At 58.0% G+C, this 57,671-nt stretch carries 51 protein-coding genes (1 of these 51 running past the window's edge); 14 read left to right on the plus strand and 37 right to left on the minus strand.

Annotated features, from left to right (window positions below; all coding sequences use genetic code 11):
• Positions 1–216 precede the first annotated feature (216 nt).
• Positions 217–846, minus strand: coding sequence for a DUF2238 domain-containing protein (locus tag MPRO_RS13450; protein WP_067293379.1), 630 nt, complete (start codon positions 844–846; stop codon positions 217–219).
• A gap of 43 nt (positions 847–889) precedes the next feature.
• On the opposite strand from MPRO_RS13450, the gene MPRO_RS13455 reads away from it, so the two are divergent.
• Positions 890–1,576: a cupin domain-containing protein gene (locus tag MPRO_RS13455; RefSeq protein WP_067293382.1), complete on the plus strand. Its 687-nt coding sequence runs from the start codon at positions 890–892 to the stop codon at positions 1,574–1,576.
• 10 nt (positions 1,577–1,586) lie between these two features.
• Here the strand turns inward: MPRO_RS13455 and dtd are convergent, their stop codons facing one another.
• The 13 genes from dtd to MPRO_RS13520 form a co-directional block, all read right to left on the minus strand.
• Complete coding sequence (dtd, locus tag MPRO_RS13460; RefSeq protein WP_067293385.1) at positions 1,587–2,024, minus strand: D-aminoacyl-tRNA deacylase; 438 nt, start codon at positions 2,022–2,024, stop codon at positions 1,587–1,589.
• 113 nt (positions 2,025–2,137) lie between these two features.
• Positions 2,138–3,088 carry a prolyl aminopeptidase gene (gene pip / locus MPRO_RS13465; protein WP_067293387.1) on the minus strand — a complete coding sequence of 317 codons (951 nt, stop codon included), beginning with the start codon at positions 3,086–3,088 and terminating at the stop codon, positions 2,138–2,140.
• A 105-nt stretch (positions 3,089–3,193) separates the two neighbouring features.
• A complete protein-coding gene (locus MPRO_RS13470) occupies positions 3,194–3,964 on the minus strand; it encodes an SDR family NAD(P)-dependent oxidoreductase (protein WP_067293390.1) in 771 nt (256 codons plus the stop codon).
• A 71-nt stretch (positions 3,965–4,035) separates the two neighbouring features.
• Entirely contained in the window at positions 4,036–4,821 is a 786-nt protein-coding gene (locus tag MPRO_RS13475; RefSeq protein WP_067293392.1) for an HpcH/HpaI aldolase family protein, read from the minus strand.
• A gap of 181 nt (positions 4,822–5,002) precedes the next feature.
• The gene (locus MPRO_RS13480; RefSeq protein WP_067293395.1) at positions 5,003–5,887 is read right to left on the minus strand and encodes an SMP-30/gluconolactonase/LRE family protein; all 885 of its coding nucleotides are present in this window, start codon (positions 5,885–5,887) and stop codon (positions 5,003–5,005) included.
• Positions 5,888–5,897: 10 nt separating this feature from the next.
• Positions 5,898–7,634 (minus strand): L-arabinonate dehydratase, encoded by a 1,737-nt coding sequence (gene araD, locus MPRO_RS13485; RefSeq protein ID WP_067293398.1) that lies wholly within the window; start codon positions 7,632–7,634, stop codon positions 5,898–5,900.
• Between the two features lie 13 nt (positions 7,635–7,647).
• Complete coding sequence (locus tag MPRO_RS13490) at positions 7,648–8,853, minus strand: Gfo/Idh/MocA family protein (RefSeq protein ID WP_067293401.1); 1,206 nt, start codon at positions 8,851–8,853, stop codon at positions 7,648–7,650.
• 119 nt (positions 8,854–8,972) lie between these two features.
• Positions 8,973–9,965, minus strand: a complete 993-nt coding sequence (gene iolG / locus MPRO_RS13495) for an inositol 2-dehydrogenase (RefSeq protein WP_067293404.1) — start codon at positions 9,963–9,965, stop codon at positions 8,973–8,975.
• A gap of 401 nt (positions 9,966–10,366) precedes the next feature.
• The gene (locus MPRO_RS13500; protein WP_067293670.1) at positions 10,367–11,422 is read right to left on the minus strand and encodes a LacI family DNA-binding transcriptional regulator; all 1,056 of its coding nucleotides are present in this window, start codon (positions 11,420–11,422) and stop codon (positions 10,367–10,369) included.
• A 209-nt stretch (positions 11,423–11,631) separates the two neighbouring features.
• A complete protein-coding gene (locus tag MPRO_RS13505) occupies positions 11,632–12,669 on the minus strand; it encodes an ABC transporter permease (protein WP_067293407.1) in 1,038 nt (345 codons plus the stop codon).
• Between the two features lie 24 nt (positions 12,670–12,693).
• Positions 12,694–14,241, minus strand: coding sequence for a sugar ABC transporter ATP-binding protein (locus tag MPRO_RS13510; RefSeq protein WP_067293409.1), 1,548 nt, complete (start codon positions 14,239–14,241; stop codon positions 12,694–12,696).
• 99 nt (positions 14,242–14,340) lie between these two features.
• The gene (locus tag MPRO_RS13515) at positions 14,341–15,285 is read right to left on the minus strand and encodes a sugar ABC transporter substrate-binding protein (RefSeq protein ID WP_082708755.1); all 945 of its coding nucleotides are present in this window, start codon (positions 15,283–15,285) and stop codon (positions 14,341–14,343) included.
• A 164-nt stretch (positions 15,286–15,449) separates the two neighbouring features.
• The gene (locus MPRO_RS13520; protein ID WP_067293412.1) at positions 15,450–16,349 is read right to left on the minus strand and encodes a sugar phosphate isomerase/epimerase family protein; all 900 of its coding nucleotides are present in this window, start codon (positions 16,347–16,349) and stop codon (positions 15,450–15,452) included.
• 267 nt (positions 16,350–16,616) lie between these two features.
• On the opposite strand from MPRO_RS13520, the gene iolD reads away from it, so the two are divergent.
• Together iolD and MPRO_RS13530 are read left to right on the plus strand one after the other, a co-directional pair.
• Complete coding sequence (gene iolD, locus MPRO_RS13525) at positions 16,617–18,467, plus strand: 3D-(3,5/4)-trihydroxycyclohexane-1,2-dione acylhydrolase (decyclizing) (RefSeq protein WP_067293414.1); 1,851 nt, start codon at positions 16,617–16,619, stop codon at positions 18,465–18,467.
• A gap of 16 nt (positions 18,468–18,483) precedes the next feature.
• The gene (locus tag MPRO_RS13530) at positions 18,484–19,650 is read left to right on the plus strand and encodes a Gfo/Idh/MocA family protein (RefSeq protein WP_067293417.1); all 1,167 of its coding nucleotides are present in this window, start codon (positions 18,484–18,486) and stop codon (positions 19,648–19,650) included.
• Positions 19,651–20,003: 353 nt separating this feature from the next.
• Here MPRO_RS13530 and MPRO_RS13535 read toward each other — a convergent pair whose 3' ends face one another.
• The 8 genes from MPRO_RS13535 to MPRO_RS13570 form a co-directional block, all read right to left on the minus strand.
• Positions 20,004–21,620, minus strand: a complete 1,617-nt coding sequence (locus MPRO_RS13535; RefSeq protein ID WP_067293420.1) for an MFS transporter — start codon at positions 21,618–21,620, stop codon at positions 20,004–20,006.
• A 117-nt stretch (positions 21,621–21,737) separates the two neighbouring features.
• Complete coding sequence (locus MPRO_RS13540; protein WP_067293423.1) at positions 21,738–22,967, minus strand: AGE family epimerase/isomerase; 1,230 nt, start codon at positions 22,965–22,967, stop codon at positions 21,738–21,740.
• A 94-nt stretch (positions 22,968–23,061) separates the two neighbouring features.
• The gene (locus MPRO_RS13545; RefSeq protein WP_067293427.1) at positions 23,062–24,333 is read right to left on the minus strand and encodes an MGH1-like glycoside hydrolase domain-containing protein; all 1,272 of its coding nucleotides are present in this window, start codon (positions 24,331–24,333) and stop codon (positions 23,062–23,064) included.
• A gap of 101 nt (positions 24,334–24,434) precedes the next feature.
• On the minus strand, positions 24,435–25,445 hold the full coding sequence (locus MPRO_RS13550; protein ID WP_067293430.1) for an ABC transporter ATP-binding protein: 1,011 nt from the start codon (positions 25,443–25,445) through the stop codon (positions 24,435–24,437).
• Between the two features lie 18 nt (positions 25,446–25,463).
• Positions 25,464–26,351, minus strand: coding sequence for a carbohydrate ABC transporter permease (locus tag MPRO_RS13555; protein WP_082708757.1), 888 nt, complete (start codon positions 26,349–26,351; stop codon positions 25,464–25,466).
• Positions 26,348–27,199 (minus strand): carbohydrate ABC transporter permease, encoded by an 852-nt coding sequence (locus MPRO_RS13560; protein ID WP_067293433.1) that lies wholly within the window; start codon positions 27,197–27,199, stop codon positions 26,348–26,350. The genes MPRO_RS13555 and MPRO_RS13560 overlap by 4 nt, the downstream gene beginning before the upstream one ends.
• Positions 27,200–27,297: 98 nt before the next feature.
• Entirely contained in the window at positions 27,298–28,563 is a 1,266-nt protein-coding gene (locus MPRO_RS13565; RefSeq protein WP_067293436.1) for an ABC transporter substrate-binding protein, read from the minus strand.
• Positions 28,564–28,601: 38 nt separating this feature from the next.
• Entirely contained in the window at positions 28,602–29,636 is a 1,035-nt protein-coding gene (locus MPRO_RS13570) for a LacI family DNA-binding transcriptional regulator (RefSeq protein ID WP_067293439.1), read from the minus strand.
• Positions 29,637–29,836: 200 nt separating this feature from the next.
• On the opposite strand from MPRO_RS13570, the gene MPRO_RS25830 reads away from it, so the two are divergent.
• A complete protein-coding gene (locus MPRO_RS25830) occupies positions 29,837–30,010 on the plus strand; it encodes a hypothetical protein (RefSeq protein ID WP_158651817.1) in 174 nt (57 codons plus the stop codon).
• A gap of 31 nt (positions 30,011–30,041) precedes the next feature.
• On the opposite strand, the gene typA is transcribed toward MPRO_RS25830, so the two are convergent.
• The gene (gene typA / locus MPRO_RS13575) at positions 30,042–31,850 is read right to left on the minus strand and encodes a translational GTPase TypA (protein WP_067293443.1); all 1,809 of its coding nucleotides are present in this window, start codon (positions 31,848–31,850) and stop codon (positions 30,042–30,044) included.
• 438 nt (positions 31,851–32,288) lie between these two features.
• Here typA and glnA point away from each other — a divergent pair, with 438 nt between their 5' ends.
• The 3 genes from glnA to glnG all read left to right on the plus strand — a co-directional run bounded on the left by glnA (position 32,289) and on the right by glnG (position 36,626).
• On the plus strand, positions 32,289–33,698 hold the full coding sequence (gene glnA / locus MPRO_RS13580; protein ID WP_067293447.1) for a glutamate--ammonia ligase: 1,410 nt from the start codon (positions 32,289–32,291) through the stop codon (positions 33,696–33,698).
• A gap of 422 nt (positions 33,699–34,120) precedes the next feature.
• Entirely contained in the window at positions 34,121–35,206 is a 1,086-nt protein-coding gene (gene glnL / locus MPRO_RS13585) for a nitrogen regulation protein NR(II) (RefSeq protein ID WP_067293450.1), read from the plus strand.
• Positions 35,190–36,626, plus strand: coding sequence for a nitrogen regulation protein NR(I) (gene glnG, locus MPRO_RS13590; RefSeq protein ID WP_067293454.1), 1,437 nt, complete (start codon positions 35,190–35,192; stop codon positions 36,624–36,626). Before glnL ends, glnG begins: the two co-directional genes overlap by 17 nt.
• Positions 36,627–36,933: 307 nt before the next feature.
• Here glnG and MPRO_RS26345 read toward each other — a convergent pair whose 3' ends face one another.
• The gene (locus MPRO_RS26345; RefSeq protein ID WP_245635100.1) at positions 36,934–37,308 is read right to left on the minus strand and encodes a hypothetical protein; all 375 of its coding nucleotides are present in this window, start codon (positions 37,306–37,308) and stop codon (positions 36,934–36,936) included.
• Here MPRO_RS26345 and MPRO_RS13600 point away from each other — a divergent pair.
• The gene (locus MPRO_RS13600; RefSeq protein WP_245635098.1) at positions 37,243–38,220 is read left to right on the plus strand and encodes an IS630 family transposase; all 978 of its coding nucleotides are present in this window, start codon (positions 37,243–37,245) and stop codon (positions 38,218–38,220) included. The genes MPRO_RS26345 and MPRO_RS13600 overlap by 66 nt on opposite strands.
• A 284-nt stretch (positions 38,221–38,504) precedes the next feature.
• On the opposite strand, the gene MPRO_RS13605 is transcribed toward MPRO_RS13600, so the two are convergent.
• The 7 genes from MPRO_RS13605 to MPRO_RS13635 form a co-directional block, all read right to left on the minus strand.
• Positions 38,505–39,005, minus strand: coding sequence for a hypothetical protein (locus MPRO_RS13605; protein ID WP_067293464.1), 501 nt, complete (start codon positions 39,003–39,005; stop codon positions 38,505–38,507).
• A gap of 99 nt (positions 39,006–39,104) precedes the next feature.
• Positions 39,105–40,043 carry an LLM class oxidoreductase gene (locus tag MPRO_RS13610; protein ID WP_067293468.1) on the minus strand — a complete coding sequence of 313 codons (939 nt, stop codon included), beginning with the start codon at positions 40,041–40,043 and terminating at the stop codon, positions 39,105–39,107.
• Positions 40,040–40,462 (minus strand): VOC family protein, encoded by a 423-nt coding sequence (locus tag MPRO_RS13615; RefSeq protein WP_067293472.1) that lies wholly within the window; start codon positions 40,460–40,462, stop codon positions 40,040–40,042. The genes MPRO_RS13610 and MPRO_RS13615 overlap by 4 nt, the downstream gene beginning before the upstream one ends.
• 119 nt (positions 40,463–40,581) lie before the next feature.
• Positions 40,582–41,595, minus strand: a complete 1,014-nt coding sequence (locus MPRO_RS13620; protein WP_067293476.1) for a zinc-binding alcohol dehydrogenase family protein — start codon at positions 41,593–41,595, stop codon at positions 40,582–40,584.
• A 95-nt stretch (positions 41,596–41,690) separates the two neighbouring features.
• A complete protein-coding gene (locus tag MPRO_RS13625; protein ID WP_067293479.1) occupies positions 41,691–42,788 on the minus strand; it encodes an L-dopachrome tautomerase-related protein in 1,098 nt (365 codons plus the stop codon).
• Between the two features lie 70 nt (positions 42,789–42,858).
• Positions 42,859–43,593, minus strand: a complete 735-nt coding sequence (locus MPRO_RS13630) for a glycine betaine ABC transporter substrate-binding protein (RefSeq protein WP_067293482.1) — start codon at positions 43,591–43,593, stop codon at positions 42,859–42,861.
• 89 nt (positions 43,594–43,682) lie between these two features.
• Complete coding sequence (locus tag MPRO_RS13635) at positions 43,683–43,973, minus strand: putative quinol monooxygenase (RefSeq protein ID WP_067293487.1); 291 nt, start codon at positions 43,971–43,973, stop codon at positions 43,683–43,685.
• A gap of 98 nt (positions 43,974–44,071) precedes the next feature.
• Here MPRO_RS13635 and MPRO_RS13640 point away from each other — a divergent pair, with 98 nt between their 5' ends.
• Complete coding sequence (locus tag MPRO_RS13640; protein WP_067293490.1) at positions 44,072–44,974, plus strand: LysR family transcriptional regulator; 903 nt, start codon at positions 44,072–44,074, stop codon at positions 44,972–44,974.
• 263 nt (positions 44,975–45,237) lie between these two features.
• Here MPRO_RS13640 and MPRO_RS13645 read toward each other — a convergent pair whose 3' ends face one another.
• Positions 45,238–46,527, minus strand: coding sequence for a tyrosine-type recombinase/integrase (locus MPRO_RS13645; RefSeq protein ID WP_067293492.1), 1,290 nt, complete (start codon positions 46,525–46,527; stop codon positions 45,238–45,240).
• 214 nt (positions 46,528–46,741) lie between these two features.
• On the opposite strand from MPRO_RS13645, the gene MPRO_RS13650 reads away from it, so the two are divergent.
• The gene (locus MPRO_RS13650; protein ID WP_067293495.1) at positions 46,742–47,200 is read left to right on the plus strand and encodes a YHS domain-containing (seleno)protein; all 459 of its coding nucleotides are present in this window, start codon (positions 46,742–46,744) and stop codon (positions 47,198–47,200) included.
• A gap of 174 nt (positions 47,201–47,374) precedes the next feature.
• Here MPRO_RS13650 and MPRO_RS13655 read toward each other — a convergent pair whose 3' ends face one another.
• On the minus strand, positions 47,375–47,809 hold the full coding sequence (locus MPRO_RS13655) for a VOC family protein (RefSeq protein WP_067293500.1): 435 nt from the start codon (positions 47,807–47,809) through the stop codon (positions 47,375–47,377).
• A 240-nt stretch (positions 47,810–48,049) separates the two neighbouring features.
• Here MPRO_RS13655 and MPRO_RS13660 point away from each other — a divergent pair, with 240 nt between their 5' ends.
• Both MPRO_RS13660 and MPRO_RS13665 read left to right on the plus strand, forming a co-directional pair.
• The gene (locus MPRO_RS13660) at positions 48,050–49,609 is read left to right on the plus strand and encodes a hypothetical protein (protein WP_158651818.1); all 1,560 of its coding nucleotides are present in this window, start codon (positions 48,050–48,052) and stop codon (positions 49,607–49,609) included.
• Positions 49,606–50,307 (plus strand): DUF3047 domain-containing protein, encoded by a 702-nt coding sequence (locus MPRO_RS13665; protein WP_067293506.1) that lies wholly within the window; start codon positions 49,606–49,608, stop codon positions 50,305–50,307. The genes MPRO_RS13660 and MPRO_RS13665 overlap by 4 nt, the downstream gene beginning before the upstream one ends.
• A gap of 206 nt (positions 50,308–50,513) precedes the next feature.
• On the opposite strand, the gene MPRO_RS13670 is transcribed toward MPRO_RS13665, so the two are convergent.
• Genes MPRO_RS13670 through edd form a run of 4 tightly spaced genes read right to left on the minus strand, consistent with a single transcriptional unit; the run spans position 50,514 to position 55,060 of the window.
• Positions 50,514–51,392 (minus strand): aldo/keto reductase, encoded by an 879-nt coding sequence (locus MPRO_RS13670; RefSeq protein WP_067293509.1) that lies wholly within the window; start codon positions 51,390–51,392, stop codon positions 50,514–50,516.
• Between the two features lie 3 nt (positions 51,393–51,395).
• Positions 51,396–52,265 carry a D-hexose-6-phosphate mutarotase gene (locus MPRO_RS13675; protein WP_067293513.1) on the minus strand — a complete coding sequence of 290 codons (870 nt, stop codon included), beginning with the start codon at positions 52,263–52,265 and terminating at the stop codon, positions 51,396–51,398.
• Between the two features lie 6 nt (positions 52,266–52,271).
• Complete coding sequence (glk, locus tag MPRO_RS13680; RefSeq protein ID WP_067293516.1) at positions 52,272–53,234, minus strand: glucokinase; 963 nt, start codon at positions 53,232–53,234, stop codon at positions 52,272–52,274.
• The gene (gene edd, locus MPRO_RS13685) at positions 53,231–55,060 is read right to left on the minus strand and encodes a phosphogluconate dehydratase (RefSeq protein ID WP_067293518.1); all 1,830 of its coding nucleotides are present in this window, start codon (positions 55,058–55,060) and stop codon (positions 53,231–53,233) included. The genes glk and edd overlap by 4 nt, the downstream gene beginning before the upstream one ends.
• A gap of 216 nt (positions 55,061–55,276) precedes the next feature.
• Here edd and gap point away from each other — a divergent pair, with 216 nt between their 5' ends.
• Both gap and pyk read left to right on the plus strand, forming a co-directional pair.
• Positions 55,277–56,281: a type I glyceraldehyde-3-phosphate dehydrogenase gene (gene gap, locus MPRO_RS13690; RefSeq protein ID WP_067293521.1), complete on the plus strand. Its 1,005-nt coding sequence runs from the start codon at positions 55,277–55,279 to the stop codon at positions 56,279–56,281.
• Positions 56,282–56,296: 15 nt separating this feature from the next.
• Positions 56,297–57,671, plus strand: the 5' portion of a protein-coding gene (pyk, locus tag MPRO_RS13695; protein ID WP_067293524.1) for a pyruvate kinase. The gene runs 74 nt beyond the window's last position; only the first 1,375 of its 1,449 coding nucleotides appear in the window; the start codon lies at positions 56,297–56,299; its stop codon lies off the right edge, out of view.

The following is a 57,671-nucleotide window of genomic DNA, read 5'->3' on the forward strand; positions in this document are numbered from 1 at the left end:
ATTCTCGGGCAGCCTCCTAGCAGGGATATTGCTGCATAAACAACAAGCGAAATCCTGTTTTCTTTTATAATTCTACTTCTTGGCGCAAATACACTAACCCGGCCGTCCATGACACCTTGTGCGGTTTCGCAGGGTCTATCACTTGCGGTGCCGGTGTTTCCTGCCCTACAGCTCGATCGGGAGTCGAGTTGCAGAGGGCCCGCTAAAACATCCGCCTTAGGTGAGAGGGGCTAGCTTTGCCAACTGTCGGTCATGCAGGCCGCTGAGTAACCCCAGGGCACAAATGGCCCCGATCAGCGCCATGAGCATGTCGGACTGGGTATCCCAGATGTACCCCTGTGTGCCCAGGAAAGACTCGGCGGCCTCTGCGCTCAGCAGCGCGACCCACCATTCAATCAGCTCGTAAAAGGCGCTGAATGCGAGGCAAAAACAGACAACCAGAAAGGCGCGCCAGTAGTTGCCATTGACGACATTCAGGCGCAGCAATACCTCCCGGGCAGCTATGGCCGGCACAAACCCCTGGGCGAAATGCCCGACCTTGTCGTAGTTGTTGCGTGAACTGCCGCTCCATTGCGCAATCTGATCGAATAGCGGCACCTCAGCGTATGTATAATGCCCCCCTACCATCAGGATGATGCAATGTAGCAGGATCAGGCCGTAGCACAGCGGCGTGAGGGGGAAGCGATCCCGTGTGGCGGCGAGCAGGGCCAGGGCGACCAGGGCCGGCATGACCTCCAGCCACCAGGTCAGACGATCCTTGGGCCCAATGGCCGACCAGAGCAGCACGGCGCCAAATACCAGCAGCCACAGCAGTGCCGGGGTCTTGCGCTGAGTAACTGTATGCATAAGCGGCTCCTTGGCAACGAGCTCATAACATGAGGGTGCGAACATGATAGCAGTCAATGGTGATATGGCTCGGCGAGTCCATATCCACACAGACGACGAACCCTGGCAGCCAAGCCCGGGGGGCGAAGTACTGCGCAAGCGGCTGCACCTGGTGGGCACGGCCGAGGGTGGCGAGGTGACATCCCTGGTACGTTATCCAGAGGGTGCAAAATTTCCGCTGCATCCCCATCCCGCTGGGGAGGAAATCCTGGTGCTGGAGGGCATCTTTACCGACCAGGAAGGCGACTGGCCGGCGGGCAGCTATCTGCTCAGCCCTGAGGGCTATGAGCATGCGCCCTCATCGAAGGAGGGCTGTCTGCTGTTCGTGAAGTTGCGTCAGTACGCAGGACCCAGACACCATTTTTCGGTCACCACCAAGGCGCGGGACTGGCAGCCGAGGGAATCCGGCGTGGAGTTCAAGATGCTGTACCAGGAGAAAGATTATGCCGAAACCATGCGACTGGAGCGCTGGAGCCCGAGCATTTCGCTGGCACCGCGTGTCTATCCAGGCGGCGTTGAAATACTGGTGATCGAAGGCAGCTTTAACGACGAGCAGGGCGACTATCAACGTCACGACTGGCTACGCCTGCCGGCCGGTGCCAAGCATAGCCCGGCCAGCAAGACCGGCTGCAAGCTGTATATCAAGGAAGCGGGCCTGGCGGCACTCACTTCGGTGCCGACGGCGGATTAAAGCCTCAGGCTTAACTTTCCAGCAAAAAGGTCACGGGGCCATTGTTGGTCAGTGATACCTGCATATCAGCTCCAAAGCGCCCACAGGCCACGTCGGGATGCCGCTCGCTGGCCTGCTGCAGGAAGTAGTCATATAGCTGCTCGCCACGCTCAGGGCTGGCTCCTGATGAAAAACCGGGGCGCAGCCCCTTGCGGGTGTCTGCCACCAGAGTGAACTGGGATACGACCAGCAGGCCACCCCCGGATTGAGGCAGATTGAGGTTCATCTTGCCCTCCGCATCGCTGAAAATGCGATACCCCAATACCTTGCTCAGCAACTTGTCGGCCGCAGCCTGATCATCGTTGCGCTCGACACCCAGCAGTACCAGCATGCCCGCGCCAATTCGCCCAGTGCATTCCTCGCCCACCATCACCTGGGCCTGACTGACCCGCTGTATCAAAGCTTTCATCGCTGACTTTCCGTAACAATGCGAAAAAAGCTGATGCTAACACGGTTACAACTGACCGGCTGGCTTCATACTCGCACCTCGCACCTCGCACCTCGCACCTCGCACCTCGCACTTCAGGCCGGGCTAAGAGCGAAGTCGTCCGTGGCTTCCACCAGGTTGCTGATGATGCCAGGCTCGAACGCCGAGTGACCGGCGTCGCGCACCAGGTGCAATTCGGCCTGGGGCAGGGCCTGGTGCAAGGCATGGGCCTGCTCCGGCGGGCAGACGACATCGTAGCGTCCCTGCACAATGACGGTAGGAATGTCGCGGATGATATGGGCATCCCGCAGAATCTGGTTGGGTTCGAGGAACGCCTGGTTGACGAAGTAATGTGCCTCGATGCGGGCCATGGCCAGGGCGACGTGTGAATCAGCAAAGTGATCTACAACCTGGCTGTTGGGGTCCAGCGTCGAGCAACGACCCTCCCAGAGTGACCAGGCCTTGGCGGCGGACATGCGGCCAATTTCGTTGTCGGCGGTCAGACGACGGTGGTAGGCGCTTAGCATATCGCCGCGTTCTGCCGGCGGAATCGGCTGCTCGAACTGTGCCCAGTAGTCCGGGAACAAGGCATTGGCACCGCGCTGGTAAAACCACTGCAGATCCTGATCGCGGCACAGAAAAATGCCGCGCAGTATCAGGCCGCAGACCCGCTCCGGATGGGTTTGGGCATACACCAGACTCAGGGTAGAACCCCAGGAACCGCCAAACAGCAGCCAGCGATCTATGCCCAGCAGTGTGCGAATGCGCTCGATGTCGGCCACCAGGTGTGAGGTGGTGTTGTCCACCAGGGAGGCGTGGGGCTTGGAACGGCCACAACCGCGCTGATCGAACAGAATGATGCGATATTTGGTGGGATCAAAGAAACGCCGATGAGCCGCACCGCTGCCGCCCCCCGGGCCACCATGCACGAACAGCACCGGTATGCCCTGGGGGCTGCCGCTTTCTTCCACATAGAGGTTGTGGATATCGTCGACCTGCAAACGGTGTTCTGCGTAGGGTGGAAAGTCGGGATACAGGGTGCGCATGACCTAGCCTTTCATGGTGAGTGGGACAATGCTGTCGCTCAAGTATAAGACCGGTCCGCAGGCTGTAAAGAATCCCTTTGTATGTTCAGTGCCGGATTTGTGTATTCAGACGAGGCCACCGTCAACAATATAGGTCTGGGCGGTGATCATTTTGCTGTCGTCGGCGGCGAGAAAAAGCACCATGCGAGATACATCATCAGCCTCGAGTTTTTGATGCAGGCTTTGGTTGGCCAGTACTTCCTGCTCGAGTTTGGCATCCCACCAGAGATCCTTCTGGCGTGGTGTGATGACCCAGCCTGGCAGCACGGTATTGACCCTTATGTTCGAATGCCCCAAGTCGCGGGAAAGGGTTCGGGTCAGGCCTATAGTGCCGGCCTTGGCGGTGGCGTAGGGGGATATGTTGGCCGAGCGACGCATAAAGCTTGGTGAACTGAAGTTGATAATTGAGCCGCCGCCGCTGGCGGCCATGTCGTCGTGAACCGCCTGGCAGGCAAAGAATACATGGCGCAAATTCACCGCCTGCATGGCATCCCAGGCGGCAACGTCTATGTCCTTGAAGGCGTAGCGGGTATCCCGTGCGGCATTGTTGACCAGCACGCGAATAGGGCCCAGGGTTTCACTGGCCGTCGCGATTGCCTGTTGCAGTGCGGCTATGTCAGTAAGATCGCAGGCGATAAACAGCGGATCCCAGCTGCCCGTGCCGGCAAGCCTAGTACAGAGTTCCTTCGCGGCCGCCTGATCGATATCGACAAAGCAGACTTTGGATCCCTGGGCGACAAAATGCTCCACCATGGACGCGCCTATGCCTGTGGCACCGCCGGTGATAAAGACAGTCCGGTCTTTCAGGCTGGGATAGCGGCTGTATTCAGTGCTCATATCGGGTCTCCGGATCGATCTTGTCTATCGGGCTGCACGTCAGAAACGATTGGCTGCGCGTGCTGCGGCGGTTAATAAACGGCAGGGGCGTCGTTGCCCGCCGGATTAAAGTGTTTGAGGATCTGCTTGGAGCCCGACGCCAGCATGCGCACATCGGATCCGATGGTGACAAACTGGAATCCCTTGTCGATCATCTGTTGCGCGTATTCGGGCGTACCGTTGTGGATACCGGCGATCAAACCATGGGCCTTGGCGCGTGCCAGGATATGATCGATGGCATCTACCACGGCGGGCTCTGTCGGATCAAATTGTGGTTTGTAGCCCAGGGCGCTGGACAGGTCTGCCGGGCCTATATAAACCGCATCCAGGCCCTCGACAGACAGAATATCGTCCAGGTTTTCCAGCGCCTCCCGGGTTTCGATCATCGCGAAGCGCACTATGGTGTCGTTGGCCTGTGCAGGGTAGTCGGCACCGCCATAGAGAAAGGCCCGGATAGGTCCGTAACTGCGCGTGCCCTGGGGCGGATAACTAGTCGCACTAACCAGTAGTTCGGCATCGGCCCGGTTGTTGATCATCGGGCAGATAACGGCATAGGCACCGGCATCGAGGGTTTTCATCAGGAAGCCCGGATCCAGCCAGGGCACACGCACAATGGGTACCGTCTGGGTGGTCGATATGGCCGTGAGCATCTGCAGGGCGCTCTGGTAGTCGATAACGCCGTGCTGCATATCGATGGTCAGACTGTCCCAGCCCTGATGCGCCATGGTTTCAGCGGCAAAACTGCTGGGCAATGACAGCCAGCTGTTGATGACGCAGCCACCGGACTGCCAGATGGTTCTGAGTTGGTTTGCACGCATGAAACCTCTCCTTTTGGTGGATTAGTGTACTGTTGCACCCTATATGAAGCTTATAACGGCCCCTTTTTCCGCCATCCTGTGTTGTGCGTTGTCGCCATAACCCCACTATGACTCCGCCTCACGCCTTGTCTGGCGAAAAAATGATCGCGTTCTAAAGCACCACCAAGAATGCAACAGCACACTAGCCGCCACCGAATTTTGCGATGGGAACGCCTGGCACATCGACCTCCAGGGCGAAGACGCCCCCCGCCTGTGGATAGTCTTGCAGCGTCTGTGGCTGCAGACCGGTGCTTAACGAGGTGAGATAGAGGGTTTTCATGTCCGGCCCGCCGAAGCAGGGCATGGTCGGGGTCGGGCAAGGAACGGCCACCTGCCGGTCGAGCCTGCCATCAGGGGACCAGCGATTCAGTACCCCGGCAAAGACCCCGGCGCTCCAGTAATAGCCCTCCATATCGGTCGCGCCGCCATCGGGCATGCCATGTACGGCGCTGTCGGTTCGCACCAGTTCCCGCTTGTGGCTGAGGCAGCCATCCAGCAGGTTATAGTCCCAGGCCCAAATTGTGTGCGTGCGGGTGTCAGCGTGATAGAGGGTTCGGCCGTCTGGGCTCCATGCCAGTCCATTGGAAACGATCAGTTCATCCAGCACCTTGCGGCTGCTGCCATCGGGATCCAGCCGATAGAGCGCGCCAATGGGGCGGCTTTTTTGCTGCTCATCCATGGTGCCAACAAAGAAGCGCCCGTCCGGCGATACCTTGCCATCGTTGAAGCGGGTCTGGGCATTGGGCTCTCCCGCAGGCACATTGATCAGGCGCAGTGTCTGACCTTCAAAGTCAAAGTGATAGAGCCCGGAGCGCAGCGCCACCACTGCGCCACCCTGTTCACAGAGGCCGAAGGACCCCAGGGTTTCCGGCATCGGCCAGTGACGGCAAGCGCCACTGGCCGGCGTAAAACTGTGAATGGCGGGCGCCAGCAAGTCCGCCCAATACAGGGTTTGTGACTGGGCACACCAGACCGGAGATTCCCCCAGCTGTGCCTTGGCATCCAGTACGCAGGTGATAGCGCTCATGGCTGATTCCTCAGTAGATATCCGGCTCCGGCGTCGAGCCGGGGGCACCCTTCATAAAGTCGAAATCACAGCCCTGATCCGCCTGAGTGACATGGGCACGGTAAAGCGAGGCGTAGCCATGGGTATGGCGTGGGGTCGGCGCTTTCCAGGCACTGCGCCGGCGCTCCAGCTCCGCAGGATCCACCATCAGATCGAGGCGGCGCTCGCTCACATCGACTTCAATAATGTCGCCGGTCTGTACCAGCGCCAGGGGTCCACCCACTGCGGCTTCGGGTGATACATGCAAAATGCAGGCGCCATAGCTGGTGCCGCTCATGCGTGAATCAGAGATACGCACCATGTCGCGCACACCCTGTTCTAGCAGTTTTTTCGGTATCGGCAGCATGCCCCATTCGGGCATGCCGGGGCCGCCGACGGGGCCGCCGTTTTTCATCACCAGCACGGTATCGGCGGTTACATCGAGATCGTCGTCATCAATATGGGCCTTAAGCTCGGCGATGCTTTCAAACACCAGCGCCGGGCCGCTGTGCTTTAACAGCCGTGGATCAGCCGCAGTCGGCTTGATGATGGCGCCGCCGGGGGCCAGGGTGCCGCGCAGCACCGCAGTGCCACCGGCTTCCTGCACAGGGTTATCCAGCGAGCGAATAACTTCCGGGCGCCAGACTTCGGCATCCTTGATATTGTCATTCAGGGTGCTGCCATTCACGGTCATGACGTTCAGGTGCAAGCGTGATTTCAGCTGTGCCATCAGGGCAGGCAGACCGCCAGCATAGTAGAAATCTTCCATCAGATACTCGCCGGAAGGCTGGATGCATGCCAGCAGCGGAACACCGGCGGCGATGCGATCGAAGTGCTCCAGATCCAGCGGAACGCCGACACGCTTGGCCAGTGCAATCAGGTGGATGATGGCGTTGGTTGAGCCACCAATGGCCATATCGACGGCAATGGCGTTATCAAATGCCTCGGCGGTCAGGATGTCGGTGGGCTTAAGGTCTTCCCATACCATCTCCACGGCCCGGGCGCCGCTGGCGTAGCACATGCGGTTGTGGTTCGAGTCGACGGCCGGAATACAGGAGGCTCCTGGCAGACACATGCCCAGAGCCTCGGCGATGGACATCAGGGTGGCGGCGGTTCCCATGGTCATGCAGGTACCGGGGGAGCGGGCAATACCGTCTTCAATGCCGGACCAGGTTTCATCGCTGACATTGCCGATGCGGCGCTCATCCCAATATTTCCAGACATCGGTACCGCTGCCCAGGGTTTTGCCACGCCAGTTGCCACGCAGCATGGGCCCGGCCGGGACATAGATTGTCGGCAGGTTCATCGAAGAGGCGCCCATCAGCACGCCGGGCGTTGTCTTGTCACAGCCGCCCATGACCACGGCGCCGTCTATGGGATAGCTGCGCAGGGTTTCCTCGACCTCCATGGCAAGCAGGTTTCGGTACATCATGGCGCTGGGTTTCATCAGCTGCTCGCCGAGCGACAGCGCGGGAAGCTCAACGGGAAAGCCGCCGGCCGCGGTGATGCCGCGCTTGATGTCCTTGATGCGCTCGGGGAAATGCGAGTGGCAGGTATTGAGGTCGTTCCAGGTATTGACGATACCGATAATCGGACGCCCGACAAATTCCTCGCTCCAGTACCCCATTTGCTTGGCGCGGGAACGGTGGCCAAAGGAGCGCAGGTCGTCAGGAGCAAACCAGCGGTTGCTGCGCAGATCTTCCGGCTTTTTTTTATGTGTATTAGTCATGGCTTTACCTTGTTTATCGGTGATCTGTCACAGTTGTACCGGTTTGCAGGTCCGGGCCGCAGGGCTCCCAGCTACCGCCATTTTCGCTGGAGCGCAGGGCCGCCTGTACAAAGCGCACGCCGCTGGCGCCGTCCTGCACATTGGGGTACCAGAGCGACAGAGGCTCAGGTGCGCAGCCGGTCTCGGTGGCGACTATGGCTTCGGCGAGATCGGAGTACAGATTGGCAAAGGCTTCGCGATAGCCTTCCGGATGGCCGATGGCTATGCGCGTGACACGATTCGCCGCCTCGCTCAGACCCGGTCCACCCTTGGTAAAGGTGGCCACAGGCGCATCCAGGCGGCGATAGATAAGCTCATTGGGCTGTTCCTGATGCCATTCGAGCCCACCCTTGCTGCCGAATATGCGCAGGTAAAGGCCGTGGGTGGCACCGGCTGCCGCCTGTGTTATCCACAGCATGCCGCGGGCGTTGTTGGCGTAGCGCAGCTGAATGCCGGCGTAATCATGGGCTTCGCGCCCTGGCACAACCGTGGTCACATCCGCATTGATCTGCGCGGGCTCCATGCCGCTGACATAGGACGCCAGGTGGTAGGAGTGGGTCGCAATATCACCCAGGATGAGAGAGGGGCCGGCGATGGTCGGGTCCATGTGCCAGTTCTGTCCCCGCTGTTCGGACTCGGTCAGCTCGGCGAGGTGGCCCTGAACATATTCACACTGAACCATGCGAATCTCGCCCAGTTCACCGGCCTCAACCATGGCGCGAGCCTGCCGTACCATGGGGTAACCCGTATAGCCGTAGGCAACGCAGAACTGGCGATCCGAGGCTTGAACCCGATTGACCAGATCCTGGGCTTCGTCCAGATCGTTGGTCAGGGGTTTTTCACACATAACGTGAAAACCGGCTTCAAGCGCCAGGCAGGAGAGTCTGTAGTGGCTGTTGTTCGGCGTCATGATGGCGACGAGGTCCATACCGTCGGCGCGATCCGCTTCTGCCGCGAACATTTCCTCAGCGCTGCTGTAGGCGCGAGAAATACCCAGCTCTTTGGCTGCCGACAGGGAACGCTCAGGGTCGGATGACAGCACACCGGCGACCACTTCATACATTTCTTCAAGTACGGCTGCGCCGCGATGTACGCTGCCGATAAAGGAGCCTGGGCCGCCGCCAATAACACCCAGGCGCAGGCGGCGTCCGAGTTTCTTCATGACTGGGTTGCTGGTCATCTAGGTTTCTCCTGTGGCGTTTGAGGCCGCAGCGTTCAAATGAATAGGGGTCAGCACGCCTGGGCTTTGCCTCAGTTGCGCGACCCTGTCTGTTCGGGTTCGCACTGCTGTGGCTGGCGTTACAGTTTGACGATTTGTCCTGTTTCCAGGGACTGCTGGGCCGCATTGGCCATAAGCAGGGCAAGCTTGCCATCCTGGAACGACGGTGACACCGGTTTGCCTTCAATCACGGCGGCGATAAAGGCATCGAGCTGCAGTCTGTAGGAGTCGTGGTAGCGGGTGATAAAAAAGTCCTGCAGCGGCTCACGGGCATCGGTTGCGGTTGCGGTATGGCGTGTGACCGAGGTCGGAGTCTGGTTATTGGATAGAATCATGCCGGCCGAGCCAAAGGCCTCGATACGCTGGTCATAGCCATAGACCGCGCGGCGCGAGCAGTTGATGTGGCACAGTGCGCCTGAGGCAAACTGGATGATGGCCATGGCTGTATCCACATCGCCGAATGTGCTCAGTTCCTTATCGACCAGGACGCCGGCCATGACGCTGATCGACACAGGCGTATCGTTCATGATGTAACGCGCCATGTCGAAGTCATGGATCATCATGTCTCGGAACAGACCGCCCGAATGTTTAAGGTATTCCGCTGGCGGCAGGCCAGGGTCCCTGCTGGTGATGACCAGGCTTTCAAGCTGGCCCATCTCACCGCTTTGAACCGCGCGTTCAACAGCCTTGTGGCTGGGGTCGAAACGACGGTTAAAGCCCATTTGAATCGGCACGTCGCAATCTTTTATTTCATCCAGGCAGCGGTCGACCTTGGTGATATCCAGATCAATCGGCTTTTCGCACAGAATGGCTTTGCCGGCCTTGGCTGCGCGAATGATGAGATCAACGTGGGTGTCAGTGGGCGTGGCTATCAGAATGGCCTGGACCTTGGGGTCAGCCAGGGCCTGTTCAACGGCTTCAATAGCGGTTGCGCCATACTGGGAGGCAACGTCCTGGGCGACTGGGGTGTTGACATCAAATACATAGGCCAGGCTGGCGTGCGGATGGGCGGCAATGTTGGCGGCGTGCATTCTGCCGATGCGCCCTGCACCGAATAAGGCAATATTAAGCATTCGGGAATCTCCATCCTTTGTTGTTATAAGTCGATCATTGTTATGAATCGATCTTGTTGGGTGGGCTGGGTAGCGCTGCTTGTCGTGCGGGTCAGACCAAACGCCTGCCGGATCGAGTCGCGATACCTCAATGTGCCTGTTGCTATTAAATGAAAACCTTTTCATAAATGCAACAGAAAATATGCCCCATAAGGGTCTTTGTACGAGATTTACTCGATTTGGTTGAAAACGTTTTCTCTTTCTGGGGTGGGTGCAGCAATTCGGCACTGGATCTGGGTGAGCGGGTGAGGAGCGGTCTCTGCGCGCAGGGATGAGCAGTGGCTGATGGACTCTGGTGCAGGTGGCCGGCGAGCAAGCCCGGCTGAAGAGTGACGCAGCGCTGGAGGCAGGCGCGCCTTGCGCTATTCGGCTTGGGTGGGAATAGCCCGGGTCGAGCCCCGTGTTACCAGGGTGCAGGGCAGAGTGAAGTTTTTCGGCTCAATGGAGGTATCCTTGATCTGTTCGAACAATGCGGTGACAGCGGTGTTGACCATGTCAGTGAATGGCTGGCGAATAGTGGTCAAATCGTAAGCCCGGCTGGCGGCAAGGCGAATATCATCGACGCCAATGACGCCGACATCTTCAGGTACTTTGAGCCCGAATTCGTAACGGATGGCATCCATGCCGCCACAGGCCATGATGTCATCGAGATAAAAAATTGAGTCGGGTTTGTCGGTGGAGGCGAACAGTTTGCAGGTCGCCTCGTAGCCAGAGTCATAGCTGTGCCGGTTGCCTTCGGTGGTCGTCCACTCGGTACAGCCGCGCTCAATCAGCCGGGTAATGAATCCCCGCTGCCGGTCGGTAGTGGTCGAGACGCTGGTGGTGGCGCCGACAAACGCCGGCCTTGTATAGCCCGCATCGAGCAGTATGTCCGCCGCCATGCGCCCGCCCGCCACGTTGTCGCAGGACACTATGGTTGCCGGTGCATTGCGGGAGTGATGACCGAAAATGACCACGGGTGTGTTTCTGCGCTGACAGGCGCTGATCAGTTCATCCGGCAGGGAGGAGGAGGTCACGATAAGCCCATCGACGTGATATTCCATGATCAGCTCCACCGCTTCGGTGACACTTTTTTGCGGCCCGACGTTGATCAGCAGGCTGTGGCAGTTGTGTGCCTGAATGGCGGAGGTCAAATCGCTGAGGATAGACAGGTAGGCGGGGTTTTCGAAGTCCGTCATCAAAATGCCGATGAGACTGGAATTCGATTTGAGCCCGCGGGCCAGGCGATTCGGTTTGTAGCCCAGCTTTTCCGCCGCGGCGAAGACCTTGGCCCTGGTTTTGGGCGCGCAGCTGCCAGTGGGGTTAAAAGCCCTGGATACCGCGGATATAGAGACCTGTGCTTCAGCCGCGACCTCGGTAATGGTGATGTTATCCGGGTATGGGCTGAGTTTTTGTGAGGGCTTGATTGGGCTGCTCAAAAAAAATTCCTGAAGAGTTTGGGCTGTGCAGCTGCGCCAGTGCTGATTCTCGCAGTAAAGCCGCATTCTGAATTTGCTGATTTACTATACTGGCGCGGGCGCTGGATTGGTATACAGCAATCGCACAGAGACGTTGTTGATATTGTATCTCTGCGCAGATTTTATGCCGGCGCCAGCAGTGCGCTTTTACCGGCAATCTCCTGGATGCGTCAGGTTTTCTTGCTGCGCTTGTTCTGGCGATGCATGTCTACGACCACGGCGACAATAATAATCGCGCCCTTGATGATGTCCTGATAGTAGGCATCGACCCGCAGGAAGGTGAAGCCCGACAGCATTACGCCAAGGATCAGGGCGCCGATCACGGTGCCGGTGATGCGACCGCGTCCACCAGTCAGGGATACACCGCCGATAACAGCCGCGGCAATCGCATCCAGCTCGTACATCATGCCCATGCCCGCCTGGGCGGTCTTGATGCGGGCGATGGCGACCATGGCGGCCAGGCCTGCCAGCAGGCCTGCAATCATGTAGACCTTGATCAGGTGGGATTCGATGTTGATACCGGATACGCGCGCCGCCTGGGGGTTGGCACCTATGGCGTAGGTGAACTTGCCAAAGCGGGTGTAGCGCATAACGATATGGAACACGGCGGCGACGACCAGGAAGATAACCACCGGGGCCCAGCGACCCATGCCGTTACCCAGCATGGCGAAGCTTTCGGTGAAGCCGGAAACCGGGCTGCCATCGGTGTACCAGCGCGCGATACCGCGGGCCGAGACCATCATGCCCAGGGTGGCAATAAAGGGCGGGATTTTGGTTTTGGTGATCAGCCAGCCGTTAACAAAGCCGGCGGCTGCACCCACGGCCAGGCCAACCATCAGCGGGATGAACCAGGGCAGATCCACCAGTGCCGGGTGAATGATTTTCGGCCAATTGGCATCCTGGGCGAAGGTGGCCGCCACCATGGCGCTCATGGCGACGACGGAGCCGGACGACAGATCGATACCGCCAGTAATGATGACCTGGGTCACGCCGACGGCAATGATGCCGATGACGGAGACCTGCAGAATGATGATCTGCAGGCGACTGATGTTGCCCAGAAAACTCTGGCCGACGAGGAACCAGCCGAGGACTTCGAAGAAGGCGGCGATGCCGAACAGAACCAGCAGAATACTGACTTCCTGGGGCAGGCGCCTTTTGGAGGGTGCCTCCAGCGTGGCATTAGGCGTTGTTGCAGTGTGGGTTGTCATAATTGACCTCTCATATTCCCATTATTATTGTGAAGCCAGATCCATGACGGCGACCTGATTGGCATCTGCACGATCCAGAATGCCGGTACAGTGGCCCTCGTGCATGACCACAACGCGGTCACTCATGCCCAGTACTTCGGGCATTTCGGATGAAATCATGATCACCGCCACACCGTTATGGGCCAACTGGGTGATCAGGCTGTGAATCTCAGCCTTGGCGCCGACATCGATGCCGCGGGTGGGTTCATCGAGAATCAGAATTTTGGGGTTGGTCAGCAGCCAGCGACCGATCAGCACTTTCTGCTGGTTACCGCCGGACAGGTTTTCGATGCACTCGTGCATGTTCGGCGTTTTTACACGCAACTTCTGGCTGATTTCCAGGCAGACCTTTTCAAGTTTGGCCTCCTGCACGAAACCATATTTCACAAAGTCATCGTGGATAACGGCCATCTGGGCGTTTTCCTGGATATCCAGCGGCAGGAAGCAGCCGGTCTCCTTGCGATCCTCGGTCAGGAAGGCCATGCCCAGTTTGATGGCATCATGGGAGGTCTTGATCGACACTGTCTTGCCATTGATCTCGATGCTGCCGGAGCTGGCCGGTGTCACCCCAAACAGGGTTTCCGCCACGTTAGAACGGCCCGAGCCCACCAGACCTGCAAAGCCGAGGATTTCGCCGGCGCGCACATCGAAGGAGACATCCTGGAAGACGCCATCAAGGGTCAGGTTCTTCACCGACAGCACCACATCGCCCAGCTTCACCTCTTCCTTGGGGAACATCTGGGTGATTTCGCGGCCGACCATCATCTGAATGATGTCGTCGCGGGTCACATCCGCAGAGGGGTGGGTGGCGATGTAATGGCCATCGCGGAACACCGAGAATTCGTCGGCAATCTCAAACAGCTCATTCATCTTGTGGGTGATATAAACGATACCGATGCCCTGTTCGCGCAGACCCCGGATGATCTCGAACAGGTGCGCCACTTCCTTCTCGGTAATGGCGGAGGTGGGCTCGTCCATAATCAGTACATCTGAGTTGAAGGATACCGCCTTGGCAATCTCTACCATCTGGCGGTTGGCCACCGAGAGTTCGCTCACCTCGGCGTCCGGATCCAGAGTAATGTTGAGCCGGTCAAACAGCTCGGTGGTCATCTGGCGCATCTGGGCGTGGTTCACCAGCCCGAAGGCGTTACGCGGTTCGCGACGAATCCAGATATTCTCCGCCACCGTCATGGAATTCATCAGCAACAGCTCCTGATGAATCATGGCGATACCGGCTTCCTGTGCCGCCAGGGGCGTGGCCAGGTGTACGGCTTCACCGCGCAGCCGGATCTCGCCGGCGTCGGGGTGGTAGATACCGGCAATGATCTTCATTAGCGTCGATTTGCCGGCACCGTTCTCGCCCATCAGAGCGTGTACAGTGCCCGGGCGTACGCGCAGCGAGACGTTATCCAGCGCGACTACACCTGGGAATTCCTTGCGTGCATTGACGATTTCAAGCACGTATTCATACGGTTTGGCCTGAGGAATTGCGCCCTTTGACGGCACCGCTTCCACCTGTGATGCGTTAACCATAACGCAACCCCTCCTGTTTTATTGAGCGTGAGGGACTGTTGACGCTGGCGACAGAATCTGGCCGCCAGCGTCAACAGTCCCTAAGGGTAGTGGAGTCTGTTAGCGCATGTACTTTTCAAAGTTGGCGGGGGTCACCAGCTCAAAAGGAACCCATACCTTCTGCTCAATCTTTTTGCCGGCGACCAGTTGGATGGCAGCATCGACAGCGCCTTTGCCCTGTCCGGCAGCATCCTGGAATACAGTCACGTCGATTTCGCCTGCCCTGATGGCGGCCAGTGCGTCGGGAGTGGCATCAATGCCGGCAATCACGACTGAATCCATGGCGCGGCCTGTGGCCTTGAGTGCCTGTACGGCGCCTATGGCCATTTCATCGTTGTTGGCGATAACAGCGTCAAATTCGATACCCGCCGAGATCCAGTTGGTCATCAGGTCGCTACCTTCGGTGCGGGACCATTTGGCGGTCTGTTCGGCAACCACTTCCAGGCCTGAGCATTCCGGTGTGGCGATAACATCGTGAATGTCCTTGGTGCGCTGAATGGCCGCCTGGTTGGACAGCTCGCCCATCATGACCACGACTTTGCCCTTGCCACCCAGCAGGCGGCAGACTTCCTTGGTTTGCAGGGTACCGGAGTCGACTTCGTTGGAGGCAACGAAAGCCTGATTGTCGGGCAGTGAATCAACGTTGATTGGCTGGCGGTTTACATACACCAGGGGAATGCCCGCTGCGGCGGCGTCATCGCTCATGGAAATGGTGGCGTCGGTGTCCACCGGGTTGACGATGATGGCGTCTACGCCCGAAGCGATAAAGTTCTGAATCTGATTGAGCTGGTTGCCCACTTCGGCTTTGGCATCTTCAACCTGAAGCTCTACGTTGACGTCGTCAGCGTAGCTTTGCATGCCGGTACGCAGTGCGGTGAGAAAGTTATCGTCAAATACCGAAATGGCAACGCCGATTTTGAGTTGTTCGGCCGCCATGGCCATTGAAGAGGTGCCGATCAGGGTCGCCAGAAGGGTGTGCTTCATTATTTTTTTTGCGTTGATCATGACTTTCTCCGGGGTTCCGTCCTGATGGACGGTTTTGTTTATATTTATTGATCTTGTTGGGCGCTGATCGCCCAGGCCTTACTTTAATTTCCTGGTTTTACGCTTTGAGGGGCGAACAGGCTGTCCGTTGCCGTTCGCCAGGTCTGGTGTTATGTGCCTGGTGCTTAGCCGCGCAGGACTGCATCCTGGATAAAGGACAGGCTTTGGCGTGCATTTTCCAGTGAACTGTTGTTCAGCGCAGCGGGATCCACGTCCTGTTCTACGGTCACCCAGCCATCAAAGGCGAGGTCGATCAGTGTCTGGCGCAGTTGCTGGAAATCGACAGAACCCTGGCCGAGTGGGCAAAAAACGCCCTGACCAATGGCCTTGTAGAAATCAGTCCCCTGGGCGACAACCTGCTCCAGAACCTTGCCGTTGATGTCCTTGAAATGCAGGTACTTGACGCGATCGGCGTAGGTGCGGATCAGTTCTGAAGGATTGATGCCGGCGTATGTGCAGTGGCCTGAATCGATGCACAGCTTGACGATGCTCTCGTCCAGGTCATTCATGGCGCGATCGATTTCGTCGCGGTATTCGATGTAGGTGCCTGCGTGCGGATGCAGTACGGGAATGATGCCGTACTCGTCCTGGCAAATGCGCGAGAGTTCATTGATGGTTTGCATCATGCCCTTCCACTGTTCTGGCGGCAGGCGGTCTGCGGTCAGAATCTGGCCGGCCTGGTCAGTACGCGGTGAAGAGACGTGGTCGATAACAACCATGTACTTGGCGTTCTGGGGCTGCAGGACCTTGCAGGTGGCATGGGTGTAATCAAGGATTTCCTGTCGACGTGACGGATCGTGCAGGTGCTTGAATATGGTGCCTGCGATGAGCTGCAGGTCACGCTGAGCCAGTTCCGCCTTGAGCTGCTGCACATCGGTAGGGAAGTAATTCAGTGGTCCAAGCTCAGTCGCTTTATAGCCGGCCTGGGCAATCTCGTCGAGCACCAGGCTCCACTTCGGATTGCTCGGATTGTCAGCGAACTCGATACCCCAGGAGCAGGGGGCGTTAGACAGGCGAAGCTGCATGATTATTATTCCTGTGAGCGGGTTGGTCGTTAAGTCTGCAACCTTTATATGAAAACGTTATCATCATTGCAACCATTAAATAGTGTTTGGTGGCTATTAAAACCACTTTTTTGGTGTATTCAGGGTTTTTGATCAAAAAACAACGAAAACGTTTGCAAAAACAGTAAGGCTCATTGATAGTTCGATCCAAGAGGGGCTGGTGCTGACGACTGCCGTCTGCAGTACCTAGCCACAGGTGCATATCGTAATAATAATAGGTGAGCCTCTATGGAAACCGTACGTTTGACCTTGGCCGAAGCGCTTGCGCGCTACCTGTCGGCGCAGAAAATTGAAGTGCAGGGAGAGCGGGTTCCGCTGTTCGGCTGTTCATTTGCCATCTTTGGTCACGGCAATGTGACCTGCCTTGGGCAGCAGCTGAAAAACATTGAGGATACGATCCCCACCTGGCGCGGCCAGAACGAGCAGTCCATGGCAACGGCAGCGATTGCCTATGCCAAGGCAAACAAGCGCCAGCGCATCGGTATTGCCTCTGCCTCCATAGGCCCGGGGGCGACCAATATGCTCACGGCGGCCGGCATTGCCCATACCAACCGCTTGCCGCTGCTTATGTTTGCAGGTGATGCCCATGTCAGCCGCTTGCCGGATCCGGTGCTGCAGCAGACGGAGCATTTTCATAACCCGGCGCTGACCGTTAATGACGCCTTCAAGGCCGTGACCCGTTATTGGGACCGTGTGGTGCACCCGGCGCAGCTGCTGCAGACATTGCCCCAGGCGATCGAAACCATGCTGGATCCTGCCACCTGTGGCCCGGTTTTCATTGGCCTGCCGCAGGATATTCAGGGGCTGGCCTATGATTATCCAGAGGCGTTTTTCGCTGAGCGCATACACCGTATTCGCCGGCCTGAAGCTGAGCAGGTCGAACTTGAAGCTGCGGTTAAAATTCTGCAGTCGGCACGCCGACCACTGATTATCAGTGGTGGTGGAGTACATTATTCCGATGCCTGTGACGCGCTCTTGCAACTGGCTGAAGCACACAATATTCCCGTAGTGGAAACCATTGCAGGGCGCGCAACGCTGCTGCAAAGCCATCGTCTTAATGGTGGCCCCATAGGTGTAACGGGTTCCAACTCAGCCAACTATCTGGCTGGCCATGCCGACGTGGTACTGGCAATCGGTACGCGCTTGCAGGACTTTACCACCGGCTCCTGGTCTGTCTTCCGTGACCCGGATCTCAAAATCATATCGCTCAACGTTGCCCGGTTTGACGCCACCAAGCACTTTGCACTGCCGCTGATTGCGGATGCCAGGAGCGGGATGACTCGACTGAATAACCTGCTGGGTGACTTCCGTGCGGATGATGCCTGGGCGCAAAGTGCGTTTGACGAGGCGGAAAAGTGGAAGGCGCTGTGCGCGCAGCGGGCTGAAGTCATACCCGGAACAGATGCCTCCTATGCCCAGGTTATAGCGGCGGTAAACCGCCTGCAGGAGCCCGGCGATACCGTGCTTGCAGCCGCAGGTGGATTGCCGGCAGAGCTCAATATGAACTGGCAGTCCAGGCAGCTGGGCAAGTTCGATATCGAATTTGGCTTCTCCTGCATGGGTTACGAAATCGCGGGTGGCTGGGGTGCCAAGATGGCAAACCCGGACAGCGACGTCGTTGTGCTGGTAGGGGATGGCTCCTACATGATGATGAACTCGGATATCTACAGCTCGGTGCTGAGTGGCCACAAGCTGATCGTTGTGGTGTGCGACAACGGGGGCTATGCGGTTATCAACAAGCTGCAGAACAATACCGGCAATGAGTCCTTCAATAATCTGCTGAAAGATTGCCGTCGCACCGTGCCGGACGTTGCCAGGGTCGACTTTGTCATGCATGCGCAGGCACAGGGTGCCCGCAGTGAAAAAGTCGCCAGCATGGCGGACTTCGATGCGGCCTATGCTCGGGCGAAAGAATCGGATCGGACTTACGTGATCGTGCTCGACATTGACTCCACCAAGTGGTCCTCCTGTGATTGCTGGTGGGATGTCGGTTTGCCTGAAGTGACACGCAATGAGCGCACTGCTAAGGCTGTAAGTGATTTTGGTTTGGGTCGCAAATATCAGCGGCAAGGCATATAAGAGAGGGCTCTGAGTCATGTTTAACGAAGAAAAACGTTTTTCCCAGCCCATTCGCTGGGCAATGGTCGGCGGCGGACGCGGCAGTGAAATTGGCTATGCGCACCGTGCTGCGGCTCAGCGCGATAACCTGTTCAAGCTGACGGCGGGCGCCTTTGACCTTGACCCTCAGCGCTGCCAGGATTTCGGTACCAGCCTGGGCGTTGATCCGCAGCGTTGCTACGCGGATTACACCCAGATGTTTGCCGCCGAGGCTCTGCGTGAAGACGGCATTCAGGCCGTTTCAATCGCGACCCCCAATTGCAGCCACTATGCCATCAGCCGTGCGGCGCTGGAGGCGGGCTTGCACGTTATCTGTGAAAAGCCGGTGACCTTCAGCGTGACTGAAGCTGAAGACCTGAAGCAGTGTGCGCAGGCGCGTAACCTTGTCTTTGGTGTCATGTATGGCTATTCCGGCTTCCAGATGCTGCACCAGGCGCGTGAAATGGTACGCCGCGGTGATATAGGTGCCGTACGGGTGGTTAACATGCAGTTTGCCCACGGCTTTCACAATGAGGCGGTGGAACAGCATAGCCCTGGCGCCCGCTGGCGCATGAATCCGGAAGTCTCAGGCCCGACCTATGTGCTGGGTGATCTGGGTACGCATATTTTCTATACGGCCCAGCTGATTACAGGCCTGGCGGTAGATAAGCTGTGCTGTCATCGCCAAAGCTTTATCGAGACGCGGGCACCATTGGAAGACAATGCTCATGTCATGATGCAGTTTGAAGGCGGTGCTGTAGGTACCCTGTGGGCCAGTGCGGTTAATGCGGGCTCAATGCACCAGCAGAAAATTCGTATTGTGGGCGAGAAGGCGAGTCTTGAGTGGTGGGACGAGCAGCCCAACCAGCTGCGGTACGAAGTGCAGGGCGAGCCTGTGCGCATACTGGAGCGTGGCATGGGTTATTTGCACAACGACTCGAATGCGGTGAGCTGCAATCGTATTGGTGGCGGTCATGCCGAGGGCTTCTTTGAGTCCTGGGCAAACCTTTACCACCGTTTCGGTACGGCCATGGATGCGGCTGGTCGCGGTGAAGCGCAGCCCGATCTCTGGTATCCGGATATCGATGCCGGTATCGACGGCGTGCGCTTGCTGGAATGCTGTGTAGAGTCGGCGGATAACCAGTCTGGCTGGGTCAAATTCTAAACGACAATCTTTGGTGAGAACCCACCCGGGGCCAGGCTTTTGGCCCCGGGTTTTTTTTTGCGATATCGAGTCTGTAAAGCCCCTCGCTTTTTCAAACTCAGCTACATCGGCGTATCAGAGTTCTGGTGCCGTGAGTTGTTATGGCGAGAGCCACATTTAGTACTATTAACCCGGTGGACAAATAGGTTCCCTCCCTATTTGTCCGTCACGCCAGAAAAACTAGCGCAAGTGCATGGACTTGCTGGTTTTTCTGGCGTTCGCATTGGCCTGCGGCCAATGATGAAGCATCCCTGCTTCATGTATTAACCCGCCGGGTTAATATTCCTGTTTCAATCAGGCCGCGCCGAGCTGTATCAAGCGGCCGACGGCTCTTCTTTTGGCTGTTCCCGCAGGCCTTCGATGATACTGCGCACCGCCTGGGCTTCTGCCGCGCTGGCGCCGGCGACCAGACCCTCCTCGATCAGACTGTTGATACGCTCCTTGTGCAGTGCGAACAGCTCGTGCAGTGATTGGGTAATCTCCAGCCGCTGTTCGGGGTAGAGCTCGACCAGCAGTTGCATCAGGTGGCCAGACTGTTTGGGCAGGGTCAGCACCATCTTGGTGGCGACATCGCTGGGCTGCAGGTCAGCGCTTTCCAGGGTGACACGGATCAGTTCAGCCGGATCCCTGGGCTGCTGGCGCAGCGCCACCAGCAGCAGTTTGAGGGCCGGCTCTTCGATCTGGGCGATGCTGTAGTCAACGCGTGGATCCAGCTTGGATGAACCCAGGGACGTAGGTTGAGTGGTAACGCGGTAGGGCGCACTGGCGCTCAGGCGTTCGGTGCGGATAAAGAACTTTCGTACCAGCAGGAAGATGATCACGGCGGCGTGGACAACGATGAGGTAGTAGTACAGCCAGATGCTTTCGAAAGCGCTCATCAGAAAACCCGCGGTGATCGGGCCAATAACACCCCCTACACCCAAAATGATCTGCAGCGTGCTGGTGGCGGGCATGGCGTCTTTAAGATCGATATGATCGAACACCTGAGTCACCGCCAGCGGGAACAGGGCCACGCCCGAACCGCCGGATACCAGGAACACCATTACCAGCAGTCCGGTGGGCAGGCCAACGAAGTAATCAAATACAATCAGCAGGTTGCTGGTAATACCCAGGGTCATCAAGCCCGCCGCGACTGAGCGCTTGTCGTAGCGGTCGGCGAGCCAGCCGGCGGGATACTGGGTCAGCAGGCCGCCGAGCTGATAGGAGCCCAGAATCAGGGATAGCCAGACGCCGGTAAAGCCGCGCTCATAGGCATAGAGTGAGATGAGCGACACACTGGCGGCGCTGATCAGGCCGGCGCAGAAGCTCGACAGGGTGCCGGAGGGGGAGTAGGCCCAGAGCTTTTTCAGCGACATGGCGCGGGCGCGTTCGGTCGCTTCGGGCACCGGGATGCGGCTCATGGACATGATAATCAGCGAGATGCACAGGAAGATGCTGATGATGCCGAACAGGCGTGGATCGCTGTCGACCGAGAGGTTCAGCAGGAAGGGTGCGCTGCCAAAACCCAGGGCGATACAGATCTGGTAGATACTGAAAATTTTGCCGCGGTTGGTACTGTCGCTCAGCACGTTAAGCCAGCTTTCCAGGGTAATAAAACCGGTCACGAAGCTGAAACCGGCCAGCAGGCGCAGCAGGCCGGTGAGCCAGATGTTGGTGAGATAGCTGTGGGCCACGGCAATGATGGCCAGGGTCGCGGCCATGCTGGCAAAAGCCCGGATATGCCCGACCCGGTGCACAGCCCTGGAGGCGAAGAGTCCCGCCAGTACGGCGCCGGCGGCATACATACTCATCGCCACACCTATGTCCGAGGTGGCGACACCCTGATCGCTCATGCGGATGGGCAGTAATACAAAGAATAGATTGAGACTGGCAGCGTAGGCGGTAATCGCAAACAGGATAGGGCTGATACGGTACAGAAGCTTTTGCTGCATTGATTACATCCTTTTCGAAGCTGAAACACCCGCCAGACAGCCTCTTAAGATACGCGAGAAGCTGTGACGGGCGTAGCCCTCAATGAAGCTTAGGCAGGGAAAATAAAGCGAATTTGCTCAAATCTCCAGCGTGTTGCAGCGCAGTACTTCATGGCAGGCACCCATGCTGTGGTAGTCACACTTGCCACCGGGCGGGCTCTTGATGTCGTCATAGCGCTGATTGTCGGCATCCAGCAGACGATACCAGGCGCCGTGACGGTGATCGATCATATGCTCCCAGCTGTAGTCCCACAGGCGTTCGTACCAAGCCCAGTATTTTGCGTCCCCGGTGCGTTCGGCCAGAAGGGCGGCGGCCGCCATGGATTCGGCCTGCACCCAGAAGTACTTGTCGTCATCGCAGATGCTGCCATCGGGGGCGAAACCGTAATAGATGCCGCCGCGTTCTTGATCCCAGGCGGTGTTCAGCGCTACATCGAACAGGCGTTGGGCACAGGGCAGCAGCCAGTCCGCCGGCTGATGACGTTCGATCATCAGTAGCAGCTTGGTCCACTCGGTGAGGTGACCTGGCTGAAAGCCCCAGGGACGGTAGAGGTTTTTGGGGTCGGACTTGTTGTAGTTCCAGTCGACCTGCCAGCTGGCATCGTAGTGCTCCCACATCAGGCCATTGGCCAGCGCGGACTGACGCTGGCAGATATTCTGCGCCAGGGTCATGGCGCGCTTGAGGTACTTCTTGTCTGAGGTGGCCTCGTAGGCAGCGATCATGGCTTCGCAGCTGTGCATGTTGGCATTCTGGCCGCGATAGGGCGCAACGGTGCTCCAGTCGGCGCTGATCTCGTCGCGATAGAGTCCGTAGTCGGCATCCCAGAAGTGCTGCTCCATCAGGGCGTAGGTCTCCTCTATCCAGGGGGCGGCCTCAGTGATGCCGGCCTTAAGGGCGCTGGAATAAGCGAGCAGTACAAAGGCCAGGCCATAGCAGTGATTGGTGTCGTCTGCGGTTGTGTCACCATCCAGCATCCAGCGATAACCGCCGGTGGCCGGGTTCAGGTGTTTTTCCCGCAGGAACTTGAGGCCATGACGCACGGCATCCAGATATGCAGGTTCACCGAACTCGATGGCGGTCATGGCGTAGTTGAAGATCATGCGGGTGCTGCTGACCAGGTGGCGGCTCTGGGTATCGTAAATACGGCCGTCGTCACGAAACGCCTGGTAAAAGCCACCCAGATCCGTATCGATGCACTTTGGGTGATAAAAGCCCATGATCTCGCGGATATGGGTCTGCAGAAATTCGCGGGAACGAAACCCCTGAGTTGTCGGGGGTGTGTGGGCCGCGTGCTTAGGTGTAAGCATGATCGCCTCTGATCTTGGTGAAAGATATTTGTCGATGCGTACAGAGCCGCGGGCTGTCGCTGTTGCCGCGAGGGCCCGCGGGTGCTGATCGGCTTTAGTCTTTGAGCCAGTGCAGGGCGATGGCGGCGGTCCAGGAGAATTCGCCGCCGCCGCAGCCTTCGCCGCTAACGGAATTGTAGTATTCCCAGAAATCGCCGTTCGCAAGGCAGGCTTTTGACACTTGCTTGATCTGCGCGGCTCGTTCCGACAGGCCGTAGGTGTCCAGTCCCAGTGCGATCATCCAGTTGATATGCAGCCAGGACGGCCCGCGCCAGTAACGCTGGGGTTCAAAGGTTTCACTGTGCGGGTGGGTGGATGCCAGGCCGAAGGGGGCATCCTCGATCCAGGATCCGAGATTTTCATTGATCGCGGCGGCCTGAGCGGGGCTTGCCAGTTCGCCGAACAGCGGCAGCACACCGGCGCAGCTGATGGTCTTCAACTGTGCACCGGTGAGCGTGTCGCGGCTGACGAAGCAGTTGAGATCTTCTGACCAGAGGGCTCCGATAGCCGCTGCGGTGCGAGCCGAGCTTTGCTGCAGGCTGCGGGTGCTGTCGTTGTCGATACGGTTCTGGCACAGCACGAGCAGGTCGGTATTTGCCCGGTGAAGGATCGAGATGATACCGATGTCCTGTACCCGGTACGGGCAGGTTTGGTAGATAAGATCACTGTCGAAGTGGTTGCGCTTGAAGAAATCGACCAGGTAAATGTAGCGGTCGTATTGGTGTTTGTGCGGCCGCTCGGCGGCATCGACATGGCCGGTATCGCGGCGAGTGTACTCCCAGTCGGCCGCTGGCACGTTTTCAAGCGGGTGGTCCCAGGCCGGGCTATTGTCCATGCCGGACTCCCAGGGGTGGTAGCTGCACACCAGGCCGGTATTTTCAGGGTCGCGTTCGCGGTACCACCAAAGGTGGTAGGCCATCACGCCTGGCAGTAGCTGGGCCAGTTTTTGTTCGGCCAGTGCACGGTCTTTTCCTTGTTCAAACAGAATTTTGACCACGCTTGCCAATACCGGCGGCTGTGAAATGGCGCTGGTCTTGACGGCATTCTCGACTCCCCAGACTTCGGGGCCCGGGAAGTAGGTGTCGGCGTCGGCGTGGAAAATAATATGCGGCACCATGCCGTTGTCCCACTGGCCCTTGAGCAGCATTTCAAGTTCCAGCCAGGCGCGGGCTTCGTCGCCGGCTTCCATCCAGCCAAGCGCGGTAATGGCGGCGTCCCAGTTCCACTGGAAGGGGTACAGTCCCTGAGTCGGAATGGTGTAACCGCCCAGGTCGTTGTTGCGCAGAATGCGTGTTGCGTGGTCGATGTCGAAAACCGGTTTTTTCATGATTTTTGCCTGCAGAAAGTCGCAGACGGAATGCAGTACATTCCGCTGTTCGGTTAAATTCGGGGTTTTTGGGGTAAAAGGCCGTGCGTACCGGGGGACGCTTACATGATGTGTCCGGCCTGATCGTAAAAGCGCACCTTGTCATCGGCCGGACGTATAAAGAGATCGCTGCCGTTGGGAACCTGCAGGTCGCTGGGGATGTTGATGCGGATCATTTCGCCATCGGCTTTGGTGGTCAGTTGCTGATGGGAGCCCAGCAGCTCCTTGATCAGTACATTGGTCTTTATAAAACCCTCCTGGGGTTCAAAACGCACATCAAAGTCTTCTGGTCGTACACCCAGCTTGTTGACCTGATTTTTCGAGATATTCCAGCCAGCCTTGGGCGCAATGAAATTCATCGGCGGGTTGCCGATAAAACTGCCGACAAATTCCGTGGCTGGGTTGTGGTAAATCTCGGTTGGCACGTCGTACTGCTCGATCCGGCCACCGTTCATTACGGCGATTCGATCCGCCAGGCTCATGGCCTCCACCTGGTCATGGGTGACGTAGATGGTGGTGGTGTTGGATGCGCTGAGCACGGTTTTCAGCTCTGCGCGCATTTCCAGGCGCAGCAGGGCATCGAGGTTGGACAGGGGTTCGTCCATTAGCAGTACTTCGGGCTCCATGGCCAGGGCACGGGCTACGGATACGCGCTGACGCTGTCCACCAGAGAGCTGGCCGGAGTAATGCGTCAGGCGGTTTTCGATATGCATCAGCTCGGCGGTTTCTTTCACCTTGCGCTGAATATGTTCTTCGCTGTCTTTACGCATGCGCAGGCCGAAGGCGATGTTTTCAAACACCGTCATGTGCGGGAATACCGCATAGTTCTGGAACACCATTGCGATGCGACGGCTTTTGGGCGGCAGGCTGTTGATGACCCGGTCGCCGATGCGGATGGTGCCCGATGACTCGGTTTCGAGCCCGGCGATAATGCGCAGCAGGGTGGACTTGCCGCAGCCCGAGGGGCCCAGCAGTACCACGAATTCCTTGTCCTTAATCTCAAGATCCACAGACTTCAGAATCTCAAGGTTGCCAAACTGCTTTCTTACTTTTTCTATGCGAATGTCAGACATGATAATTCCTACCAAAAATCAGCGGTTTGAGATGCCCCACATGCTGAACAGATACTTTCTGATCGCAAAGAGGAACAACAAAGCGGGAACGACAAGCACCAGGCCACCGGCAAACTTGATCTCGGCTGGAGATTCCGCAAGGCTCTGCACCAGAAAGGCGGTCAGAGTGCGGTTCTGCACAGTCAGGATGGCGGAGGCAAAGACCTCGTTCCAGGAAATGACAAAGGCGAATACGGCTGAGGCCGCAATGCCGGGCGCTGCCAGTGGCAGAACCACCTTGCGAAACGCCTGCCAGCGGTCGCAGCCCATGGTCCAGGCAGCCTCTTCCAGCTCCACCGGAATGCCCATAAACAGGCTTGAGGTAATCAGTACCGAGAACGGCAGCGCCAGGGTCGCATGCACAAAGGCCAGGCCAATCAGGGAGTCGTCAATGCCCACCTGGATAAAGATCACCGCCAGCGGCAATGCCAGCAGCGGCATAGGGAAGGCGCGGGACATCACTATGATCATCTTGTAGGTGGTCATGCCGCGAAACACGAAGCGTGCCAGCGCATAGCCTGCGGGTGCCCCCAGCAAGATGGCGATGATCATGGTAAACACGGCCGCGAGAATGGAGTTGATCAGTGCGCTAATCACGCCATTGTAGTTCCAGAAGAACATCAGGGTATCGGTGTGGATGCCCGGCGCGATCGACTTGGGCCAGCCATTGACCTGTGCCGGTGTGCTGATGGCATTGATAATCAGCAGCCCGATGGGGGCCAATACCCAGAGGATCAGAATGGATACGCCGGCCCAGAACAGCCAGCGCCAGGCGTTGTTCTGAGGCGACAGGCGACGGCTGAAAGGGTTGAAGCGGGCTAAGCCCTGCACCTGTGCAGAGGCGCTGTTAGCGACGGGCGATTTCATCCTCGGGCCTCCTTCGGAACGTTAAGCACTTTGACGTAGAAGCCGGTAATCAGTACCGAAACGGCCATGATGAGTACGGCGTAGGCAGAGGCTGCACCGGTATCGCGATAGCTGAACTGCCAGTTGAACGTCTCGCTCATCAGTACCGGCATGTCGGTACCACCGAGCATCATGACCACCGCGAAGACTTCCAGCGCCAGCAGGGTGCGCAGTATCAGGGCGGACTGAATGCTTGGGCGCAGCAGCGGCAGGGTGATTTTCCACAGGCGCTGCCAGTAATTGGCGCCAAAGATCTTGCCGGCCTCTTCGTATTCCTTGGGGATAAGGCCCAGACCCGAGACCAGAATCACCAGCAGAATCGCAGTGCCACGCCAGATTTCAGCGACCGCAACGGCGAAGAAAAGCGCAATCGGGTGCTGATAGTTAAGCCAGGCAGCAGGCCCGTCGATCAGGCTGACGGCATGGAGAAAGCTGTTCAAAAAGCCGAACTGCTCCAGGATAGCGAGCCAGATGATGCCGGCGGCAAGGTCGGAGATACCCAGCGGGATAGTCCAGATATAAAGGATGTTGTCCCGTCCCTTGTTCATCTTGCTGACCATCAAGGCCATGCCGATGGCCATTACCAGCTGCACCGGTACTACGACGGCGGTAAGCAGTAGGGTATTTTTGAGCGCCGGCATAAAGTTGAAGTCATTGATAACCTGGGAAAAATTCCCAAGCGAAACTTCGCCGTTAGAGTTGAGAAAGGCCTCTGCAAATATCTGCAGAAACGGGTAGAGAAAGAACAGCGCCATAAAGAGCGCGCTGGGCGCAATCAGGTAATAGGGCAACCATTTGCTGTTGTTCATAAATGAATACCGCAGGCTGGATACAGGGAATTACAGTTGTGGCTGTGCCTGTTGCGCTGCCGGAGGGGCCGGCAGCGCGTGCTAGTAGCCAGTAGGGTTTACTTGACCGGGCAAGCGCCGGTGCTGGGCAGGTCCGGTGACCAGCAGGGGGCGCCGGCTTCCTGCATCAGGCGCTCAAGCTGGGATGCCTGACGATCCAGAATGCTGTCGATGTCGGCGTTGCGCAGCACTATCTGCTGGAAACTGTCCTGATAGATTTTGCTGAACAGGCCGCTCTTGTCACCCAGACCTATGGGCAGCAGCGACAGTATGGCATCGGGGGAATTGGCCTGGGCTGCCACTGCCGTGCCTGAAATCTGCACGCTCTTTGGCAGGTCATCCGGGAAGTCCACCTTCACAGTCGGGAAGAAGCTGGTGGCACGCAGGGTTGCGATCTGGGTTTGCGGCTCCATCAGATACTTGATCAGACGAGCTGATTCGGCGCGATCCACGGCCTTGGCCGGAATGGCAAGACCGGCAACGACAGGCATATATCCGCGCCCTGCAGGGCCAGCCGGAGCCGGGAAAGCGATAAAGTCGTCGGGTTGCTTGTCGAAGGCATCCTTGAGACGAGCGGTATGATCAAAGGCCACCCAGACTTCACCTGTCAGCAGGGGTTCCTGCATGAAGTTATAGGCTGTGGAACGCGGGTTGCTAACCTGCCAGATATCCCTGAATGTGGCCCACATCTGCTTGGCCGCGTCGCTGCGGAACTCCGTCACCACCGAGTTGGTAAAGGACGGATACAGGTAGCCCTGCAGAAAACGGTGAATCAGACCTTTGGGGCCGGCGGGAAAGCCCAGCTTGGCTTCGCCGGTGGCCTGCTGCATGTTCTGACCCCATTGCAGCAGCTGGTCGTAGGTCAGCGCCTGCACATCGGCGCCTTCTGGCAGATGCTCCAGCGCCTTTTTATTGGCTGCCATGATGTATGTGGCTTGCATCCAGGGCACGTACATCTGGTCTTCGCCGCCCAGCTTGCCGAGCTTGATGTAGCCTGGGCTGACACCGGCTGCCTGCAAGGTGGGAATCAGGTCGTTGACGTTATCCAGCGCTGTTTCTATAGGCGGGTAGTCACCGTGCAATGCGCCCAGGAGCGCGAGGGAGCCCTTGTCGGCCTTCTGCTCGGCTTCAATGCGGGCAAAGAAAGGACCGTCTTCCTGGGGCAGAAATTGAACCTCGCCATCGAAACCTTTCAGTACCTTGTCGCGCATGGCCTGAGCCTCTTCCAGCGGGCGCGCCTGGGTGGAGAAGAATACGGTGTCGGCAGCGGCGACGGAGCAGCTCAGTAAACCGGCCAGAGCCAGGGTAAGCGTTTTCTTGTGCATTTTTATTGTCCTGCTTGTTGTTGTTTTAACGAAGGGCGTTAAACCGCCGCGCTAATCGGGCCTGAGCCCGTGGTATCCCGTTCGAGCAGTTGATAGTCGAACAGCTGGTGCTGCTTGACCGGCTGGCTGGCGGCCTTTGGGTCGAGCAACAGATTGATAAGGGCATCACTCACCGCGCTGAAGGAGACATCAAGGGTGGAGAGGCGCGGGCGGTTGCTGTCAACCGGCGGCAGATTGTCGGCGCCGATAATGGCCACATCCTGGCCGGGCCTGAGGCCCAGATCGAGACAGGCCTGCAGTACCGCATAGGCAAAGACGTCACTGGCGCAGACAAAGGCGGTGGGGGCATTGTTGCCTTGCAGCATGGTGCGTACCGGTTCATAGGCGCTGCCGGGGCCGAATTCGCAATTGAGTTCGCGGCTTTCAAGTCCTGCAGCCTGCATGGCATTGGAATAGCCGGTATGACGCAGGCTGGCAGTATTCAGATTCTGTGGAAAGTTCAGGAATGAAATACGTCTGTGGCCGCGCTTAATCAGGGTTTCGGTGGCCTGGAAAAAGCCCCGCTCGGCGTCGGTATCCACCCAGCAATGTCTGTCCGCGTCTGCGGTACGGCCGTGGGTCACGAAGTGCACGCCCTGGGTCAGCAGATAATCGACCCGTGGGTCCTGAGGCTGGGTACGGGCGATGATAAAAGAGTCCACCCGGGCGCTATCGACAAAGCGCTTGTAAGTATCCAGCTCGTTCTTGTCCTGGGGTACCGTCGTGATAATCAGGTCGTGGTTGGGGGCGGCATCGTGCAGCGCCTGACTGAGGGAGACCAGCAGGCGACTGTTGAACTGATCGCGGAAGTCACCGTAGGCGCCGTGCATGATAAAGCCAACAGCGGAAGAGCGGCCGGTAACCAGACGCCGAGCGGCATGATTTGGCCTGTAGCCCAGCTGCTGTGCCTTGGCCTTGACCTTTTCCTTGGTGGCGACGCTGACATCGTCATAGTCGGCCAGTGCCCGGGATACGGTTGTAACCGAGATCCCGAGTTCCTTTGCCAGTGATTTGAGGTTGACGCCCTTGGCCATATTGACTGTCCCAGGTTGGATCCGAAACGTTTCGGATTTGCTGAAAATATAATCCGAAACGTTTCGGGTGGCAAGTGCAAAATACAAGAGGCAGGTATTTATAGTCGTACTCGATCGGGCGTCTGCCGGAGTCTGAGCACGCTATAAATGTGCCGGGAAAATTGCTGGAGATAGCGGAGCAACGGGCGGGCAGGCGATGCATGATGCTGCTGTTTGGGTGCAGCGTCAGCGACAATAAAAAGCGCATAAAAACTGAGCAGATATTTTTACGCAGTACATTTGGCTCGGCCAAAAGCGTTATCGAGTCGGGCTGGCAGGCAGGTACAAAAAAGGGGAGTGCCTGGCGGCACTCCCCTTTTTTACAAGACGATTAAACCCGGTTCGCTGCGGTTGCAGCGACGAGGTTTACTTCTTGTTGCGCTTGCGCTCGTTTTCTTTCAACAGCTTCTTGCGAATACGCAGGCCTTTGGGAGTCACTTCCACCAGCTCGTCGTCTTCGATGAAGTCCAGCGCCTGCTCCAGGGTGAAGCGGATCGCCGGTGTCAGCTGAATGTTTTCGTCGGTGCCGGAGGCACGAACGTTGGTCAGCTGCTTGCCTTTGGTCGGGTTCACGGCCAGATCGTTGGTACGGCTGTGGATGCCCAGGATCATGCCTTCGTAAACATCGGTGTTAGGCTCGATGCACAGACGGCCACGTTCCTGCAGGTTCCACAGGGCATAGCCCAGGGCCTTACCAGTAACCATGGTAACCAGTACGCCGTTCATGCGCGAGGTGACTTCGCCTTCCTTGATCGGACCGTAGTGGTCGAAGGTCGAGGTCAGGATGCCAGTACCGGAGGTCATGGTCAGGAAGATAGAGCGGAAACCGATCAGACCACGGGACGGAATCATGAATGTCAGGCGTACGCGACCCTTGCCATCCACTTCCATGTTGGTCATGTCGCCTTTGCGCTTGCCCAGCTCTTCGATAACCGAACCCTGGTGCTGCTCTTCAACGTCCAGCATTACCAGTTCGTAAGGCTCTTCGACCTTGCCGTCGACGATCTTCTGGATAACTTCGGGGCGGGACACACCCAGCTCGAAGCCTTCGCGACGCATGGTTTCGATCAGTACCGACAGATGCAGTTCGCCACGGCCGGAGACCTTGAATTTCTCAGGGGATTCGCCCTGTTCAACACGCAGTGCCACGTTGTGGATCAGTTCGCGCTCGAGGCGGTCCTTGATGTTACGGCTGGTGACGAACTTGCCGTCCTGGCCTGCGAACGGCGAATCGTTGACCTGGAAGGTCATGGAAACGGTGGGTTCGTCGACGCTCAGCGGCGGCAGGGCTTCTACCAGGGACGGGTCGCACAGGGTATCGGAGATGTTGAGTCCATCAATACCGGTGATGCAGATAATGTCGCCGGCTTTGGCCTGCGGCACTTCAACACGTTCCAGGCCCATGTAACCCATGATCTTCAGAACCTTGCCGCTACGAACCTTGCCTTCGTGGTCGATAACCTTGACCTGGGCATTGACCGCGATCCTGCCGCGCTTGACGCGACCTACACCGATGACGCCAACATAGCTGTTGTAGTCCAGTGCGGAGATCTGCATCTGCAGCGGACCATCCATGTCGACATTCGGCGGGCTGACGTGCTCGACTACGGCTTCGAACAGCGGCGTCATGTCTTCGGACATCTGATCGACTTCAAGGCCGGCGATGCCGTTAAGGGCAGAGGCGTAAACGATCGGGAAGTCGAGCTGCTCGTCAGTGGCACCCAGGTTATCGAACAGGTCGAAGACCTGGTCTACAACCCAATCCGGACGCGCGCCCGGGCGGTCAACCTTGTTGATGACCACGATGGGGCGCAGGCCCTGGGCGAAAGCTTTCTGGGTTACGAAGCGTGTCTGCGGCATTGGGCCGTCAACGGCGTCAACCAGCAGTAGCACGGAGTCAACCATGGACAGAACGCGTTCCACTTCGCCACCGAAGTCGGCGTGTCCGGGAGTGTCGACGATATTGATCCGGTAACCGTTCCATTCAATGGCGGTGTTTTTCGCCAGAATGGTAATACCGCGCTCACGCTCCTGATCGTTGGAGTCCATGACGCGCTCAGCGCCTTCATCGCGTCGGCCCAGTGTGCCGGACTGCTGCAGCAACTTGTCGACCAGTGTGGTTTTACCATGGTCAACGTGCGCGATGATGGCAATGTTTCTAAGCTTCTCGATCACCAGTTCTTACCTTCAAGAAAATCGGAAAGGCGGCATTATACGGGAGCGGAGCCTAACAAGCGATCAGGATATGATCAAATTGTGGCCAGTTGGGTAACTGTTTCTGTTTGTGAGGGGTTGGGCATGAAAATTAGCCAAGGGCTCCTTTTTGAGGCAGACAGCTTTGGAAGGGTTGCAGTATGATTGGGCTCGCAGATGCCCGCATGGGCAGAAGAAGACTACAAATGATCTAGAGTGGTGCGTTGGCGTGCTTTTGTGCGCTATTTTGGTGCATTGCTTAGGCTTCACCGGTGCTAAGTTGACCGGAAATGAAGCACTTAGGGTCTTTGTAGTGCTGGCACGGAGATTGCTCTTGCTACAGCCAAGAGGTTGTAAGCCGTTTTTAGCAGGACTGCAGAACCACGGATCTGACAGTTTCAACAGAGTGGAGAAAGGCTAATGTCAGAGAATACTCTGAATCTGATTAAAGAAAGCGAAGCGCGCTGGATTGACATGCGCTTTACCGATTTCAAAGGTAAAGAGCAGCATCTCACCATTCCGGTTTCGGATATGGGTGATGAATTCTTCGAAGACGGCAAGATGTTCGATGGTTCTTCCATCGCAGGCTGGAAGGGAATCAACGAATCCGACATGATCCTGATGCCGGATGACAGCGCTTCCGTGCTGGATCCCTTTGCTGAAGACGCTACCGTTATCGTACGTTGCAACATCGTTGAGCCTATGACTGGCCAGGGTTACGACCGTGACCCGCGTTCTGTTGCAACACGCGCCGAAGAATACCTGAAGTCTACCGGCATTGCCGATAGCTGCATGCTCGGCCCAGAGCCGGAATTCTTCGTGTTCGATTCTGTTGAATGGCACGCCGGTATTGGTGGTTGCGGTTACAGCATCGGTTCTGAAGAAGCTTCCTGGTCGTCCGACAAGCAGTTCGAAGGCGGCCGCAACACCGGCCACCGTCCGCGCGTTAAAGGCGGCTACTTCCCGGTTCCCCCAATCGACTCCCTGCACGACCTGCGCGCCGCCATGTGCGATGCCATGGAAGCCATGGGCCTGACCATCGAAGTTCACCATCACGAAGTTGCAACTGCCGGTCAGTGCGAAATCGGCGTGCGTGGCAACAGCCTGGTGAAAAAGGCGGACGAAGTTCAGATCCTGAAGTACTGCGTGCACAACGTTGCCCACAGCTACGGCAAGACTGCGACCTTTATGCCCAAGCCGCTGGTTGGTGATAACGGCTCCGGCATGCATGTACATCTGTCCATGAACAAGGATGGTGTGAACATCTTCGCTGGCGACGGCTACGGTGGTCTGAGCGAAACTGCGCTGTTCTACATTGGCGGTATCGTTAAGCATGCCAAGGCACTGAATGCCATTTGCAACCCGGCTACCAACTCTTACAAGCGTCTGGTACCTGGCTTCGAAGCGCCGGTCATGCTGGCATACTCTGCCCGTAACCGTTCCGCATCGCTGCGTATTCCTTACACTACGAGCCCTAAAGGCCGTCGTGTGGAAGCGCGCTTCCCTGATCCTGCTGCCAACCCTTACCTGTGCTTCGCGGCGCTGCTGATGGCGGGTATCGACGGTATCAAGAACAAGATTCACCCTGGCGACCCGGCTGACAAAGATTTGTACGACCTGCCGCCGGAAGAAGCGAAATTGATCCCGACCGTTGCCGAGAGCCTCGACGAAGCTCTGCTGGCACTGGAAGCGGATCGTGAGTTCCTCACCGCTGGCGGAGTATTCTCCGACGACATGCTGGATGCTTACATCCGCCTGAAGCGTGAAGAACTGGCGCGCGTCAACATGACGACGCACCCGGTAGAATTCGACCTCTACTACTCCGTATAAGCCGCAGGGTGTAAGAACGGTGCCGCTGTGGTGGCGCTGATCTGACGGAACGCAAAAAACCTCCTTCGGGAGGTTTTTTTGTGCCTGCTGCTAACCGTCGAGCTGTCTCTTGCCCTAGCCCCTAGCCCCTAGCCCCTAGCCCTTGCCTTAGCCCCTTAGTTTCGCCGGTGCCGCTTCAGTGTGCGGGCCTGGTTCCATTGTGGGGCGCCATGGCAGAGCGCTTGGCTGTTGTGGTGCGGCTGGCTGTTATGGAAGGAGAGAGCGCACCATAATGGGGCGATGTCTTGCGCAAGACTAAACTGTTAAAGCAGGCTGAGTTGCCCAGTTGTGGCGCCATTCAGGGCATAGAACTCGTTTTAGCGCTGCCAGCAAGTTGGCGTTGATCTTGCTACTACTTAACCAGTCCAGAAACAGAGTTCACTATGTTCAGGCCATCCCAACACAAGCAGATACTCGATAACCTCAGCAAGGCTGTGATCATGCTCGACGGTGCGCTGTGCATCGTTTACATGAATCCGGCGGCCGAGATGCTGTTCGAGGCCACCATGCGCAGGCTTAAGGGCATGAGGGCGGAAGAGTGGCTGGCGGCGAGTCCGGCCGAACTCAGTGTATTGCAGAACTCGATGGCGTCTGGGCATCCCTATACCAAGCGCGAAGCGCGCATGATCACAATGAGCGGGCATGAGCTGATTGTTGATTACAGCGTGAACACCATTCCGCAGTCCGGCGGTGGCCGCACCCTGCTGGTGGAAGTGGAAGCGCGTGACCGCCTGATGCGCATCGAACGCGAAGAAGAGCTGCTGGCCCGCCACGCCGCGGCGCGAAATCTTGTACGTGGTCTGGCCCACGAAATCAAAAATCCGCTGGGGGGCATTCGCGGGGCCGCACAATTACTGGAGCGTGAGCTGAACGACGCCGATTTGCACGAATATACTCGTGTCATCATCGAAGAGGCAGACCGGCTGCGCAACCTGGTGGACCGGCTGCTGGGGCCGCGCAAGCTGCCCCAGCTATCGGCGGTGAATATTCACGCCATCCTTGAACGGGTGTGCAGCCTGGTGAATGCCGAGAGTGGCGGCTGGATCAACATTCAGCGGGACTACGATCCCAGCATCCCCGAATTTACCGGTGACTCGGAGCAACTGATTCAGGCGGTGCTGAATATAGTACGCAACGGCATGCAGGCGCTGCAGCGTGCCGGCACGCCGCAGCCGACGCTGCAGTTACGTACCCGCGCTATGCGCCAGGTCACCCTGGGCACGGAACGCCACCGCCTGGTGTGCTGTGTGATGATCAGCGACAACGGCCCGGGCATTCCGACCGAAATATTCAACAACATCTTCTACCCCATGGTCACCGGACATGCCGATGGCACGGGTCTGGGGCTGTCCATTGCCCAGTCGATCATCAATCAGCATCAGGGATTGATTGAGTGCGTGACTGAGCCGGGTGAAACCCAATTCAAACTCTTTATACCGTTGGAGCTACAGCATGAGAATCTCAGGTAACGTCTGGATCGTGGACGATGACCGGTCGATCCGCTGGGTGCTGGAAAAGGCGCTGGATCAGGCCGGACTTGAGACCCAGTCGTTCGACAACGCCGACGATCTGTTGCGCCGCCTGACGCGTGAAAGTCCCGATGCGATCATCAGCGACATCCGTATGCCCGGTACCGATGGTCTGGCCATGCTCAACAAGATTCAGGATACCCACCCTGAAGTGCCGATCATTATCATGACTGCGCACTCGGATCTCGAAAGTGCAGTTGCATCCTACCAGGGCGGCGCCTTTGAATATCTGCCCAAGCCCTTTGATGTGGATGATGCCGTAGCACTGGCGCGCAGGGCCGTGGCCCACGCCCGGGAGCAACAGCAGCAGGGTGCGGTAATAGAGCCAGTGGTGCTGCGCGCCACCGAGATTATCGGTGAGGCGCCTGCGATGCAGGAAGTCTTCCGCGCCATTGGTAGGCTGTCGCAATCCAATATTACGGTGCTGATCAATGGAGATTCCGGCACCGGCAAGGAGCTGGTGGCTCATGCGCTGCACAAGCACAGTCCAAGAGCCAGCCAGTCATTTATTCCGCTTAATATGGCGGCCATTCCCAAGGATCTGATTGAGTCGGAACTCTTCGGCCACGAGAAGGGCGCTTTTACCGGCGCTGCGGCTGCGCGACGTGGGCGTTTCGAACAGGCCGATGGTGGCACGCTGTTTCTGGATGAAATCGGTGACATGCCGGCGGATACCCAGACCCGCCTGCTGCGTGTTCTGGCCGAAGGCGAATTCTACCGCGTGGGCGGCCATACGCCGGTGCAGGTGGATGTGCGCATTATCGCCGCCACCCATCAGAACCTTGAAAAGCTGGTGGCCGACGGGCGCTTTCGTGAAGACCTGTTCCATCGCCTCAATGTGATTCGTATTCATATCCCCAAACTGGCGGAGCGACGCGAAGATATTCCCCGTCTGGCACAGCACTTTCTTGCCAGCTCGGCCAAGGAACTGAGTGTCGAGCCCAAGGTGCTGAAGGCAGAAACTGAAAAGTTCATGAGTCATCTGGCATGGCAGGGCAATGTGCGTCAGCTGGAGAACACCTGTCGCTGGCTTACAGTGATGGCTTCGGGCCGCGAGGTGCTGATTGAAGACCTGCCGCCGGAACTGCTGGAACAACAGGATCAGGGGGCTACAGTCAGCTCCAATTGGGAGCAGGCGCTGCGTCTGTGGACCGATCAGCAGCTGGGATGTGGTCGCCAGGGCATTCTGGAAGAAGCGGTGCCGGCCTTCGAGCGCATCATGATCGAGACAGCGCTCAAGCATACCGCCGGCCGCCGGCGCGATGCCGCGCTGTTGCTGGGCTGGGGGCGTAATACCCTGACCCGCAAGATCAAGGAGCTGGGTATGGACAGCGATAACGAAGCCGACGAAGACGAGTAACTGTGCGCAGGACGCTTGTCGGCGTCCGCTTGCATGCAGACTTTTCATTGTGAATAGCACTACCACAGGCGCAGTATCAGGAGCTGTTGGTGCACGCTTGGGTGATGTTTTGGGGCGCTAAGGCGGTTTCGTTTGGGCCTGGTCGATCAGTCCTGTATCCCGTTTCGAGTGCCTTGTCCATGGCTTTGCCTGAACATGGCTCATTACCGCGGGTAATCAGGGATGAAATAAATACCGGATATCATGCAACAGGTTGCGCCTACGCTGGGGTTGGCCCTCAAGGGCCTTTCGCCGCCGTGGCACAGCGTTATATCAGGATCATCTGCCGCCAGGCAGTGAGGCCAGCGAGGCAAGTCCGCAGGAGCGCATCAGTGCGCTGCTCGATGATGCGATAAATCTGCACAGCATCAAGGATCTCGATCAGCCGTACCGGCTCGAAATGCAAAAGCTGGGCGTTGATCTGCACAAACTGCAGGGCGCTGACCCTGGCAACTCCAGAGTAAAAGCCGCCATTATTAACCCGGCGGACAATTAGGCATAAATTGAGTATAATCCGTGCATGAAAAAAATAGACACACGGAAAGTCTCTTCTGAGCTTCAGCAACACAACCGCGACTTGGCTATCCGGTTGTTTCAGCAAGGTCACAAAAGGGCAGAAATCGCGGAGGTTATAGGTGTCCACTATACCGTTGCCTGTAGCTGGATTAGGGCCTGGAAACTGGGGGGTGAGCAGGCGATAAAGCTTGGGCAAAGAGGCCGGAGGCCCGAAGAGCAGCGGCGCCTAACCGGTGCTCAAGAGTCCACCTTGAAGAAGCTGATTTGCGACAAAAATCCGGACCAAATGAAACTGCCTTTTGCGCTCTGGAATCGCAAAGCGATACAGGCGGTGGTCAAGCAAATGTGGAATGTTCGTATTGCAATTCGCACCATCGGGGACTACCTGAAACGCTGGGGATTCACGCCCCAGAAGCCCGCAAAACGGGCCTATGAGCGTAATCCTAAGGCGGTAAAAGACTGGTTGGATAACACCTACCCGGGGATTAAAAAACGCGCATCTGTTGAAGATGCCGAGATCTATTGGGGCGATGAAACAGGTATCCGAAACGACTGCCAACACAGTCGAGGATACGCCCCGAAAGGGGAAACCCCGGTCGTCGAAATCAACGCCAAGCGGTTTTCTACGAACATGATCTCAGCGGTCAATAACCGAGGCACCGTCCGCTTCATGATGTATGGAGAGAACATGACCGCAAAAGTGCTGCTTCGGTTTATGAAACGGCTGATTAAGGACGCTGAGCGAAAGGTCTTTCTCGTTTTGGACAATCTTCGAGTTCATCATGCGAAGCTGGTGAAGGCGTGGCTGGTTCGGCATGCAGACGAAATAGAGGTTTTCTATTTGCCTGCGTACTCGCCGGACCTGAATCCGGATGAGTACTTGAATGCTGACTTGAAAGCCGGGATCCGCAGTGCGGCACCCGCTAGAAATCAAGCGGATTTGGCGGGTAAGGTGCTGAGTCACATGCGGATGCTGCAAAAGATGCCAGAGCGAGTTGCGAAATACTTTGAGCATCCGGCGATCAGCTATGCTTCATAGAGGTATTTGCCCGCCGGGTTAATAGCTTGCAGTTGCTGTAATCCTTTGTTTCGGCAATCTGGGCTGACTCAGGTTTTTGCGTCGATGTGGGCGCGAATTCGTAGCGGGAGCTGTCTTCTGAGTGTCATAAACTCAATAACTGTAATTATATACAGTTATTGAGTCGTTTATTGGAACCTGCGTCGTTTAGGGCGATGATGCCATAGGGCTGGATCGGTCAAGCGTCGCCCTTGGATCTTGGTTTTTCTTAATGGGAACGCGCATGGAAGTGTTTGATGAAGAAATCACGGATCAGGGCGATCATCCGCCCTCGTTCTGAAAGTATTTAGCAGTGTGCCAACAGACGCATCCCTGGCTTCGACCAGAAGGCGGGCCAGCTCCTCCCTTCCTTCGTCGAAGCATTGCTCAATATCGAATGCATTGTCGGTGCCGTACAGAATGGACTCCGCTTCTTGCAGTGATTGTTTCTCATCACAATAATCATCGACTTCGAGACCGACCATGACTGTGGTTACCGCAACCGTACCGACGGTTGCGGCCGCGAGTATAGTGCTACCAATACGTTTGGCCGATCGTTTCACCAATCGCTTTGAGGCCGACACCTTTTTCTGCTGGTGCCTGTGTTTCATTTGCTCAACTACCTGCTTTGAACTGCGAAGCTCTTGAAGCGCATCAATAGATGTTGTCGCCAGCCCAAACAAGCCGAGAATGGTGTTCAGGTACAGCGAGGCGACCATCGTTACAGTGGCGAGCGTCATAGAGACGGCCCAGAAGATCTTTTTCATTTGCCGAGTTCCTCGCTTTTTCAGCGATAAAGACGATGCGCAGACCTTCGCCGCTCACTCCTCAGGCAGGAAGCTACTCCGTTGTACCTTTGTGTGACTTTACCGCTTTGGTACAACGAATTCACAGAGTTCATCCAGCACCTCAGCCACCGGTCGCGAGGAGAAGCGCAGGTTGAGGCTGACATGATTGACCCCTATATCGCGCAGCTGTGCCAGATGGGCCAGCAATGCCTTGCGTCCCAGGCGATAACCCAGGTGAATAGGGTTTGGCTGCGTGTTCGGGTCCGCGGTCAGGTCTATATAGAGCGACTGGGAAAAGGGCTTCCAGCCATGTCCGGCTGCCTGCACGGCGCTTTGCCAGGACGACAGCACCTGCCGTTGCTGTTCGATCGGCCTGGGATACATCAGCCAGCCGTCGGCATTGGCTGCAATCCAGTCCAGTGACTGGCGACTGTTACCTGTGACGAACAGCGGAATATCGCCAGCGTGCGCCTTGGGTAATAGCTGTACCTGACGCGAACGGACGGCATCCTGGTTGTCCCAGTGTTCGGGCCTGTGGGTTGTCCTGCGAATAAATTCGAGAGTCTCGCGAAATGCCTCATCACGAGAGTCAAAGGGCGCCTGATAGGCCGAGTATTCAACCGGCCTGTCGCCCGACGCCACTCCCATGATCAGGCGCCCGGCGGACAGCTGATCAACGGAAGCCGCCGCTTTTGCCAGATCAACCGGGCGGCGCAGCGGCAGAATGATGGCGCCTGTACCCAGGGCGATCTGCGCCGTCTGTGCCGCGACATACCCCAGCCAAACCCAGGGATCATACATCTGGCCGGCATCGCCGAAAGACGGATCAAGCAGAGGGACATCCCGCGACCAGAGCGCGGCGAATCCGCCCTCTTCTGCGCGCCTGGCCAGGGTGATCTGATCCAGCATGTTCGGCACCGGGCTGACATAGGCTTCAATCGGAAAATTCAGCCCCAGGGTGAGCTGGCCTTCGCGGTAGACAGAGCCAAAGCCCTGGCCGAATGTGCGATCAATCATGGCTGCGTACTTTCATCGGTAGAGGGCGTGTTGGCGGGTAATTCATCTGCCGGGAAATCGATATGGATGTGGTTTCCATCCGGGTCCCAGACATTGAGCTGGATCAGCTTGATGGGTGTCAAATCCACACGGCGATAGTAAAGCCCCCGTGTTTGCAGCTTCGCTTCGAATGCAGCAGCTCCGGTGGCGCTGAAAGCAAAGTGCTCCAGTTTCAGGCTGGCCTCGGATCCGGTCGCCGGAGCTCCGCCGATACCCACCAGATGTACCACTACAGTGCCACTGGCATAAAGCCAGACGCCCGGAAACGGGAAATTAGGGCGCGGCCCTGTCTGCAGGCCCAGCACCTCGACATACCACCGGGTCATGGCATCGAGCTCTGTGGTGCGGATATTCACATGGTCAAGCTTGCCGATGTGCATGCCTGTCTCCTCCACTTGATCGAGCAAACGCAAAGACCGTTGAATAACGGTTATGGGGTGCCCCTTTATATCCTGAGGGCAGCCGGTGACCCGGCTGCCCTTTCGTCAGAGGCCTGGGTTCAGAAACCTTCGAGTACGATCTTGCCTTTGGCCTTGCCGCTTTCCAGCATGATGTGGGCGCGCTTGATATTCTCTGCGTTGATCAGACCCAGTGTTTCAGTCGCGGTCGACTTGATCTTGCCCGCATCCAGCAGTGCTGCGACCTCGTTGAGAATTTCACCCTGGCGGCCAATGTCTGCCGTGGTGAACAGCGAACGGGTGAACATCAGCTCCCAGTGAATAGACGCCGCCTTGACCTTGAACGGCATGATATCAAAGCTCTCGGGATCGTCGATCAGCCCAAAGCGGCCCTGGGGGGCGATCAGTTCTGCGATCTGGGTCGTATATTGATCCGAATGATTGGTCGAGAACACAAAGCCCGGTGCGCCTAAGCCCAGAGCCTCAATCTGCGCCGGCAGTGGTTGAGTATGATCCACGACGTGATGAGCACCCAGTTCTTTCACCCAGGCCTGAGTTTCAGGGCGGGAGGCGGTGGCGATGATGGTCAGATCCGTCAGGGCGCGCAGCAGCTGGATAGTAATGGAGCCAACACCACCGGCACCGCCGATAATCAGTACGGCAGGTGCTGCACCCGGCACGGGCTCGGTCACGCGCAGGCGATCAAACAGCATCTCGTGGGCGGTCAGGGTTGTGAGTGGCAGTGCCGCGGCTTCGGCGGCCGGCACTGATGTGGGTGCCCTGCCAACAATACGCTCGTCCACCAGGTGGTATTCAGAATTGGTACCCGGGCGGTTGATAGCGCCGGCATACCAGACCTTGTCGCCCGGTTTGAAGCTGGTGGCCTTGTCGCCGATTGCAACAACCTCGCCCACCGCATCCCATCCGAGGACGACAGCTGCGTCACCTTCTGGTGGGCGTCCCTGGCGAATCTTGTAATCCACCGGGTTGACGGAGATAGCCTGAACCTTGACCAGCAAATCATGCCCGGTCGCGGTCGGAGTTTCCATTTCAAAATCAATCAGGGCGTCTGCACGGTCAATAGCGCCTGGAGTCTTGTAGCCAACTGCTTTCATGGTTTTGCTTCCCTTTAGAGGTATCGGGCCGGACCTGGATCAGGCCTGACGGGTTATCGCGTCATGCCAGGGCACAGAGCCCTGGCCGCGTTTGATCAGGGCTTCATCGTCAGGATGAAGTATTGCTTGTCGCTGGCATCCACGCCGCCATTCAGGGCCGGGTGGGTATTGAGCTGATTGGTGGTGATATAGAGGGTACCATCGGGAGCAAAGGCAAAGCCGTCTGCCCAGCGCAGACGTTTGTCATCCTGGGCGATGGTTACAATGGCGTCCGGTGTAGAGCGGGTGATGGCATTGGCTTCAACATCGCCTGAAATCACGCGACCTTCCCCGTCTACGATAAACCCGTCATTCGGTCTCTTGTCGGCATAGCGCTCGATTTTTGCCGCCAGTGCTGCGTCGTTCATGGTGGCATCCGCCAGCGCCGCCGCAGGGATACGGAACACATCACCACCGTTGACGGAGCCGAAATAGACCGAATCGAACGACGGATCGATGCTGATCGCATTCATTGCCAGATGCCAGGGCGACCGGGAATCGCCCTCACCCTTAAACCCCATCAGGGCACCGTTGATGACCAAATCCTGTGCGACAGGCATCAGCTGGCTTTGCGACTCCAATACTCGACGTGCCTTGCCGCTGGCGATATCGACCACGATAAAAGCCGGCTTCATGGCAGAAGCTGGCGCGGTGAACGTCATATCGGCGATATAGATCTTGCCGCGCTGTTCATCAATGACGAAGTCCTGCAGGAACGAAATGGGCAAGCGAGCCTCAGACGGGATTTCAATGAGTTTGTGCAGTTTATCGGCCCTGGTATCCCAGCCCAGAATCTGCGCCGGGCTGTTTTCGGATCCCATGTCCAGAACCCAGACCACACCTTTGCTATCCGTCGCAATGCCGATTGTAGATGCAATACCAACCTCGCCTTTTGCCGGGCCGTCAGCCCAGTCCTGCGTCGGGAATGGTATCTTCGTACCGTCGGGTTTGACTTCAACCACCCGCAGAGCAGGAGCATCGAGCGGCTGCTGGGTGATGATGACCCGGTTGTCGGGCGTCACTGTGATATTGCCCGGCCGTGTGTCGGAAAACTCGGCATAGGTGGTCAATTCTTGTGTCGCTGCCGGGACTGAAGCTGCGGCCATAGCCAGAACCAGCAGCGCGCTTGAGTATTTGGGTTTAAAGAACGTCATGATGTTTTCCTTTGGGTGGTTCCTGGCTCGGCTAAACCGGAGGGTGGATCGACCTGCACGGTTATTGGGTTTAGGTCGAGGCCTGCTGTCGCAAGGCATCTTCGAGGGCACTCAGTCGGGCATTGCCAATATAGAGTTGTGACAATGCCTCCAGCGCTGCACTGCCAATACGCTGGCGAGCATCCTTGCGAACAATCAGTGTTGCCTCATCCTTGCTCCCCAGCAGGCCTTTGGGTTCCTGCAGGGCGCGAATAGGGTAGCGGTTATGCAGAAACTGCGGGTGCCACAACGGGATAACGACCCAGCGCCCCGCTGCTACCGCCGCTTCGTAGCGTTCAAAGCAGTCCGCCTCGCTGCTGGCGCGAAATTCGTAACCCGCGCTATCCAGCCCGTAAGCACCTATCATTGCAGCGGAGAAGCGGCTGATACCCGCACCTGGATTAATGCCCTGAATCAGCCGTTCCATCCGGCGCAGGGCGGGTTCGCGCAGCAGGTCGTCCACCGCAGCTACATCCGTTGCGGGTACATAATCCGGCACGCCCCAGATGCAATAGGGCTCATACAGAACCGTGATTTTGTCCACCTGATCCAGCAGCGGAGCGAGGTAGACTTCATGGCTTGAGGGCAGCCAGGCCGAGGCAAGAATATCTACCTCCCCCCGTGCCAGCATGTCGAACGCAGCTTCGTGCGGCGCACTGGCAAACGCTGTACTGTGGCCATGGGCTTCGAGCACGCGGGCAACTTCAAGCGCGCTGGCCTGATGAAATGACAGGCCGATGTGGCCGATGCGAATCCTGTGCGTCATGGATATTTGTCCTTCTTGCCACGTATTCACCTGGATAATACGGCGAACTTTTGTGGCGGCTTTTGTCGGCACTCAGAGGGGTAGCAGTGCTACGAAATCTGACTTAACTCGTCCAGCGTGAAAGCTTCGACAGCCCCCTGAGTGGCGTCCCGAAAAGCGGCCAGATGGGGCGCTTGCATATGGGCTAACCAAAGTCCACGCGACTCCCAGTTTTCATAAAAGGTAAAGTGACCAGCATCGGCGTTGTTCTGGTACAGAACGTAATTGTTGCAGCCTTTTTCAGCGCGGGTCATTGGGATCAGTTTTTCCAACTCCGCCTTGATCAGCTCGATACTCTCTGGCTTGGCATGGATATTGGCGATAATGGTAAGTTGATTCATGGGGCTGTCTTCTGCTTCAGTGATGAGCCCATAGTAGGACTTCGACCCTGCCGGAAAAACTGGCAGAATAAGAAATGACAATCCGGGAAAGCCGTACAATGTTGCTCGATAACATCGCTCTGTTTCTAACGATCGTAGAAAAAGGCAACCTGTCGGCAGCAGGCCGCGAAGCAGGCCTCTCTGCAACCACGGTTTCAGAGCGGCTGGCCGCGCTGGAAAAACATTACGGCGTGGTTCTGCTGAACCGTACAACCCGCGCCATCAGCCTGACAGAGGAAGGCCGTACCCTCGTCGAAGGCGCCAAGGAGGTTCTGGGAAGCGTTGCCGATCTGGATACCCGTATCCGGCTGGGCGCGCAGACTCTGACAGGCCCCATACGCATCAGCGCCCCAAGCGATATCGGCAGAACGGTGATATCCGATGCCATCAACCGTTTTCTGGTCGAGCATCCGGCGATCAGGGTCGAGCTGCTGGTGTCGGACGGTTTTGTCGATATCGTCGGTGAGGGCATCGACCTTGCGGTGCGTTTCGGCACGGTGATTGACAGCACACTGCGAATAAAAAGCCTTGGTGCGAAACGACGACTGCTGTGTGCAGCACCCCGCTATATCGAAAGCCGAGGCATGCCGAAAACTCCAGCCGACCTTGGCAGCCACAACTGCCTTGTGATGCGCTTTGGCCAGAAGCTGGATAATGTCTGGCATTTCGGTGCCAATACGTCGAAACAGAGCGTCACTGTCCAGGGTGACCGGGTAGCCAATGACGGTGCCCTGGTGCGCCAATGGTGCCTTGAAGGGCACGGTATTATCCTGAAATCAGAACTGGATGTGGGGCCGGATATTAGAGCCGGCCGTCTTGTCGAGCTACTGAAAGACCACGCGGCCCCGGCGACGCCCCTGCAGCTCCTGTTCCCGCCCGCCCGCGCCCAGCCAAGACGGGTACGCGCTTTCGCCGAGTTTCTGGTTACGACCTTTAATAGTATTGATGCTGGCAAGACCTAGTGTACTGCTTCGCCCTAATGGGTGCTTATAGAGCCCGCCAATTTGTGTCCGGCAAGGCGCCGTTCGCCGGTAATAGTGGGGTTCTTGCCAAGAGCGGCAACGCAGTTGGGCGCGAATTGGCGCGCTCCCTTCGGGCGAGCCGCCAGAAGGCCGTCCGCGGTGTTGCATTTCCTCGACATAGGCCCACTATGCCTTCGAAAATGCGCCGTGCGGCCCACCTCCTGGCGACTCGCTAAAAGCGCCTCTAAGAGTGAAGCAGTACACTAGCCTTCCAGCAATCGGTTGAGCGACTTGTTGGCCGCTGACTCGTGCCGCTCCGCCCGGCTGGTATGCAGGTACTGCGAGGTGGTCTCGATGCTGTCGTGCCCTGCATCCGCCTGCACATGTGCCAGGGGCCTGCCATTGAGATTGATATCGTGGGAGATCCCGGTGTGGCGAATGCTGTGCGGCGTCATGGCGCGCATTTCCCTGGCATCCTGCTCAAAACCATCTCGCTGCGCCCGATCGGCGGCCAGTGCAATCACATGGTTTATTTCATCACGCAGCTGTCGGATACCGAGGTTCGCATTGAGCAACCCGACATCGCGCCCTCGCCCCGCGGCGCGGTGGCGAATAAACAGTGGCGTATTGTCGGCCGGTGACGGCAAGTCGGCCAGGCCCAGGTAGCGCCGGTATTGCTTGAGTGCATCCAGCAGTTTTCTGGAGACCGCCACCGTGCGTTTCTTACCGCCCTTGCTGTGCGGGATAAAGTACAGCCAGACCGAGGTTTTGCTGTCGCGCCGGAACTGCCCCATTACCGGGGCAAACCCCGGACGCGCGGCAACTTCAGAGATGCGCAGATAGCATGCATACATCAGGCTGATCAGAAACCGCGTGCGTTGATGCTGCTCAGGATCCGCCAGGGCCAGCTGCTCTGCCGTTTCCATCACGTAAGACCATTGCAGTTCGGTGAAGGCCTTCATTTCCTCCGCATCGCTCATCGAGTGTGCCGGCCCGGCCTTGTAGCGCCCATTCTTGATCAGCATCAGCGCCGGATTACGCTCGGTATATTCTTCCTGGATCAGGTAACCGAAGAAGGACGACAGAATTGCCAGCTTGGTCTTGAGGGCCTTCTCGGTAATACGATACGGCAGGGTTTCACCCTTCTCCCGCTTGCCCAAAAAGGGTCGCCACAGCGGGTTGGGTACGCGCTCATCCAGGAGCTTCGAAACCACGAACTGCGCCACGTTACGGTAGGCAATCAATTCCGCTGGCGGGTGCATGCAGTACTCGACGTAACGATTCATGTGCTGGCGGCGCACGTCCGCCAGGGAGATCTTTGCCACATCAAAACACCACTGCAGGAAGGTCGTCAGTTCGCTGCGGTAGGTTTTGTAGTTGTTCTCGCTGTGGCGTTGCTCCAGCAACCACTCCAGCGCCAGCTCGTAGACGAAGCCGGCATCCGGCACCGACTCCAGCATCACGCGGGTCAGATACTGATTTACATGGGCGTTGGCATCTTCCACATGCGCAATCCCGTCAAACAGCGGCATGGCCGGTGGCATCTCGAGCATCTAAAATTCCGCATATAAAAGGATTAGAATACTATTAAATCATATAGTTAAATAATAGTTCTAAGATATTACATTGATTAAAAAATTCACTACAGAAAGAACTACGCCTGATATGGACAAGACGCCGTGCGACATAGGGCAAGGTTGAGCTGATATATTGAACAGGCTCTGGCAGTGGATCACCACAGACTCCATAACAAAAGGTAGCTCAATCATGCGCCAACTCATTGCAGCCGTATTTTTACTCTTCGCCGTCAGCGTACCAGCAAGTGAGGCGGTCAGTACCAGTCGCTGGGACACAACCGCCATCGGCGGCCACGACACCGTGGCTTACCATGAAGCGGTCACGCGGAAAAATCACCAGCAGATCGCAGGTGAAGAGCGTTTTGAGGTGCAATGGAAGGGTGCCACCTGGCGCTTTGCTTCCCAGGCGTCGGCCGACCGCTTTGCTGCCGATCCCGACCGCTACCGGCCTGAATACAACGGTCACTGCGCCAATGCCCTGAGTCTGGGCGAAGGCCTGATCTCAACCGATGGCACTGTATGGGAATTTTTCGGTGACCAGCTGTTTCTGTTTTATGCCGAACGCGGGCGCCAGCGCTGGCTCAGCGGTAACTGGCAGAGCTACAAGACAGAAGCCGATAGTGCCTGGGACAATCTCAAAATGCGCTGATGGTGGCTGCAGCAATGTGTACGGTGATGACCTGATGCAGCAAGATTAGCCCCGCCTCTGCTGGTCGGCGTATTGATCGGTTTGGCTCGGGACGGAAGTGACTCCGAGCCGCTGATGCGGCTCGAAGCTGATTTGCGATTGAAGCTATGCGCCAAAATCGGCGTCTGGACGACGCTAGCCGGTCTGCTGCTGCAGTTCCACCGGGGCTTCCTGCATATGCTCCTGCGCCATATAGATCAGTTCCCAGACGTGTCCATCCAGATCCTGAAAGCCGTGGCCGTACATGAAGCCGTGATCCTGGGGTTCGTTATAGGTTCGCCCCCCGGCCTGTAGTGCACGTTTGACGAAATCGTCTACCTCGTTACGGCTTTCACAGGTGATGCAAATCAGCACCTCGGAAAAGGTGGAACTGTCACAGATGTTTTTTGGGGAAAAAGCCTGAAAGCGCGCCTCACTGAGCAGCATTACACTCATTTGTGACGAGACCACCATGCAGGTCGCCGACGCATCGCTGAACTGGGGGTTGAAGCCAAACCCCAGATGGGTAAAGAAGTCGACGGCCCGTTCCAGATTTTTCACGGGCAGATTGATATAACTCTGTCTGTTCATGTTGGTCCTGCCTGGCTGCGATATTTATTGTTTGCGTACTCAGGTTCAGATCAGCTATCCGTGGCGTGCGGCCTCCGGTTTTCGCCCACATACCATAGTTGTTCTGAGCGTTTCATACCAGTGCCCAGAATACGACACCTCAACGCCAGTCGCTGACCCGCCATGAAATGCCCCGGACGCACCGACGCCAAACGCGCAAACGAGCTAAAATTTACCCAGTAGACTATCAGGCGATTAACCGTGAAACGCTTGACTCCCACGATCATGATACCCACCTCAGTGACCCGTCCTGCAGACTCCGGTTGCTCTGGGTTTTGTGGTGGAGCTCTCTCACGTCTTGCGCCACAGCGGCGCTCGCCGGCGCTGGCAATGTTGCTGTTACTGCTGGCCGTCAGTGGCTGCTCTCTAGTGCCGATAACAGCGCCGACCCCACCCGGGCTTGATGCCGGCCCACTGGCGCAGTGCCAGTGGCTATTTGAACAGACAGACGCCCGTATAGATCAGGCCGGCGTACAGCATCAGGGTCTGGCACGGATTAGCGGCTTCCCCTATCTGCGCATAAATCGTTTTCTGGCATCCTTTGGCCCGCAGCTCGACTCCCCAGCTGAGATCAAAACCTGGATACAACACTTGGCACAGCTGGATGCACAGGCCCGGCGGCCGGAGTTGTCCAATCTTGCCGGCAACGGGCGGGCGATTATGCCTGCGCCGTTAAATGCCCAGCTTGATGAGTGTCGCACCCGTCTGGTGGCAGACCTGCTGCGCCAGCCAGGGCAACTCCGACACCTGCGCGGGATGGCCTCGGTACCTGATGATTACCGCATCGCCTGGCGCGTTGCGGGGCTTTATCCACTAAGTGCGCCGTTGGTGCTGTATGGCGTCCGGCGCTGGCACGATCAAGCCAGGAGCACCTTTGACCAGCCCTTGGACCAATTAACCGTTGTCGGACAGCTGATGCGCTGGAGCGCACCACCCCTGCAGGAAGATACTTCTGCGCACACCGACAGTTCGCCCGGAGTGACTCGCGATGCCCTGGGTATTCCCCGGCTTGCCCCTGAGCGCCAGGCGCAGCTGTTTGCCCGGTATTCACCGGTCTGGGAGCTGGACGTAGTGGATGCCAACGATGTTATCGGCACTCCGGTCTGGGATAAGGGTCCTGCGTTCGATACCGGCACAGCGACCCAGTATCAACAGCTGTCCTTCACCCGTTTTGGCGACGAAGTGCTGCTGCAGCTGAACTATGTCATCTGGTTTCAGGCCCGCCCGGGCGAAGATATTTATGCCGGGCGTTTCGATGGATTGACCTGGCGCGTTACGCTCGGGCCCGATCTGCAGCCTCTGCTGTACGACAGTATTCACAATTGCGGCTGCTACCACAGTTTTTTCCCTACGCTGTCACTGCAACTGCGCACCGATCTTCCGGAAGCTGGATTTGAACCGCCACTGGTACCGCAAACCGCCCCACCTGGCCCTTTGGTGCTGCGCCTTGAGCATCAACGGCATTTCATTCAGCGCGTCTATGCGCTGGAGGATACCAATCCTGGACAGCCGCTTGTCGTGACGGACTATGCCAGCCTGCTTACGCTGCCCAGCGCCGAGGGGCACCATAGCTTCTTCGGTAACCAGGGTCTGGTGGTCGGTAGCGAAAGGCCGGAGCGCTTTATCCTCTGGCCCATGGGAATTCGCTCCCCCGGCGCCATGCGTCAGTGGGGTCGGCATGCGGTAGCCTTTGTCGGCCGCCGACACTTCGACGACCCTGATCTGATACCCTCACTGTTTGAACGAGTCCCTAAGCCATGATGACCCTGTTGCTAGATCCCCCATCGGCCCCCCTGCTGCCACGGCTACTGGTCGCTGCCCTGCTGGTATCAGCCGCAGGCACCGTTGCTGCCGAACGTATAGATGTGGGGCAGTTCTCCCAAGGCATACTGGATCACTGGGAGGCAGAAGAGTTCTCCGGCATCACCGAATATCATCTCGAGGCCGATGCTGAACACGGCACTGTGCTCGGCGCACAGAGCCAGGGCGCGGCCTCGGGATTGTTTCGCGAGCTAGACCTGGATCTGAATGTCACGCCCTGGCTGCACTGGTCCTGGAAGGTCAATAACTTGCTGCAGGGGGCCGATGAACGCACCAAGGCCGGGGATGACTACCCTGCACGCATCTATGTGGTCTTTTCTGGCGGTATGTTTTTCTGGAAAACCCGGGCGCTGAATTATGTCTGGTCCAGTCATCAGGCCGTCGACACTGAATGGCCCAATGCCTATACCGGCAATGCGCGCATGATTGCGGTGCAATCCGCCGCGACATCGCCGGGCCAGTGGCGCAACGAAGTTCGGGATGTGCGTGCTGACTACCGTCGACAGTTTGGTGAGGAGCCTGGAAAGGTGGCGGCCGTAGCAATCATGACTGATACCGACAATACGGGCCAGACAGCCAAGGCCTGGTATGGCGATATCTGGTTCAGTGAATCGGCAACCAAGACTGTTTCCAAATAGAGGTAATAGGTAGTTAGGTTGTAACGCCGGGCGACGCTATGCCCGCCGGGCTTGAGCGCGACTGAAAATGAAGGCCTGCAAGCTATTAATAATCGTTTGTAAACAGATGTTTGCGTAAACTAGCGAAGGTCATTTGGCATCTTTAAATACCGGAACCAAGTCTTTGAGTAAGGCTCTAAGGTATCCCGCAGACCCCGTCCCTGGGCTCAGGGTACGCGCTGCCCTCGCGCCATTTCCAGTAATGCGAACCAGTCCGAGCGCTGCATTTCGTAACGACAACCCGCCAGCGCATCGCTAATTCGCGCCTCATTAAGGCTGCCGAGAACCGGTACTGGTGCGCCCGGAATGCGACGCAACCAGGCCATGGCCAGTCCGGCTGGGCCGCAACCCACCTTCTCCGCCAACTCATGCAGCAGCACCCCAAGCCCTTCCTCCTCGAGTCGACCCCCAGCCAGTGGTGACCAGGCCAGCATTTGTAAACCATCGTGCTGCATGGCTTCGCTGGTGCCGTCAAACAGAGGTGCACTCATGCGCATGGACAGTTCGAGCTGGTTGCAGCTCAGGCGACTGCCCAGAGCCTGCTGCAGCAGACGCCATTGCGAAGGATTGAAATTGGAAACACCGATCTGCGCCACCTTGCCGCTTTGCAAAAGGCGCTCCAGCGCCCTGGCGGTGGGCTCAACGTCCATCAGCGGATCCGGCCGGTGCAGCAAAAACATGTCGAGCCGCTCAACGCCCAGACGCTGCAGGCTGCCATTGACCGAGGCTTCGAGGTAGTCCGGGGAACTGTCGTAATGGGTGACATTCCAGGATGAGTTGTCCCGCGGCACCCGGATGATATCCGCCTTGCTGATCAGGCAAACCCGGGATTTCAGCGCCGGGGACTGCGCCAGGGCAGCGCCGAACAGGGCTTCGCAGCGACCGTCACCGTAGATATCGGCATGGTCGAACCAGTGCAGCCCCTGCTCGAGGCGCCGCTCAATCCAGCCGGCCAGCGCGGGGGCTTCGTGCAGCGACTTCTGCTCGTGCAGACGCATCATGCCCAGCACCAGCGGCGTATCCACCGCCCTGTTCAACTCTGCCATGTTCTACTCCTGGATCGATATAAGGGTCCCCAGACGGTGCTGCTGGCCCGGCAACAGCTGAACCGGATCGACAAAGGTGTTCGCCGCCTCAACGCAGACAAACGCCGTCTGCTGCGCCAGCCCCACATCCACGATGGGCTCGGCGGCATCGCCGGGGTTCCACACCACGGTTGAGCCACTGCCGGTCTTGCCAATGTTGAGGCAACGCCGCGCGCCAGTATCCTGTACCTCTGTGACCGCATCATGACGATAGATGCGATCCGTGGCCTGGCGGATCAAAAGCGGCCCCGCCTGGTGACAGAGGGCGCCCTGCTGCAGCTTGTCGCGGTATTCACACCCCTGCAGGCCATCCAGCACTATCTGATTCACATCCGACACCGCCAGGTAACTGTGCAGCGCCTGGCTCAGCAGTATAGGTCTGTCGGTCGGGTTTCGGGTTTCGATACTTACCTGCAGAGCGCCTCCACTCACCTCAACGGTCACATGGGGCACCAGGGCCGTGTCCAAAGCCGCCGCTGGCTGCAGCGACAGGCTCGCGCCCTCTGAAGTGCAGGCATTCACCTCGATATCCCAGAGCGCGGTACGTGCAAGACCATGGAAGGGCCGCGACGCATCGTCCGGGTGCGCCGCAAACCAGGGCCAGCACAGCGGGATGCCGCCTCGAATAGGCGCCGGTGCCGGCTGTACGCAGTCACTCAACCACAGCACCGGTTGCTTGCCACTGGGGCGAAAATGCAGCACCTGAGCGCCCTGGCGCGACAGCGCCAGCTCACCCCAACTCTGGCGTATCAGCAGCAGCGAAAAACCGTTCAGGCTGACATCCTGAATACCATGGGGCATGTCCTGCAGCAGCGCCCTGAGTTCCTTGTTCATGCCGTTTTATCCTTTTACCAACGAGTTATCGAGTCCCGCCGCGGCACCCAGCAAGCCCGGGTACTCGGCGGTGCAGAGCCATACCGGCACCTTGGTCATGTAGTCCTGGAAGCGCCCCTTGGCCTCAAAGCCGGCACGAAAAGCACTGGACAGCAGGAAGTCCTGCATGCGCGGCAGGATACCACCGCACAGGTACACCCCGCCCCGCCCACCGACGGTCAGCACCGCATCGCCGGCCTGCTCGCCGAGAATGCGACAGAAGCGCGCCAGCGTCTCGGTGGCCAGCTCATCTCCCGCCAGCCCCGCGGCGGTCACATCCGCAGGGCATGTCAGGGGCGCTGGCAGCGAGCGGTACTGGGCGATGGCGCGGTAGAGGTTTACCATCCCCTGGCCGCACAGAATGCGCTCGACCGACACCCGACCGAACTGATCGCCCAAACTGCGCCAGATCGCCACTTCAAGCTCGTCCGTCGGCGCAAAGCTGACATGACCACCTTCGGTAGACAACGGCACCCACTCATCCCCGGCCGGTACCAGCGCCGAAACACCCAGCCCGGTGCCGGGACCAATCACCAGCCGGGTGCTGCCGGCCAGGCTTTCGCCGCCGCCGATGGCAACCAGCTCATGGGGCTGAACATGCAGCATGCCCAGCGCCATGGCGGTAAAGTCATTCAGCAGCCGGAACTGATCCAGCCCCAGGGTGTGCTGCATCGCCGAACGACTGAAGGCCCAGTGGTTGTTGGTCATGCGGATCTGCTCATCCTGCACCGGGCAGGCGAAGGCGAGACAGGCCCGCCGGACACCCTCCAGGCCCACCTCGGCGAGGTAGGCGTTGCAGGCAGTATCCAGATTGTCGTAATCGGCACAGGCCAGCGTGCGAATATGCTCCAGCTCGACGCTGCCAGGCTTCACCAGTGCAAGACGCGCATTGGTGCCGCCGATATCGCCAACCAGCGCATACTCACTCATGCATGGCTCTCCTCTTGGAAAAAGATGCTGGCACCTTCTTCTGCACCGCTGACCTGTTTGCGCAACGGTGCGAAGAGTTCACGCCCCATGCCCTGGTGATGACCGAGCATCTCGCTGGCGGGCGCCGCTTCACGGGCGGCGAATTCGGCGGCATCCAGCAGCAACTCGAGACTGCCACTGCGTGCATCCAGGCGCACCAGGTCACCGCTGCGAACCCGGGCCAGCGGGCCGCCGTTCGCCGCTTCCGGCCAGACGTGAATGGCCGCCGGCACCTTGCCGGAAGCACCGGACATGCGCCCGTCGGTGACCAGCGCCACCTTGAAACCGCGATCCTGCAGCGTACCCAGGTAAGGTGTCAGCTTGTGCAGTTCGGGCATGCCGATCGCCTTGGGCCCCTGGTAACGCACCACCGCAACAAAGTCCTTGTCCAGCTCGCCCCGTTTGAAGGCATCGGCCACCTGGTCCTGGTCGTCAAACACCAGCGCCGGTGCTTCAACCACCTGGTGCTCGGCGGCGACCGCGGAAATCTTGATAACACCCCGGCCCAGGTTGCCCTTGAGCAGCTTGAGGCCACCGTTGGAACTGAAGGGTTCTGCGGTGCCGCGCAGCACGGCGGGATCCAGCGACTCGGTCGCGCCCTGGCGCCACACCAGCTTGCCGTCCTCCAGGAAAGGCTCCTGGGTGTAGTGGGACATACCCTCACCCATCACCGTGACGACATCTTCATGCATGAAACCTGCGGCCAGCAGCTCGCGCACCAGGAACGCAGTACCGCCGGCGGCCTGGAAGTGGTTGATGTCGGCTTCGCCATTGGGGTAGATACGTGCCAGCAGCGGCACCACATCGGACAGATCGGAGAAGTCATCCCAGTTGATAATGATGCCGGCCGCGCGGGCCACGGCAATCATGTGCATGGTGTGGTTGGTCGAACCGCCGGTTGCCAGCAGCGCCACCAGGCCGTTGACGATGGCTTTCTCGTTCACGACTTCGTACAGCGGGGTAAAGCGGCCGTTCTGTTCGGTAAGGCGCACCGCCCGGCGGGCCGACTCGCGGGTCAGGGCTTCGCGCAGGTTCGTACCCGGATTTACAAAGGATGAACCGGGCAGGTGCAGGCCCATCAGCTCGACCACCAGCTGGTTGGTGTTGGCCGTACCGTAAAAGGTGCAGGTGCCGGCGCTGTGGTACGAACTCGACTCGCAATCGAGTAGCGCATCACGGCCGACCTTGCCTTCGGCATAGAGCTGGCGGATGCGGGCTTTTTCCTTGTTGGGCAGGCCGCTGGGCATCGGGCCCGCCGGCACCAACAGGGTCGGCAGATGTCCAAAACTCAGGGCACCCATCAGCAGTCCCGGCACGATCTTGTCGCAGATGCCAAGATAGAGTGCAGCATCAAACATGTTGTGGGACAGGGATACGGCGGTGGACATGGCAATGACATCACGGCTGAACAGGCTCAGCTCCATACCGGGCTGGCCCTGGGTGACGCCGTCACACATGGCCGGAACACCGCCGGCAACCTGGGCCACGGAGCCGAGCTCACGCACCGCGGTACGGATTTTTTCGGGGTAGTCTTCATAGGGCTGGTGCGCCGACAGCATGTCGTTGTAGGCGGTAACGATGCCAACATTGACCGCGTTGGTCATTTTCAGCGCCTGCTTGTCGCTCGCGCCACAGGCTGCAAACCCATGGGCCTGGTTGCCACAGGACAGGGCACTGCGATGCACGCCCTTCTCCTCGGCCGCCTTCATGCGACTGATGTAGGCATCACGGCTATCCTTGCTGCGGGCGATGATCCGTGCGGTGACTTGCTCGACGGTGGAATGCATGGCAACTCCTGAATGTGGGTTTTCGTGTGCTCTGAATTTTACGTATATAAGACAAACTGAGACACCTGACCTACAGTTTGTACCCATATATAAGCTATGGTCACGTTTATTTTGGTAAGTTTACCAATTTTTTATTTTTATGTTTGATTTTTTTCCACCAAAAGCGTAAGTTTTACAAAATTAAAACAGCATATCGATGCAGCAGAGGGTTGGAACATGACTATACGGGTCGCTATTAATGGTTTTGGTCGCATTGGTCGCAATGTTCTGCGGGCACTTTACGAAAACAATTACCGTGATCGCATCCAGGTTGTTGCCATCAACGACCTCGGCGATGCAGCGATCAATGCTCACCTGTTCCAGTACGACAGCGTGCATGGCCGCTTCAACGGCAGTGTTAGCCACGATAACGAGTCCATGACCGTCAACAACGACCGCATCAGCATCAGCTCCCTGCGCAATCCGGCCGAGCTGCCCTGGGCGTCGCTCAACATCGATGTGGTGTACGAGTGCACCGGCCTGTTCACCAGCCGTGAAAAAGCGTCCGCTCACCTGAGCGCCGGCGCACGCAAGGTCATTATTTCCGCTCCCGGCACCGGCGTGGACGCCACCGTGGTCTACGGTGTTAACGATAGCACCCTGCGTCAGAGTGACGAGATTATTTCCAACGCCTCCTGCACCACCAACTGCCTGGCCCCCGTAGCCCAGGTGCTGCAGCGGGAAATCGGCATCGAAAGCGGCCTGATGACCACGATCCACGCCTACACCAACGATCAGAACCTGTCGGATGTGTACCACACCGACCTGTACCGTGCCCGCTCTGCCACCCAGTCCATGATCCCGACCAAGACCGGCGCCGCGGCGGCGGTAGGCCTGGTGCTGCCGGAACTGGCGGGTAAATTCGACGGCATGGCGGTGCGTGTACCGACCATTAACGTGTCCCTGGTGGATCTGGCGTTTATCGCCGAACGCAGCACCACGGTCGATGAGGTCAACGCCCTGCTGCAGGCTGCGGCGGAAAAATCTCCGGTACTGGGCTTCAACACCCTGCCGCTGGTATCCGTCGACTTTAACCATTGCGCCCTGTCGTCTACCTTCGACGCCACCCAGACCAAAGTCTCCGGCCGCCTCGTCAAGGTCATGGCCTGGTATGACAACGAGTGGGGCTTCTCCAACCGCATGCTAGACAACACTCTTGCCCTGGTTAACGCCCCGGCCTAAGGAGCAGTAATAACAATGTTACGCCGAACTAAGATCGTCGCTACGCTTGGCCCTGCCACCAGCAGCCCGGAAATGCTTGAAAAGCTGATTGCCGCAGGTACCGATGTGGTGCGCCTGAACTTCTCCCACGGGGAAGCGGCGGATCACCAGGCCCGCGCCAGCCTGGTACGGGAAATCAGCCGCAAACAGGGGCGCTTCGTCGCCATTCTGGGTGACCTGCAGGGGCCGAAGATTCGCATTTCGCGTTTCAGGGATCACAAGGTCAGCCTGACCAAGGGCCAGGCCTTTGCACTGGATTCCACCCTGGACAAGGATGCCGGCGACGAGACCCAGGTCGGCATCGACTTTGAGGCCCTGATTCGCGACGCCCGCATCGGCGATGTGCTGCTGCTGGATGATGGCCGCGTGGAGCTCAAGGTTACCGGCGTATCCGATACCCGCATCGATTCCGAAGTGCTGGTGGGCGGCGTGCTGTCGAACAACAAGGGCATCAACCGCCTGGGCGGCGGCCTGTCCGCCAAGGCCCTGACGGACAAGGACCGCGAAGACATCAAGACCGCCGCCGCCATCGGCGTCGACTATGTTGCCGTGTCCTTCCCGCGGGATGCCTCGGACATGGACGAAGCCCGTGCCCTGCTGCGTGCCGCAGGCTCCAAGGCCGGCCTGATCGCCAAGATCGAGCGTGCTGAAACCGTTGCCGACGACACCATACTGGATGGCATCATTCGCGCATCCGAAGCCGTCATGGTTGCCCGAGGCGATCTGGCGGTGGAAATCGGCGATGCGGAGCTGGTTGCCGTACAGAAGCACATCATTGCCCGCGCCCGCTCCCTCAACAAGGTGGTGATCACCGCGACCCAGATGATGGAGTCGATGATCAACAGCCCGATGCCGACCCGCGCCGAAGTGTCCGACGTGGCCAACGCGGTCATGGACTACACCGATGCGGTCATGCTGTCGGCCGAAACCGCCGCCGGCGACTACCCGGTGGAAACCGTCGAAGCCATGGCGCGCGTGTGCATGGGGGCCGAACGCCACCCCATCACGCACCGCTCCAAGCACCGTATCCACGAAAACTTTGAAGCCATAGACGAAACCATCGCACTGTCGGCCATCTACGCGGCCAACCACCTGCGTGGCGTCAAGGCGATCATCTGCATGACCGAAACAGGCCTCACCCCCCTGCTGATGTCACGCATTCGCTCGCCGCTGCCGATCTATGCGCTTTCACGCCAGGAAGACACCCAGCACCGTGTATCGCTTTACCGCGGCGTGCAGACCATTCCGTTCTACAGCGAAGAGATGGAGCCGAGCGAGATCAATCAGCGCGCAATCAATGAACTGATCGAATGCGGCGCGGTTGTGGACGGAGACCTGGTGGTGGTCACCA

It is taken from the genome of Marinobacterium profundum (assembly GCF_001528745.1).
Classification (GTDB): domain Bacteria; phylum Pseudomonadota; class Gammaproteobacteria; order Pseudomonadales; family Balneatricaceae; genus Marinobacterium_A; species Marinobacterium_A profundum.

Coding starts and splice junctions, on each gene's coding strand:
- MPRO_RS13475 (WP_067293392.1), bottom strand. CDS start 4,821: ATGCGTGCAAACCAACTCAGAACCATCTGGCAGTCCGGTGGCTGCGTC.
- dtd (WP_067293385.1), bottom strand. CDS start 2,024: ATGAAAGCTTTGATACAGCGGGTCAGTCAGGCCCAGGTGATGGTGGGC.
- MPRO_RS13640 (WP_067293490.1), top strand. CDS start 44,072: ATGTTGCTCGATAACATCGCTCTGTTTCTAACGATCGTAGAAAAAGGC.
- MPRO_RS13480 (WP_067293395.1), bottom strand. CDS start 5,887: ATGAGCGCTATCACCTGCGTACTGGATGCCAAGGCACAGCTGGGGGAA.
- glk (WP_067293516.1), bottom strand. CDS start 53,234: ATGAGTGAGTATGCGCTGGTTGGCGATATCGGCGGCACCAATGCGCGT.
- glnA (WP_067293447.1), top strand. CDS start 32,289: ATGTCAGAGAATACTCTGAATCTGATTAAAGAAAGCGAAGCGCGCTGG.
- MPRO_RS13645 (WP_067293492.1), bottom strand. CDS start 46,527: ATGCTCGAGATGCCACCGGCCATGCCGCTGTTTGACGGGATTGCGCAT.
- MPRO_RS13450 (WP_067293379.1), bottom strand. CDS start 846: ATGCATACAGTTACTCAGCGCAAGACCCCGGCACTGCTGTGGCTGCTG.
- MPRO_RS13650 (WP_067293495.1), top strand. CDS start 46,742: ATGCGCCAACTCATTGCAGCCGTATTTTTACTCTTCGCCGTCAGCGTA.
- pip (WP_067293387.1), bottom strand. CDS start 3,088: ATGCGCACCCTGTATCCCGACTTTCCACCCTACGCAGAACACCGTTTG.
- MPRO_RS25830 (WP_158651817.1), top strand. CDS start 29,837: ATGATGCTGCTGTTTGGGTGCAGCGTCAGCGACAATAAAAAGCGCATA.
- MPRO_RS13510 (WP_067293409.1), bottom strand. CDS start 14,241: ATGGTTAACGCATCACAGGTGGAAGCGGTGCCGTCAAAGGGCGCAATT.
- MPRO_RS13505 (WP_067293407.1), bottom strand. CDS start 12,669: ATGACAACCCACACTGCAACAACGCCTAATGCCACGCTGGAGGCACCC.
- gap (WP_067293521.1), top strand. CDS start 55,277: ATGACTATACGGGTCGCTATTAATGGTTTTGGTCGCATTGGTCGCAAT.
- MPRO_RS13570 (WP_067293439.1), bottom strand. CDS start 29,636: ATGGCCAAGGGCGTCAACCTCAAATCACTGGCAAAGGAACTCGGGATC.
- MPRO_RS13625 (WP_067293479.1), bottom strand. CDS start 42,788: ATGACGTTCTTTAAACCCAAATACTCAAGCGCGCTGCTGGTTCTGGCT.
- MPRO_RS13605 (WP_067293464.1), bottom strand. CDS start 39,005: ATGAAAAAGATCTTCTGGGCCGTCTCTATGACGCTCGCCACTGTAACG.
- edd (WP_067293518.1), bottom strand. CDS start 55,060: ATGCATTCCACCGTCGAGCAAGTCACCGCACGGATCATCGCCCGCAGC.
- MPRO_RS13620 (WP_067293476.1), bottom strand. CDS start 41,595: ATGAAAGCAGTTGGCTACAAGACTCCAGGCGCTATTGACCGTGCAGAC.
- MPRO_RS13630 (WP_067293482.1), bottom strand. CDS start 43,593: ATGACGCACAGGATTCGCATCGGCCACATCGGCCTGTCATTTCATCAG.
- MPRO_RS13665 (WP_067293506.1), top strand. CDS start 49,606: ATGATGACCCTGTTGCTAGATCCCCCATCGGCCCCCCTGCTGCCACGG.
- glnL (WP_067293450.1), top strand. CDS start 34,121: ATGTTCAGGCCATCCCAACACAAGCAGATACTCGATAACCTCAGCAAG.
- iolG (WP_067293404.1), bottom strand. CDS start 9,965: ATGCTTAATATTGCCTTATTCGGTGCAGGGCGCATCGGCAGAATGCAC.
- glnG (WP_067293454.1), top strand. CDS start 35,190: ATGAGAATCTCAGGTAACGTCTGGATCGTGGACGATGACCGGTCGATC.
- MPRO_RS13545 (WP_067293427.1), bottom strand. CDS start 24,333: ATGAAAAAACCGGTTTTCGACATCGACCACGCAACACGCATTCTGCGC.
- araD (WP_067293398.1), bottom strand. CDS start 7,634: ATGACTAATACACATAAAAAAAAGCCGGAAGATCTGCGCAGCAACCGC.
- MPRO_RS13655 (WP_067293500.1), bottom strand. CDS start 47,809: ATGAACAGACAGAGTTATATCAATCTGCCCGTGAAAAATCTGGAACGG.
- MPRO_RS13535 (WP_067293420.1), bottom strand. CDS start 21,620: ATGCAGCAAAAGCTTCTGTACCGTATCAGCCCTATCCTGTTTGCGATT.
- MPRO_RS13455 (WP_067293382.1), top strand. CDS start 890: ATGATAGCAGTCAATGGTGATATGGCTCGGCGAGTCCATATCCACACA.
- MPRO_RS13530 (WP_067293417.1), top strand. CDS start 18,484: ATGTTTAACGAAGAAAAACGTTTTTCCCAGCCCATTCGCTGGGCAATG.
- MPRO_RS13470 (WP_067293390.1), bottom strand. CDS start 3,964: ATGAGCACTGAATACAGCCGCTATCCCAGCCTGAAAGACCGGACTGTC.
- MPRO_RS13670 (WP_067293509.1), bottom strand. CDS start 51,392: ATGGCAGAGTTGAACAGGGCGGTGGATACGCCGCTGGTGCTGGGCATG.
- MPRO_RS13520 (WP_067293412.1), bottom strand. CDS start 16,349: ATGCAGCTTCGCCTGTCTAACGCCCCCTGCTCCTGGGGTATCGAGTTC.
- MPRO_RS13565 (WP_067293436.1), bottom strand. CDS start 28,563: ATGCACAAGAAAACGCTTACCCTGGCTCTGGCCGGTTTACTGAGCTGC.
- MPRO_RS13540 (WP_067293423.1), bottom strand. CDS start 22,967: ATGCTTACACCTAAGCACGCGGCCCACACACCCCCGACAACTCAGGGG.
- MPRO_RS13675 (WP_067293513.1), bottom strand. CDS start 52,265: ATGAACAAGGAACTCAGGGCGCTGCTGCAGGACATGCCCCATGGTATT.
- MPRO_RS13635 (WP_067293487.1), bottom strand. CDS start 43,973: ATGAATCAACTTACCATTATCGCCAATATCCATGCCAAGCCAGAGAGT.
- MPRO_RS13490 (WP_067293401.1), bottom strand. CDS start 8,853: ATGACCAGCAACCCAGTCATGAAGAAACTCGGACGCCGCCTGCGCCTG.
- MPRO_RS13555 (WP_082708757.1), bottom strand. CDS start 26,351: ATGAAATCGCCCGTCGCTAACAGCGCCTCTGCACAGGTGCAGGGCTTA.
- MPRO_RS13610 (WP_067293468.1), bottom strand. CDS start 40,043: ATGATTGATCGCACATTCGGCCAGGGCTTTGGCTCTGTCTACCGCGAA.
- MPRO_RS13550 (WP_067293430.1), bottom strand. CDS start 25,445: ATGTCTGACATTCGCATAGAAAAAGTAAGAAAGCAGTTTGGCAACCTT.
- MPRO_RS13615 (WP_067293472.1), bottom strand. CDS start 40,462: ATGCACATCGGCAAGCTTGACCATGTGAATATCCGCACCACAGAGCTC.
- iolD (WP_067293414.1), top strand. CDS start 16,617: ATGGAAACCGTACGTTTGACCTTGGCCGAAGCGCTTGCGCGCTACCTG.
- MPRO_RS13515 (WP_082708755.1), bottom strand. CDS start 15,285: ATGATCAACGCAAAAAAAATAATGAAGCACACCCTTCTGGCGACCCTG.
- MPRO_RS13560 (WP_067293433.1), bottom strand. CDS start 27,199: ATGAACAACAGCAAATGGTTGCCCTATTACCTGATTGCGCCCAGCGCG.